Origin of the sequence: Kitasatospora sp. NPDC058243 (assembly GCF_042882025.1) — a bacterium.
In the GTDB taxonomy this organism is placed as follows: Bacteria; Actinomycetota; Actinomycetes; order Streptomycetales; family Streptomycetaceae; genus Kitasatospora.
Genome location: NZ_JBHVWW010000004.1, coordinates 136,343 through 191,967, shown reverse-complemented (window position 1 = coordinate 191,967; position 55,625 = coordinate 136,343). Strand labels below are relative to the sequence as shown.

Here is a 55,625-nt window from a genome sequence, read left to right as displayed (position 1 = left end):
AGCACGCCGGAGCCGCCGAGCGCGGTGCAGGCCAGCACCAGCACCGCCCCGGTCGGGGCCAGCGCCTGCGCCGCGCCGGTCTTGGTGTGCCGGGAGTGCAGCAGCCAGACCGTGAGCAGGTAGAGCGCGGTGGGCACGGTGACCGTCGCGGTGGCGGCCGTCGCGGAGATCTCCGCCTGGTGCACGGCCGACTCCACCGCCACCTCCAGTCCGGCGCCGATCGCGGCGGCCGACCCGAACACCAGGTAGTGGCCGTACCCCCAGACGAAGGCCTGCCGGCTGGAGTGCAGGTGCTCGTGGACCGGCCGGGCGAAGTAGATCCACCAGGCCGAGAAGCAGATCAGCAGGCCGCCGACCGCCACCGGCAGCAGCCGGCCCAGTTCCTCGTGCTCGTCCACCGCCGACTGCACCGCGACGGTCGCGGCCGCCACCGTCTCACCGAGCACGATCAGGGTGAACAGCCCGTACCGCTCGGCGATGTGGTGCGGGTGCCAGGAGGTCTGCTTCCGCAGTTCGGCGACCACCGGAACGGCCAGCTCGCACAGCACCCCGAGCGGGATGACCACCGGCCGGGCGGCGTCCGGCAGCAGCAGCACCACCACCCAGCCCACCTGGCAGAGCGCGATCCCGACCGCGTACCGCACGGCGACCCGGCGCGCCTCGCCCTGCTCGGCGGCCGCCGCGCGCAGCCACTGGGTGACCATCGCCAGGCGCATCACCACGTACCCGGTGATCGCCAGTGTCAGGTCCTGGGTGGCGAACAGCCGTGGCACCCCGGCCGCGAGGACCAGCACCCCGGCGATCTGCACCAGCGTGGTGACCCGGTACGGCACGTCGTCGCAGTCGTACGCGGAGGCGAACCAGGTGAAGTTCATCCAGGCCCACCAGATCGCAAAAAAAGCAATCGAGTAGCCGCGCAGGCCGTCGCCGTAGTGGCCGGCCGCCAGGGAGTGGGCGAGTTCGCGCCCGGCCTGGCCGACGGCGACCACGAAGCAGAGGTCGAAGAAGAGTTCCAGCGGGGTGGCGACCCGGTGCGGCTCGTCCCGGTCGCGCGGGACCATCCGGCGCACCGGGGGCGGGTCGACGGGGCGCGGGTGGGGGGCGGCGGCGGATTCGCTGGCCATCGGTGCTGCTCCGGGTTCGGGAGGGGCTGGCTGTCCCGCGCATCCTGGCAGCGGCCCGGGCCCCGCGCACGCACCGGCGCGACGGGCGCAGCGGTTCGCGATCCCGGGGTCGATTGCGCCGTTCGTCCCCTTTTTTCCTTGCCGTCAGCCGTAGTTGACGCCCCGGTGCGCGAACCGGGTGACAGCGCGGCGGGTTTCCGGGCGCGCCCCGCGCGCTGCGCCGCGGCCGGCCGGACGGCCCCGCTAGATTCGTCCCCGGTTGGAAGCGAGCGCGGGCCTTGCGGGGCCCCACGACACGGGCGGCCTGCGGGCAACGCGGAAGGTCAAGGCCGGTGGCAGGAGAACGGGGGCGGCAGAGCCGACCTTCCCGTGTCCGTACCACCGGCCTCGTGATCACCGCGCTGCTCGCCAGCGCCTGCCGCCCGGTCGCTCTCGCCGCGTCCGCGGCGGGGGCTACTTCTCCCAGCCGACCTTGGCGTAGTCCTCCCCGGCCAGGCCGAAGGCACCGTAGTTGGCGAGGCCCTTGCGCGTCGCCACCACGGTCGGCCGCTGGTAGAGCTCGACGGTGTGGCCGAGCTCCCAGATCTTCGCGTCGGCCTGGTTGTAGAGCTTCGCGGCCTCCACCGGGTCGACCGTCCCGGCCGCCTTCTTGAGCAGGTCGTCGACCTCCTGGCTGCCGATCCGCGAGGGGTTGTTGAAGGTGTTGTCCCCCACCGGCAGACGGAAGTTGCCCAGGCTCTTGGAGAGCGGGAACGAGTCGGTGTTGCGCCAGCTCGCGATCTCGAACTTGCCCGGGTTCACGTACTTGGTGAAGAAGTCGTTGGCGGGCACCTTGTCCAGGCTCACCTTGACCCCGGCCTGCAGCCACATCGCGGCGGCGGCGGTGGCCAGGTCGATCTGGGCCTGCGGGGTGGACTCGTTGACCGTCCAGTGCAGTTGCAGCGACTGGCCGTCCTTGGTGCGCGGCTGGCCGGCGCCCGCCTCCTTCCAACCGGCGTCGTCCAGCAGCTTCTTGGCGGCGGGGACGTCGAACTTCGTCCACTCGCCCGAGTTGTCCTGGTAGCCGGTCTGGTTGGGCATGAAGATGTGGTTGCCGAGCGGCTTGAACTCCACCGGCACGCCGTTGTTGGCGATCTTGATCAGCGCGGACCGGTCGAGCGCCTTGCCGAGCGCCTGGCGGACCTTCTGGTCCGCCAGCGCGCCGCCGGAGCCGAAGGAGATGTGCACCTCGTCCCACGGGCTGGCGGCCCGGATCGCGGTGTCCTTGGCGTCCTTGAGCTGCCCGTACGCGGCGGCGGTGCCGGCCGTGGCGAGGTCGATCTCGTTGTTGAGGTACGACTGGGTGGTCGCGGACTGGGTCATCACCCGGAAGGTGATCTTGTCCGCCTTGGCCTTGGTGCCCCACCAGGCCGGGTCCGGGACGAGGGTGAGGGTCTGCGCGGTCTTGTCCGCCACACCGATCTTCAGCGCGCCCGCGGTGATCGGGATCTTCTCCACCCAGCCCTTGTTGAAGTCGTCCGGGGTGGCGATGCCGGCCGCCGGGATCAGCGGGCGGAACAGGTTCTGCCAGTCCGCGTACGGCTCGGAGAAGGTGACCTTCACCTCGCTCGGGTCGGCCCCCTGCTCGACGGCGGAGATCTGCTCGTAGCCGGACGGGTCGGCGATGTTGTACGCCGGGTCCTTGCCGTTGCTGGCCTGCCAGTCGGCCTTGAAGTCCAGGTAGCTGAGCGGCTTGCCGTCCGACCACTTGGCCTTGGGGTTGAGCTTGTAGGTGATCACCTCGGGCGAGGTCGAGGTGACCTTGGCGTCCAGCAGGTAGTCGGTGTCGGGCTGGAAGGTGCCGGAGGCGTCCGTGTTGAAGAGCGACGGCTCCAGGGCGCGCATGATCGAGACCGCGTCGCCGTAGGTGCCGTCCACCTGGAACGGGTTCCACTGGGTGATCCACTGGTACAGCGGGAACCGCACCTCGCCGCCGTCCTTGACCTGGTCCAGCGGCTTGGCGTTGATGTCCTGGGAGTCCTGCCGGGGCGGCTCGCTCTTCGCCACCTTGTCGGCCGAGCCGCCCCCGCCCGAGGTGCACGCGGTGACCGCCAGCGCGACGGCGACGGCGAGGGCCGTCGCCCGGCCGAGGCGGCGGGCCGTGGTGGAAGCGTCCATGGAGTCCCCCTGGTGAGGTCTTCGAAACGGGCGGTAACGGGCAGTTGTGCCGCGCGAGGTGTGGCGGGGCTTGAGCGTGGGCAGCCAAGTCGGCACCGGGCCAGCAGAACGTAACAGCCGATCAGTTCCGTCACCAGGGGGAGGACCGCACACCTGATCCAGAAGTCATCCGCGGCAATACCGCCGCAACACCCCGGCCTCGCACCGGTGTCAGACTCTGACCTGCGCTTTCCCAGTACCGCCCCGTCCCCCTGCCGTCCGAAGGCCTGAACGGGCCCCGACCGAAGGCCACCACCCGATGCCCACCAGACGCGTCGGCCCCTCCCCCACCCCGGGCGGCCGTTGATGTTCCGTTACCTGGCGAAGCGCCTGAGCTACTACGCGGTGCTGCTGATCGCCGCCGTCTTCCTGGCGTACGCGATCTCCGCGACCGCCCTCCAGCCGCGCACCTACTTCGACGCCAAGGTCCCCCGCCCGGCCGCCGAGTCGGTCGAGCGCCAGCTCACCGCGCTCAACCTGAACGACCGCACCCCGGTCGTCGAACGCTTCGGCCACTGGGCCGACGGGCTGCTCCACGGCGACCTCGGCCGGACCATCCACGACACCCCGGTCACCGACGACTTCGGCCGCCGGGTCTGGGTCTCGCTGCGGCTGCTGCTGCTCGGCAGCCTGCTCGGCATCGTCCTCGGCATCGCCGCCGGGGCCTGGAGCGCCGTCCGCCAGTACCGGATCTCCGACCGGCTGCTCACCGTGCTCTCCTTCGTCCTGCTCTCCACCCCGGTCTTCCTGGTCGCGCTGTTCCTCAAGAACGGCGCCATCGCCGCCAAGGACGCGGCCGGCCACGACGTCATCCCGTTCACCGGCTACGAGACCCCCGGACTGACCGGCGGCCTCGGCGCCCACCTCGCCGACTGGGCGCTGCACCTGCTGCTGCCCACCATCTCGCTCGCACTCGGCGGCCTCGCCACCTACAGCCGCTACCAGCGCGGCACCATGCTCGACGTGCTCGGCTCCGACTACCTGCGCACCGCCGAGGCCAAGGGGCTCACCCGCCGCCGGGCGCTGGTCAAGCACGGGCTGCGGACCGCGGTGATCCCGATGTCGACCATGTTCGCCTACAGCTTCCTGGGCATCTTCACCGGCGCGATCTTCACCGAGACGATCTTCGGCTGGCACGGCATGGGCGAGTGGCTGATCCAGTCGATCAACGAACAGGACGTCAACTCGGTCGTCGCCGTCAACCTGTTCACCGCCGTCGTCGTCCTCGCCTCCGGCTTCCTCGCCGACACCCTGCACGCCGCCCTCGACCCGCGCGTGCGGTCCTGACCGGAGGTGAACTGACGTGACCACCGTCGCCGTGGAACCGGCCGCCCCGGCCGCCGCCCCCCGCACCACCGGCCGGGCCCGGCTCGTCCTCGCCCGGCTGCTCGCCGCCCGCGGGGCCGTCGCCGGAGCCGTGATCGTCCTGCTGCTGTTCGCGCTCGCCTTCGGCGGGCCGTACCTGACGCCCTGGGACTACGCCGCCCCCGACTTCGGCGCGCTGCACCAACCGCCGTCCGCCGAGCACTGGTTCGGCACCAACGGGATCGGCCAGGACGTCTTCGCCCAGACCGTCCGCGGCCTGCAGAAGTCGCTGGTCATCGGCCTGCTGGTGGCGCTGTTCTCCACCGTGCTGGCCTCCCTGGTCGGCGCCTGCGCCGGCTACTTCGGCGGCTGGGCCGACCGCGCGCTGATGTTCGCGGTGGACCTGCTGCTGGTCTTCCCCAGCTTCCTGATCATCACCATCGTCTCGCCCCGGCTGAAGAGCGCCGGCTGGATCGCCTTCGTGCTGCTGCTCGCCCTGTTCAACTGGATGATCACCGCCCGGGTGGTCCGCTCGATGACCATCTCGCTGCGCGAGCGCGAATTCGTCCGCGCCGCACGGTTCATGGGGGTGCGGCCGCTGCGGATCATCACCCGCCACATCCTGCCGAACGTCGCCTCCTTCCTCATCATCGACGCCACCATCGCGGTCGGCGGCGCCGTGATGAGCGAGACCGCGCTCTCCTACTTCGGCTTCGGCGTCAAACCGCCGGACGTCTCGCTCGGCACCCTGCTCGCCGCCGGTACCAGCGAAGCCCCGGTGTTCCCCTGGCTGTTCTACTTCGCCGCCGGCCTGCTGGTGCTGTTCGTCCTCGCCGTCAACCTGATCGGCGACGGGCTGCGCGACGCCCTCGACCCCACCGCCGGGGGCGCGCCCCGCCGCCGCTCCGCCCGGAGGAAGAAGCCGTGACCACCACCGTCGACACCCCCCTGCTCGCCGTCAGCGACCTGCGGGTGGACTTCGCCGGGCCGCACGGCCCCGTCCCCGCCGTCCGCGGGGTGGACCTCACCCTGCGGCGCGGCGAGACCCTCGGCATCGTCGGCGAGTCCGGCTCCGGCAAGTCCGTCACCGCGCTGTCCGTGCTCGGACTGCTGCCCAAGACGGCCGGCGTCCAGGGCTCGGTGCGACTGGACGGGCGGGAACTGGTCGGGCTGCCCGGCAAGGAGCTCGCCGCGATCCGCGGCCGCCGGATCGCCATGGTCTTCCAGGACCCGCTGTCCGCCTTCACCCCGGTCTACCGGATCGGCGACCAGATCGCCGAGGCCGTCCGCATCCACCAGCGGGTCGACCGGGCCGCCGCCCGTCGCCGGGCCGCCGAACTCCTCGACCTGGTGGGCATCCCGGCCCCCGAACGGGCCCTGGACAGCTTCCCGCACGAGTTCTCCGGCGGCATGCGCCAGCGCGCGATGATCGCCATGGCGATCGCCAACGACCCCGACATCCTGCTCGCCGACGAGCCGACCACCGCGCTGGACGTCACCATCCAGGCCCAGGTGCTGGACGTGCTGCGCACCGCGCAGCGGGAAACCGGCGCGGCCCTCGTCCTGGTCAGCCACGACCTCGGGGTGATCGCCGGGATGGCCGACCGGGTCGCGGTGATGTACGCGGGGAGGGTGGTCGAGACCGCCGGGGTGGACGAGCTGTTCGCGGCCCCGCGCCACCCGTACACGCTCGGCCTGATCGGCGCGGTGCCCCGGCTGGACGGGCTCGGCGGCCCGCTCGTCCCGATCCCCGGCGCACCCGCCCCGATGGCCGACCTGCCGCCGGGCTGCCCGTTCGCCGCCCGCTGCCCGCTCGCGGAGGAGCGCTGCTCGGCGGCGGAGCCGGAACTGGCCGGGGGCGACGGGCACCTGGCGGCGTGCGTCCGGTCGGCGGAGCTGGCCGAGCGGCGGCCCGCGCCGGCCGACGTCTACCCGGTGCCGGCGCTTCCGGCCCCGTCGGCCGCTCCGGAGGGCCGGGGGGACCGGGGCTCGCGGGCGCCGGTGCTGGCGGTGAGCGGCCTTGGCAAAACGTTTCCGCTCCTCAAGGGCACGGTGTTCAAGCGCCGGGTCGGCGAGGTCTACGCGGTGGACGGCGTCGACCTGGACCTCCGGGAGGGCGAAACCCTCGGCCTGGTCGGGGAGTCCGGCTCCGGCAAGTCCACCACGCTGTTCGAACTGCTGAACCTCACCGCCCCCGAGACCGGCCGGATCGAACTGCTCGGCCACGACACCGCCAAGCTCTCCCGCGCCGAGGCCCACCGGCTGCGCGCCCGACTGCAGATCGTCTTCCAGGACCCGATGGCCAGCCTCGACCCACGGATGCCGATCGGCGACATCATCGCCGAACCGCTGCGCGCCCAGCACGCCGCCCGCGAGGAGATCGCCCGCCGGGTGCCCGAACTGCTGCACCAGGTCGGCCTCGACCCGGACCACGCCGCCCGCTACCCGCACCAGTTCTCCGGCGGGCAGCGCCAGCGCGTCTCCATCGCCCGGGCCCTGGCCGTCCGGCCGAAACTGCTGGTCCTGGACGAACCGGTCTCCGCCCTGGACGTCTCCATCCAGGCCGGGGTGCTCAACCTGCTGCAAGCGCTCAAGGCCGAACTCGGCCTCTCCTACCTGTTCGTCTCGCACGACCTCTCGGTGATCCGGCACCTCGCCGACCGGGTCAGCGTCATGTACCTCGGGCGGACGGTCGAACAGGGCGAGGTCTCCGCCGTCTTCGACCGCCCCCGACACCCGTACACCCGCGCCCTGCTCTCCGCCGTCCCGCTGCCCGACCCCGCCGCCGAGCGCGCCCGCGACCGCATCCTGCTCGCCGGCGACCCGCCCTCCCCCACCGAGCGCCGCACCGGCTGCCCCTTCCGCACCCGCTGCCCGGTGTACGCCCGCCTCGCCGACCCGGCCGCCCGCACGCGGTGCGAGCAGGACCGGCCGGCGCTCCTCGGCGACACCCCGGCGCAGGACCACCAGGCGGCCTGCCACTACCCGGAGTCGTAGCCGGCCGCCCGCGATCGCTGGGGGTGATCACTACGGGTGACCACTCGAAAGCGATTCGGCGGATCGACCGGGCGCCGTGTAAAGTTCTCCGAGTCAGCAGGCGCCGCTAGCTCAGTTGGTTAGAGCAGCTGACTCTTAATCAGCGGGTCCGGGGTTCGAGTCCCTGGCGGCGCACATGGCAAGGTCTCAGGCCGCTCACTTCGGTGGGCGGCCTGAGGCGTTTCAGTGGGCCTTTCAGTAGGCGCCGCAGTAGGCGCCGCAGCGGGTGCCCGGCCTCAGCCGGTGTCCAGGACGGCGGAGGCCACCGCGTCCGGGCGGTCGAACATCACCAGGTGCCCGGCCGGGGCGGTGGTGCGGTAGTCGGCCCCGAGCAGCGCCGCGAGCTCCCGCTGGCCGGCCAGCCACTCCTCGGTACGGCGGCTGCGGCAGCCGTCGTCGGCGGCGAGCACGGTGACCGGCAGGCCCTCCGGCAGCGGCCGGGTGCGCCGCAGCCCGTCCACCTCGGCGGCCAGGTCGAGGTAGCGCGCGTTCTCCCGCAGCAGGGCGCGCAGGGCCCGGCCGGTGCGGTAGCAGTGCCGCACCAGCGGCGCCGGGGCGAGGTCCTCGCGGCAGACCGTGGACAGCCGGGCCGTCAGCCGGCGGGCGGCCGGGCCGAGCAGGTACGGCACGGCGACGGCGGTGGCGGCGCCCGCGAGCGCCCGGGCCGCCAGGTCGCGCGCTCCGGGGGCCGGGTACGGTCGGGCCGCTGGCTCGACGCTGCTGTCCACCAGGACCAGCCCGGCGGCCCGGTCGGGATGCAGCCGGGCGAAGGCCTCGACGTGGAAGCCGGCCAGCGAGTGGCCGACGACGGTGCAGGGCCCGCGCAGCCCGAGGCCGTCCAGCACCGCGCGGATCCGCTCGGCCTCGCCGGCGGCCGTCGGGGCGGGCCGCCCGGTGGCGGGCTCGGGGGCGCTCAGCCCGTAGCCGGGCCGGTCGAAGCGGACCACGGTGCGGTAGGGCGTGAGGAAGGGGACGACCAGGTCCCAGTCGAACCAGCTGCTGCCGAGGCCCCCGGTGAGCAGGCAGACCGGGCCGCTGCCCTCGGTGCGGACGTGCAGCGGGACGCCGTCGACGCGCAGGAAGCGCGCCCGGGTGCGGGGGTCGTCGGGTGCGGTCATGCCGGCTCCCGGCCCGGGGGCCGTTCGGCCGACCGGGGCCCCCGGTGCGCCGGCGGAGAAGCGTCGGACCAGGTGGATTCGTCGCCCGGCGCCCCCGCGGGGAGGGCCAGGCTCACTGCCAGGACGGCCAGCCAGAGCGCCACCAGCAGCACCTGGAGCCGCTGGCCGGCCCCGAGCGCCCAGGTGCCGCGCCCGGCCTCGAAGGCGGCGATCGCGGCCAGGCTCCAGCCGGTGGCCAGCAGTTCGGCGCCGAGCAGCCAGGGCCCGATCCGGCGCACCGGCGGCCACCAGCCGTAGCGGCGGGCGGCCACGGTGAGCGCGGCCAGCCCGGTGAGCGCACCGAGCATGGCGAGGCTGCTGGTGACGGCGTGCGCGGTGTGGGTCGCGGGGACGAGCCCGGCGGTCTCGCGGGCGGCGCACATCTCGTCGCTGGTGGGGGCGCAGCTGAGCGGCAGCCGGGAGTCGGCGGCGGTCGCCGCGCCGAACAGGGCGAGGGCGGACCAGCCGACCACCGCCCACCCGCGCCGGGCACCGCGCGGCCCGGCCTGCCCGCCGGCGAGGGCGGTGACGGCAGCGGCGAGCACACAGAGCCCGGCGGCCAGGTCGGTGGCCCGGAACAGGCCGCCCAGCGGCTGGTCCTCGGCCGCGAGTTCGCTGATGTACGCCTGCACCGGGTCGAGTCCGGTGCTCAGCACGACCTCCAGCACCCACGCGGTGTACGCCGTGGCGCTGAGCATCAGCAGCGCGGCGACCGCCTTCCGCGCGTTCGGGTGTCCGGGCTTGGGGCTGGGCACCGTTCCACCCTAACCGGCGGCGAACTGCACCCCAACCGGGCGGAAACGGACAGCTCGGCGGCGGGCCGGCTCCCGCGCGGATGCGGGCGGTTCCGGGCGGTTCGAGGCACCCGCCGGGACCGTGTATTGTTTTCCAGGTCAGCAGGCGCCGCTAGCTCAGTTGGTTAGAGCAGCTGACTCTTAATCAGCGGGTCCGGGGTTCGAGTCCCTGGCGGCGCACAGACATTTGGGGAGCCTCTCGCAGCAGCGAGGGGCTCCTCAATTTTTTGGCCTTCGACGTCCGTTTTGCGTGTGATGTCGGTCTCGATTGCCGTTCCGGTGGAGCCAATCGGCCCGCCCGGCTCGTCCAGGGCAGTAAACCGGAATCGGGACAAAGGTCCCTAACCACCGATGTCCCCGTCCGTGCAGGCCGACCCGGTCCGCCCGCAGGAAAGGCCGCGCCTTGTCCGAGAACGCCCAGAGCGGCCGTCGCACGCCGTCGACAGGCCTCCGACCGGTCAAACGCTTCCAGCGCGCCGCCCCCGCGACCGGCGGCAGGAAGCCCCGCCGTCCGAAGCGCACCGGCTGGCGCCGGCTGATCCCCACCTGGCGGATGAGCCTGCTCGGCCTCGCCGTGGCCCTGCTGCTCGGCGTCGGCCTGTTCGCGCTCGGGGTCACGCTGGTGAAGGTCCCCGACGCGCACGCCGCCGCGACCGCGCAGAGCAACACCTGGCTCTACGCCGACGGCTCCGTGATCACCCGCACCGGCCAGACCAACCGGCAGAACGTCAGCCTGGACAAGGTCTCCCCCGCCGCCCAGCACGCCGCACTGGCCGCCGAGGACCGCAACTTCTACCACGAGGGCGCCGTCAACGTGCAGGGCCTGCTCCGGGCCGCGGTCAACACCGCCAAGGGCGCGGGCACCCAGGGCGGCTCCACGATCACCCAGCAGTACGTGAAGAACACGTACCTGAACCAGAAGCAGTCGGTCACCCGCAAGGTGAAGGAACTCTTCATAGCCATCAAGGTGGACGCCACCGAGAGCAAGGACGACGTCCTCTCCGGCTACCTGAACACCTCCTACTACGGCCGCGGCGCCTACGGCATCCAGGCCGCCGCCCACGCGTACTTCGGCGTCGACGCCTCCGCGCTCGACCCCGCCCAGGGCGCCTACCTGGCCACCCTGCTGAACGCCCCGAGCGCCTACGACGTGGCCACCGCGACCCCGGCCGGCAAGCAGAACGCCGTCAACCGCTGGAACTACGTGCTGGACGGCATGGTCAAGGAGGGCTGGCTCTCCGCCGAGGAGCGGTCCGCCATCACGTTCCCGGACGTCAAGGACCCGCAGCCCAACCCGGGCCTGTCCGGCCAGACCGGCTACCTGGTGAACGAGGCCACCCAGTACCTCACCTCGAACCAGGTCATCAGCGAGACCGAGCTGGCCAAGGGCGGCTACACGATCAAGCTGAGCATCGACCCGGCCCGCCAGCAGGCCCTCCAGGACTCCGTCCAGGCGCAGCTGCGCGACACCCTGAACCCGGACAAGCGGAAGAAGGACGCGGCCGCCCAGGCCGGCGCCGTCTCCGTGGACCCGAAGACCGGCGCGGTCGTCGCCCTCTACGGCGGCGTCGACTACGTCAAGCACTACGTCGACAACGCGACCCGGCGGGACTACCAGGCCGGCTCGACCTTCAAGGCGATCGCCCTGGCGGCCGCGTTCGAGAACAACGCCAAGACCCAGGACGGCCGGACCGTCACCCCGCGCACCGTCTACGACGGCACCAGCGGCCGCAAGGTCCGCGGCGGCAAGGGCACCCCGTACGCGCCGCCGAACGAGGGCGACAGGAGCTACGGCCAGATCTCCCTCCAGCAGGCCACCGACTGGTCGGTCAACTCGGCGTTCGCCCAGCTGGCCCAGGACACCGGGCTCCAGAAGGTCAAGGACACCGGCATCGCGCTGGGCCTGCCCGGCAGCACCCCGGGCCTCGACCCGGTGCCGTCCATCCCGCTCGGCGCGGCCACCCCGAGCGTGCTCGACATGGCCGGCGTGTACGCGGCGCTGGACAACGGCGGCAAGCAGATCACCCCGTGGCTGGTGCAGTCCGTGGACCGCGAGGGCGAGGCCCTCCCGCTGCCCGCGCACAAGACCACCCAGGCGATCAGCACGGACACCGCGAACCAGGTCACCTCGATGCTCCAGGGCGTGGTGAGCGACCCGGGCGGCACCGGCTGGCGAGCGAAGGCGCTGGGCCGCCCGGTGGCAGGCAAGACCGGCACCACCGACGACCAGAAGTCGGTCTGGTTCGTCGGCTACACCCCCGAGCTGGTCACCTCGGTGGCCCTGTTCGGCCAGGACCCGGGCAACGGGGCCCAGGTCAGTCTGAGCGGCGTCGGCGGGATCGACGGCGCGGCGGGCGGCCAGTTCCCGGCGCAGATCTGGACCAGCTACATGAAGGCGGCGCTCAAGGGCGTGCCGGTCAGCGACTTCCAGACCCCGGCCGACGGCGGCGACTCCGCCGGCGCCACCGATCTGCCGACGGCCCCGTCCTCGCCGAGCGCCACCCCGTCGACCGGGACCGGCTCGAACGGCGGCTCGACCGCCCCCGCGGCGCCGACCACCCCGCCGAGCGACGGCGCCGGGGCCGGCTCGGGCTCGGGCTCGGGTCCGACCACGCCAGCCGGCGGCTCGAACTCCGGCGGCGGCGGCGTGACCAGCCCGCCGACCGTGCCCCCGGCCACCCAGCAGCCGACCGCCCCGCCGACGACGCGGCCCACCGGGCGGCCCACCGGCCGGCCGACACCCTCCACCGGCCCGACCACGGCGCCGACCACGCAGCCGACCACCCAGCCCACGGGCGGGCCGGACACGCTCACCGGGGCGGGGGCGAACGCCGGGTAGCGGCGGGGGGAGGCTTGGGCGGCGGGGGGGCTTGGGCGGCGGGGGGCCCGGACGGCGAGGGGGCGCGGACGGCGGGAGGGTCGTGCGCAGGCTGGGTGAGTGCGCCGCTGCGCACAGTTCCGTGCAGGACCAAATGACGGAATGGCACCTTACTGAACGCCCGGTATGACTGTCACAATGCGTCGGTGCACAGATCAACGGCCTCGCCCACCCTCCCCACGGGCAGAACCCTCGGCCTCAGCCTCGCGCTGGTCTCCGCGTTCGCCTTCGGCGGCTCCGGCACCGCCGCGAAACCGCTGATCGAGGCCGGCCTCTCACCGCTGCACGTGGTGTGGCTCCGGGTCACCGGCGCCGCCGTGGCCCTGCTCCCCATCGCCTACCGCCACCGTGGCGCCGTCCTGCGCCGCCCCGGCCTGCTGATCGGGTTCGGCCTGCTCGCCGTGGCCGGCGTCCAGGCCTGCTACTTCGCGGCGATCTCCCGCATCCCGGTCGGCGTCGCCCTGCTCATCGAGTACCTCGGACCGCCGCTGCTCATCGGCTACGTCAAGCTCGTCCAGCGCAAGCCGATCAGCCGGGGCGCCGCGATCGGCGCCGGCGTCGCGGTCGCCGGGCTGGCCTGCGTGGTGGAGGTCTGGAACGGCCTGAGCTTCGACGCGCTGGGCGTGCTCTTCGCCCTCGGCGCGGCCTGCTGCCAGGTCGGCTACTTCGTGCTCGCCGACGCCGGCCGCCGGGGCGAGCGCCCGGTCGACCCGCTGGCGGTCAGCGCGTTCGGGCTGCTGATCGGCGCCGTCCTGCTCACCGTCTTCACCCGGCCCTGGCAGGCCGACTGGAGCACGCTCGGCGGGTCCGTGGTGATGAACGGGCACACCCTGCCCGCGCTGCTCCCGGCCGCCTGGATGATCCTCATCGCGACCGTGCTCGCCTACCTGACCGGCGTGATCGCCGTCGGGCACCTCTCGCCCCCGGTCGCCGGGGTGGTGGCCAACCTTGAGGCGGTCGTCGCCACCGTGCTGGCCTGGGTCCTGCTCGGCGAGCACCTCGGTCTGCCGCAGATCGCGGGCGGCCTGCTCGTGCTGACCGGCGCCTTCGCGGCGCAGACCGGCAAGCCGGCGGCCGCGGACGCCAAGGGTGCTCGGGACTCCCGGGACGCTCCGGACACCCGGGACGCTCCGGACTCTTCGGAGCGGGTCGCCGCCGAGCGGCAGGTCAGCGGCCGACCCAGCCGAACCAGTCGAGGTGATTGAGCGGCCACACCACGGCCGACACCGGCCCGACCACGTTGTCCACCGGCACTGCCCCGCCCCCCGGACCGCGCTGGTGGTAGCGGGAGTCCGCCGAGTCGCTGCGGTGGTCGCCCTCGACCCAGACGTGGCCCGAGGGCACCGTCACCGGCCCGAAGTCCAGGCCCGCGCAGGAGTCGTCGCCGGGGTGCAGGTACGGCTCGTCGACCTTCTTCCCGTCGACGGTCAGCGTGGTGCCCGTGCACTGCACGGTCTGGCCGCCGGTCGCGATGACCCGCTTGACCAGGTAGTTGTCGTCCTTCGGCGGCACCAGGCCGACGAAGCTCAGCACCGAGCCGGCCGCGTTGGTGAACGGGTTCGAGTCGACGGGCTGCGGCGGGAGCCAGCCACCCGGATCCTTGAACACCACCGGCTGCCCGGGCTCCGGCTTCCAGCCGGTCAGCGGCGCCAGCTTGTTCACGCCCACCCGGTCGCCGATCCGCAGCGTGTTCTCCATCGAGCCGGACGGGATGGTGAACACCTGGAACAGGCAGGTCTTGATCAGCAGCGCGACCACCAGGCCCACCGCCGCCATCGCCGGGATCTCGATCCACCAGGGCCGGGGCCGACGCCCGGTCCGCCGGGCCTTGCGGCCACGCGAACCGCGCGCACGGCGGCGGGCCTCGGCGCGGCCTCCGGGTGCGTCAGGGGCCTCGGAAGCACCGGGGCCGCGTCCGGCGGCGGGGGCCGGACCGGACCCGGCATCGCTCGGCGTTTCGGGCAGGTTCACCGCCATCGTCGCTGCTCCACCTCTCCGGCTGGGGGAACCTGCACGCTACGCCAACCCCGGAGCCTCACGAAATCCGGCGTTTAGCCGCCCCCGACATGTCCGGGCCGGGCGGCGCCGGGGCCGTCCTCGACGGCTCACCACCGCCCCCCTCGGGGGTGCGCTCTCAGGCGCGGGCGATGGCCTCGTGGTGCCGGATGACCTCGGCGATGATGAAAGTCAGGAACTTCTCGGCGAAGACCGGGTCCAGCTTGGCCCCGGCGGCCAGCTCCCGCAGCCGCTTGATCTGGTCGCGCTCACGCGCCGGATCGGCCGGCGGCAGCTTGTGCTCGGCCTTGAGCCGGCCGACCCGCTGGGTCGCCTTGAAGCGCTCGGCCAGCATGTGGACCACCGCGGCATCGATGTTGTCGATGCTCTCGCGCAGGCTGGTCAGCTCCGCCCGCACGGCGGCGTCGACCCCGTCGGTCAGGCCTGCGTCGGGGGTCGTGGGGTGGTCCGTCATCGGGGCGGCTCCCGGTGTCTGAAGTGGGCACCCGGCCGTACGGCGGCCGGGCTCGGGCCCGGGCAAATCTAACAGGGCCCCCGTGGTGGAGCCGCACCTTTTGGCGGATCCGTCCACAATCCGGACATTGCCCGCACCGCCCGGCACCCGGCGCCGATCCGGGCCCGCGCCGCCCCGGGCCGAACGGGGGCCGCCCCGTAGGCTGGTGCGCGCATGACCGGAAGTGACGACTCAGCAGTCCCTCAGTAATGGAGGTACCGATCGTGGCAACCACCCGCACCGCCCGCACCGCTTGGGAAGGCAACCTGCTCGACGGCAAGGGGCAGGTGACCTTCGCCTCGTCCGGGATCGGCGAGTATCCCGTCTCCTGGCCGGCCCGGGCCGAACAGCCCAACGGCAAGACCAGTCCGGAGGAGCTGATCGCCGCCGCTCACTCCGCGTGCTTCTCGATGGCCCTCTCGCACGGCCTGACCGGCGCCGGCACCCCGCCCGTCAAGCTGGACACCCAGGCCGACGTCACCTTCCAGCCCGGCACCGGCATCACCGGCATCCACCTGACCGTCACCGGCGAGGTGCCCGGACTGGACGAGGCCGACTTCACCAAGGCCGCCGAGGACGCCAAGGCCAACTGCCCGGTCAGCAAGGCGCTCACCGGCACCACCATCACCCTCACCGCCAAGCTGGCCTGACGCCCCGACGGATCCCGTCGGACCCCGGCGGATCCCGGCGCGCTCCGGCCGCTCCGGGCGCGCGGTCGGCGCCCGGGGGCGCGATCTCGGCGCACGCGCCCCTGGCGCACATCATGTGATGTGCACCGGGGGCGTCTGCGCGTACCGCCGCACATGATCACAAAGCGGGCGAATCACCCTGGCGGCGGTCACCGCCCGTTGCCGCCGCGGCCTATGATCGGCCGCAGCGCCCTGTTCTTCACGCGGGTCTCCGCGCGACAGCGCCCCACGGCGGGCGCCCCGCACCGGACCGACTCCGAGGACCGCGACAGAGTGCGGAGCCGGCCGCCGGAGTCCCGATCGGCCGGCCGGACCAGCATCCAACGTCAGCAGCGGACGGGAGCATGCCGTGCCGGGCCAGAACGAGGGGGCCGACGCACACCACCCGGGCGTGCGGCACGAGGAAACACCGCACCACCGTCACCTCACAACACCCCTCCTGGGCCCGGACATCAGCACCGTCGGTCCGGCCAGTCCGGTTGGTCCGGTCGGTTCGATCAGTCCAGTCGGTCCGGTCGGCGTCGTCGGTTCCGTCACGGCCGTCGGTGCTGTCGCGACCGGCGGCCGGGCCGTCGGCACGGCGAGTGCGGCGAGTGCGGCGGGAACCGTGCTGGACGACCCCGGGATGCTGCTCTGCCCCACCTGCTCGGCGCCGCTGACCGACGGCACCCACCGGAGCGCCGTCGACGGCCCCGGCCAGGAGAACGGCGGGAGCGACCGCCTGCTGGCCGCGCTGCGGGCCAGCGAATCCCGATTCCGGGCCGCCTTCTGCGACGCGGTCATCGGGATGGCCCTGATCGACCCCGAAGACCGGATCATCGAGGTCAATCCCGCCTTCGCCGCCCTGATCGGACGCAGCGTCGGCGAACTGGTCCGCACCCACCTGCACGAGATCATCGATCCGGAGGGCATGCCGCACCGGCTCTTCCCCGAACTCGTCCACGGCGGGCGGGAGCGGTTCCGCGTGGAGAAGCAGCTCAAGCACCGCGAGGGCCGCACCGTCTGGAGCAAGGTCACCGTCTCGCTGATCCGGGACGGCGCCGGCCAGCCGCTCTACACCCTCGCACTGGTGGAGGACATCACCGAGCAGCGCCGGCTCGGTGACCGTCTGGAGTACCAGGCCCTGCACGACCCGCTGACCCGACTGCCCAACCGGACGTCCTTCTTCGAGCGGCTCGACGCCGCCTGCGCCACGGCCACCGGGGCCACCGGGACTGCTGAGCCCGCCGAGGCTCCCGACACCACCGACACCGCCGGCACCAGCGACACCGTCCTCGCGCCGGCGGACGGGCGCCGGGTCGGCGTCTGCTATCTGGACCTCGACGGCTTCGCGGCGATCAACGAGACGCTCGGGCACCACATCGGCGACCAGTTGCTGATCGCCGTCGCCGCCCGGCTGCGCGGCGGGTTCTCCGGGCACGACGCCCACCTGGTGGCCCGGATGGGCGGCGACGAGTTCGCCGTCCTGGTCACCGACAGCCGGGGCAGCGACCAACTGACCGACCTGGCCGCCCGGATCCTCCAGGAACTGGAACACCCCTTCGACGTCGCCGGACACCGGCTGGTCATCACGGCCAGCGTCGGCGTCGTCGAACGGTCCGTGCACGAGACCACCCCGACCGACCTGGTCAAGGACGCCGACGCCACGCTCTACTGGTCCAAGGCCGACGGCCGCGCCCGCTGGACCCTCTACGACCCGGACCGCGGCGCCCACCAGCTGACCCGCCAGCTCCTCGCCACCGCACTGCGGCCCGCCCTGGAGCGCGGCGAGTTCACCATCGAGTACCAGCCGCTGGTCGGCCTGGCCGACGGAGCCGTCCACGGCGCGGAGGCCCTCGTCCGCTGGCGCCACCCCCGCTACGGGACGCTCTCTCCGGACCGCTTCATCCCGCTCGCCGAGGAGACCGGCGCGATCGTGCCCCTCGGCACCTGGGTACTGGAGGAGTCCTGCCGCCAGGCCCGGCAGTGGCTCACCGAGTTCCCCGAGACCGAGACCTTCGTGAGCGTCAATCTGGCCGCGCGCCAGATCTGGGACTCCGACGTGGTCGCCGACGTCGCCCGCGCCCTCGAACGCACCGGGTTGCCGGCCCGGCTGCTCCAGCTGGAGATCACCGAGAGCGCCCTGCTCGGCCCCGGCGGACGGCCGTTGCAGGCGCTCCAGGCGCTCGCGGACATGGGCGTGCGGATCGCGATCGACGACTTCGGCACCGGCTACTCCAACCTGGCCTACCTCTCCCGACTGCCGGTGCACGTCCTGAAGCTCGACGGCACCTTCATCGAGGGGTTCCGCGACCCGGCCCCGGCGACGAACCCTTCGGAACTCCCCGAGCTCGGCTCCCGCCGCAGCGACGCCGACGAGCAGATCGTGGGCGCGATGGTGCAGCTGGCCCACACCCTCGGCCTGACCGTCACCGCCGAGGGCATCGAGAGCGCCGCGCAGGCCGAACGGCTGCGGCTGACCGGCTGCGACACCGCCCAGGGCTGGTACTTCGCCCGGCCGGGCGAGGCCGAGCTCGTCGCCGCCATACTCCGCAAGGACCGCCCCGGCCCGGACACCAGCCGGTAACCGGGGCCGGCCCCGCTGCGGACCCGGCGGCCGGGCCTCTCCGCCCAGGCCTTCCGTGCTCAGGCCTTCCGTACTCAGGCCTCGACCGTCAGGCTTCCGCCGTCAGGCCGTACGCCTCGGCGATCAGGCCGTAGGAGCGGAGCCGGGCCTCGTGGCCGTGGATGTGCGAAGTGACCATCAGCTCGTCCACGCCCGTCCGCTTGCGCAGGGCCTCCAGCCCGTCCGCGACCTCGCCCGGGGCGCCGAGCACCACGTTGTCGAGCCAGCTGTCGATGAACTCCGCCTCGGCCGGGCTGTACGGGTAGGCCTCGGCCTCCTCCGGGGTGGGGATCGGGCCGGGGTTGCCGCGCCGCAGCCGGAGCATGCCGAGGGCCGCGGAGCGGGCGAGGCGACGGGCCGCACCCTCGTCCTCGGCGGCGACCGCGCTCACACCGATCAGCGCGTACGGCTCGGCGAGCACCGCGGAGGGCCGGAAGGACTCCCGGTAGAGGTCGAGCGCCGGGATGGTGTTGACGCTGCTGAAGTGGTGGGCGAAGGCGAACGGCAGGCCGAGGCGGCCGGCCAGCTGGGCGCTGAAGCCGGAGGACCCGAGCAGCCAGACCGGCGGGCGCCCGTCGCCCTGGGGGACGGCGGTCAGCTGGGCGTAGGGGTGGCCGGAGGGGAAGTCGCCGTCGAGGAAGTGGGTCAGCTCGGCGAGCTGCTGCGGGAAGTCGTCGGCGCCCTCGGCGCGGCCGCGGCGCAGCGCCCGGGCGGTGGCCGGGTCGGTGCCGGGGGCGCGACCGAGCCCCAGGTCGATCCGGCCCGGGTGCAGGGCCTCCAGCAGGCCGAACTGCTCGGCGATGGCCAGCGGGGCGTGGTTGGGGAGCATCACCCCGCCCGAGCCCAGCCGCAGGGTCGTGGTGTTGGCGCCGAGGTGGGCGAGCAGGACGGCCGGGGTGGAGCTGGCCACTCCCGGCATGCCGTGGTGCTCGGCCACCCAGAAGCGGTGGTAGCCCCACTGCTCGGCGTTGCGGGCCAGCGCGGTGGTCGCGGCCAGGGCCTCGGCGGGCGTGTAGCCGACGCCCACGGTGGCCAGGTCGAGGATGGAGAGCGGGGCGGGCGCCGTGCCGCGGGCGGTGCCCCGGATCGCCGCGCCGGTCCGCGGTTCGGTCGGGTGCTCCTGCTGGTCCTCGGTGGTCATGCCGTCCGCCCTTCTGGCTTTCTTGAGCCGGCCCTGGTGGGCGACCGCGGGTCTCGGGTGGCCCGGCGGTCGCTGCTGCCGACCGGGGTCAACCACCGCGCCGGGCTGGCTGTTCCCGTATCCGGCACGTTCCGGCCTGCACGCCGACCACCGCGCCGACCTCACGCCCGCTCCGCCGCGGCCCGTGCAGCGGCCCCGCTCCGGCCCGTACGCCGGCCCCGTTCCGGCCCCGCTTCGATCCCGCCCGGCGCCGGCGGGCACGGCCCGGTACGGTGCCGCCGACCGACCATTCGGATGACGGAGAGCCAGCGGTCGGACACGCCTGGCGACTTCATGCCGGCGCCGGAAGTCACCGGGTGGAGGGCTCGCGCCTTTGCGCAGGTCGGGGCCGGGGTCTGTGACCCGCGGCATACCGGGGTGCTTCATGGCATGAAAAGTCGAGGCGCTAGCGTTGACCTCAGCGGCCACCTGCTCCCCCGGGCGGCGTGGAGGGAGTACAGGCCTTGAACTTCGTGGCGGCGATCGGATCCTCGTGGATCTGCGCCCTGGCGCTCTTCGCCGTGCTCGGAGACGCCCTCCTGCCCTTCATCCCCAGCGGGACACTGGTCATCCTGGCGGTGCTCAAGACGGCGCGGATCGACGGCGCCCCGGTGCTGCTCGGCCTGGGCGTGGCAGTGGCCTCCTTCCTCGGCGACCTCCTCCTCCTGCACCTCGCCCGGCGCGGCGCCCCGCTGCTCCAGCGCCGGCTCGCCCGGCGCCCGGAACTGGCGGCCAGCGTGACCAGGGTCCAACAGGCCCTGGTCGAACGCCCTCACGGGGCGGCCGCGGCCATGGTGGTGGTCGCCCGGTTCGTCCCGGCCGGGCGGACCGTCCTGGACGTGGCCATCGGCCACTCCCCCGCCCACCCGCACCGCTTCCTGCACTGGTCGGCTCTGGCGGCGCTGGTCTGGGCCGCCTACATCGTGACGCTGGGCTGGCTGAACAGCCACTGGTTCGACACCGCCTGGCTGAGCCTCGCGGTGTCCTGCACCGCTGCCACCATCGTCAGCACCGCGATCGCGCGAATAGTGCGCCGCAACCGACGACGGCTCGCCGCGCTCTGACCGCTGCGCCTCGGCCTGCACCCCTGGCCCCGGTCGCCCCTCGCCGCGCCCCCGCCATGGGCGAGATCTGCCCGGACGGGCGACGAGCCGTACCGAGCGCTGACGAACTCTGACCCGCCCCGCCGGACCGGCGGTACCGTACTCCCCTGGCGGCGCGAGGAGCGAAGCGTCACAGGACGGCAACAGACGACGAATCCTTGCAGCCCAGCCCGGCCCTGCTGACGTGTTGACTCTCGTAGAGGGTCGACGGCCTTGGTGGCCGCTGCGGCCACATGGCATGCTAACGGCGGAAAATTCATCAATTGCCCGATTTGACCGGTGCGGCCCCGGGCCGCCCTCACCACCGGCATCGGCACCCAGGGGAGACCATGACCAGCATCTCGCGCAGGACGGTGCTCAGTGCGACCGCTGCGACCGCGGCCCTCGGCGCGGTCGCGGCCTGTTCCAGCAGCGGATCCGGTTCGAGCCAGAACTCCTCCTCCCCCACGACCGGCGGCAGCCCCGGCACCACCCCGGCGGGCACGACCGACCCGACCAAGACGGGGGTGCCCAAGGGCACTCCGATCGGCGACGGTTCCAACGCCGACACCGGCCCGCAGCCGAACCAGCCGAAGCCCGAGAAGCTCAAGCCCGGTGAGCGGCCGCCGCAGTTCGTGGTGTTCTCCTGGGACGGCGCGGGTGGCACCGACGACGGCCAGTTCCCCCGCTTCCTCAAGCTGGCGGAGCAGTACAAGGCCACGATGACCTTCTTCCTCTCCGGGATCTACGCCCTGCCCAAGGGCAAGGCCGACCTGTACCACCCGCCGAAGCACTCGGTCGGCGCCTCCGACATCCCGTACCTGTCGGACGGTGCGGTCAAGAGCACGCTCAAGCTCGTCAGCCAGGCATGGCTGGCCGGGCACGAGATCGGCACCCACTTCAACGGGCACTTCTGCTCCAGCCGCCCGGACAAGAACGGGGTCAACATGTGGACCCCGGAGGACTGGCAGAGCGAGATCGACCAGGCGATCGGCTTCGTGACCCAGTGGCGGACCAACACCGGCTTCACCGACGTCGACCCGCTCCCCTTCGATTACAAGAAGGAGCTCATCGGCGGCCGCACCCCCTGTCTGGAGGGGCAGAAGGCGCTCCTGCCGACGGCCGCGAAGCTGGGTTGGAAGTACGACGCCAGCTCCTCCGGCGGCCTGCAGATATGGCCGCAGAAGGTGCAGGACGGCAAGGTCTGGGACTTCCCGCTGCAGTCCATCCCGTTCCCCGGGCACACCTTCCAGGTGCTGTCGATGGACTACAACATCCTGGCCAACCAGTCCGCGGGCAGCACCAAGGGCGACCCGTCCAAGTACAACGACTGGCGCACCCAGGCCAAGGACTCCTACCTGGCCGGCTTCGACCGCGCCTACAACAGCAACCGTGCGCCGTTCTTCATCGGCAACCACTTCGAGCAGTGGAACGGCGGCATCTACATGGACGCCGTCGAGGAGACCCTCAAGACCATCGCGGGCAAGCCGGACGTCCGACTGGTCTCCTTCCGGCAGCTGGTCGAGTGGCTGGAGGTGCAGGACCAGTCCACCCTGCGCAAGCTGCGCACGCTCAACGTCGGCCAGGCGCCGAGCGGCGGCTGGGAGACCTTCCTCGGCGCTGCGGGCTGAGACGGGGCAGACCGGGACAAGGCAGACCGGGACAGGCGCGGCCGACGGGGTGGACGGACCCCGCCAGCCGCCGTCGTCGGGGCCGGGCCCGCTACCCCGCGGCGGTGACGTCCGCGAGCAGGCCGCGGACGATGCGCTCGGCCCCCGGCTCTCCCCAGAGGATCGAGTAGTGGTTGGTGTCCGGCACCAGCGAGGCCGGCACCCGGGCCTGGTCCAGCCCGGCCAGCCCGATCCGCTGGTGGTCGTAGAGGCCCTGGGGCTCGTCGAGCAGGCCGCGCTCGGCCCAGAGCAGTTCGGCCGGGCAGGGCAGCCGGTGCACTGCGGTGGCCGCGTCCCGGTCCAGCAGGACCTGGGCGCCGTCGGTCTGTACGGCCTCCAGCACGCAGGAGGAGCGCAGTTCGGGCTCGACACCGACCAGGTCGCGCTGGGTGTAGGCGTCGATCTCCGCCGACCAGGCCGTCCCGAAGGCCGGGTGCCGCTGCCAGAACTCGCGGTAGGCGTCCCGGTCCGGGAAGGTCATCGACAGCCGGGCCAGCGCGGGGCCGAGCACCGCGGCCAGCGCGTCCTCCTCACGGATGCCCTCCGGCAGCGGGAAGGTCAGCGCGCCGTCCACCAGCAGCACCCGGCGGACGAGTTCCGGGTGCCGGACGGCGGCCAGAGCGGTGACCCAGGCGCCCATCGAGTGGCCGACCACGGTGGTCGGGCCCGTGCCGAGGGCCGTGATCAGTGCGGCCACGTCGTCGGCGTGCCGGGCCAGCCCGTACGGCCCGGCGACCGCGCGGCTCCCGCCGCGCCCCCGCAGGTCGGGCGCGAGCAGGGTGACCCGCCCGGCGAGTTGACGGGCGACCTCGTACCAGGCGAGGCCGTTGGCGGTGATGCCGTGCACCGCCACGATCGTCGGGGCGCCCGGCTCGGCGGCGGGCCAGCGCAGGACCGCCAGCTCCCCTCCGGGCACGGCGACGGTCAACTCCTCGGGCTTCAGGGGCGACTGGCTCACGCGGGGGTACCTCCGGTGGGACGGGCGGTCCGGGCAGCGGCCGGAGTGCGGACCGCACGGGCGGATCGGGCGGCGCGAATGCGGGCAGGCAGTCTAGCCAGGCCGCCGGGCAGCAGGTAGACCACCGCGACGAACAGGGTGCCCAGCAGGAACAGGGGTTGGGAGAGTGGCACCCGCAGGACCGCGGGCAGGTCCGCGATCGTCGTCGAGTTGGCGAGGTCGCCGAGCCGGTGGCTGGCCCAGGTGTAGAGGACACCGCCGAGCAGCGGACCCCAGCGGGTCCCCGAGCCGCCGAGCACCACCATCACCAGCAGGGCGAGCGTGGCGTCCGAGCCGGCGGCCTGCGGGGTGGCGCCGCCGGTCAGCAGCAGGTAGACCACCCCGCCCAGCCCGGCGAGGCCGCCGGCGAGCACGAAGGCGACCAACTTGTAGCCGTAGGGGCGCAGTCCGAGCACCTCCACCCGGCGCTCGTTCTCCTTGATCCCCTCCCAGACCCGGCCGGCCGGCGAGTTGACGGCCCAGTGGACCACGGCGACCGTCAGCACCAGGTAGCCGACGGCGATCCAGTAGAGGTTGGCGGTGTTCTCGATCCCGAGCAGGCCGGAGGGCAGCAGGTCGGCCGGGGCGGAGCGGCCCTCCTCACCGCCGGTGACGCCACCGGGGTTGCGCTGGACGAGGATCGAGCCGGCCTGGGCGAAGGCGAGGGTGACCATGGAGAAGCCGATGCCGGTGACGCGGAGGCTGACCGAGCCGAGCAGCAGGGCCAGCGCGACGGTGCAGGCGACGCCGAAGACCGCCGCGGCGGCGAACGGCAGTCTCAGTTCCAGCATCCCGAGGTCGGTGGCGTAGAGGCCGGTCGCGAAGTAGAGCGCGTGGCCGAAGGAGAGCAGTCCGGTACGGCCGAGCAGGAGGTCGTAGCCGGAGGCGAGGGCCCCGTAGAGCAGGCACAGGGCGAGCAGTTGCAGGCTGCCGGGGCTGCCGAGCGGGCCGTCGAGCAGTCCCGGGACGGGAAGCGCACTATATGGGGCGACAAGGAGCGTGATCAGCAGGGCGATCGGCCACCAGCGTAGCGCTCTGTGCATCGGTGTCCAGCGATTAGTGACTGAATCACCTGTTCGAGGGATGGCGCCGAGGTCGGTCGTGTGTTCACAATGGGTCTCGGCAAGGCTGGTGTCAGTCCCCCTTGCCACAGTGACGGTGTCGGCGGAGCTGGTGTCAGTCCCCTCTGCCAGCATGGCGGTCATGGCAGGGCTGGTGTCAGTCCCCCCTGCCATGGTGGCGGCGCTGCGGTCGGCCGCGGGGCCACCGGTGCTCGTGATCGGAGTTTCGGCGCTCACGCGAGCCTCCCGGTGAGTCCACGGGGTCGGACGAGAAGGAGCACGGCGAGCAGGACGACGACCGAGAGGTCGCCGAGCCCGGCGCCGGTGTAGTAGTTGGCGAACTGCTGGACGAGACCAACGCCCACGGAGGCGACGGCGGCCCCGGTGACGGAGCCCATGCCGCCCATCACCACGACGACGAAGGCGAAGATGAGCAGGCCGGTCCCCTGGCCGGGATTGACCGAACCGAAGTAGAGGCCACCGAGGGCACCGCCGAGCGCGGCGGCCGCCCCGCCGATGGCGAAGACGAGGGTGAACGCCTTCCGGACGTCGATGCCGAGCGCCGTGACCATGGCCCGGTCCTCGACGCCGGCCCGGACGATCAGCCCGTAGCGGGTACGGGCGAGGAACAACCGAAGAGCGAGCAGCAGCAGCGCGGCCGCGGCCACGAGCACGAAGCGGTTGACCGGGACGGTCGCACCGAGCACGTGCCAGGTGCCGGAGAGCACGGCCGGCTGGGGGAAGGGGCGGGCGTCCGCGCCCCAGACCCCCATCAGGAGGGCGGGCACGGCGAGCCCGACCCCGACGGTGGCGAGGATCTGATCGCGCGGCCGGCTGTAGAGCGGGCGGATCAGGAAGAGCTCCAGCAGGACGGCGGCGGCCGTTCCGACCAGGGTGCCGAACGGCACCGCGAGCCAGAAGGAGAGGCCGGCCTCGGTGCCGGCCCACCAGGTGGCGTAGGCGCCGATGGAGAGCAGGGCGCCGTGCGCGAAGTTGAGCACGTCCATCAGACCGAAGATCAACGACAGACCGGAGGCGACCAGGAAGTACAGCGCACCAAGACCTAGTCCGGTACAGGAGAGGAGGACGACGGTGTCCATCAGGGCTTCACCTCCGCGGTGACGACAGGGGTGGCCGGAGAAGCGGCGGGCCGGGGTCCGCCGGCGAGCGGGTGACGGGAGCCGACGCCGAGCAGGCGGCGGGCGGCCTCCTCGTCGGCCAACAGCTCGGCGGTGTCGCCCCGGTGGGCGGTACGGCCGTCGGCCAGGACGGCGCAGGTGCCGGCCAGCCGTCGAACGAGGGCGAGGTTCTGCTCGACCAGGAGAACGGGCACGGCCTCGGCCGCTCGCGCCAGGACCTCGGCCACCTCGGCCACGATCTTCGGCGCCAGACCCTTGGTGGGCTCGTCGGCGATGATCAACCGGTTGCGGTTGAGCAGCGTCCGGCCTATCGCCACCATCTGCTGCTGGCCGCCGGAGAGCGTCCCGGCCAACTGGCCGGCCCGCTGCTTGAGTTCGGGGAAGAGCTCGTGGACGAGCGGATAGTTCGGCTCGTCCGTCTCGCCCCCGCCCCGGACGACGCGCTCGGCGAGGCGGAGGTTCTCGGCGACCGTCAGGCCGGCGAAGATCCCCCGGTCCTCGGGCGCGTAGCCGATGCCATGACGGACCACCAGATGTGTCGGAAGGGAGGCGAGTTCGACACCGGAGAAGCGGACACTTCCGGTGCGCGGCACCAGGCCCATCACGGCCTTGACGGTGGTGGTCTTGCCGGCGCCGTTGCGGCCGAGGAGCGCGGTGACCCCGACGGGGGCCACGTCGAGGTCGACACCGTGCAGGATGTGCAGCCCGCCGATGACCACCCGCAGATCGCGAACGGAGAGGAGAGGGGCGGCAGGAGACGTAGGCACGGCCGCGGAGGCGGCGGCAGCGGTGGAGGTAAAACCGGGCGAGGGGAGCGGAGAGGAGGTCACAGCGCCTCGCCCAGGTAGGCCTGTTGCACGGTCGGGTCGGCCATCACGGCCTCGGGGGTGTCCAGCGCGAGCAGCGTGCCGTGGTGCATCACCGCGAGGCGGTCGGCCAGCCCGAGCAGGACGTCCATGTGGTGCTCGACCATCAGGACGGTCCGGCCCAGGTCGCGGTGCACGGACCGGATCAGCTCTGTGAGGGCCGGCACCTCCTCGGCGCTGACCCCCGCCATCGGCTCGTCCAGCAGGATCAGCCGCGGATCGGAGACGAGGAGGACGGCCAGTTCCAGTTTGCGCTTCTCGCCGTGCGAGAGCGCGCCCGCCAAGGTGTCCGCACGGTGGGTGAGTTCGGTGCGGTGGAGGGTCTCGGCCAGCTGCTCCTGGTACCGGTCGGCACGGCGCCAGAGCCGGTACGAGGCGCGTGGTCCGGCCGCCGCCTGGGCGGCCAGTCGGACGTGGTCGGCGACGGTCATCCCCGGCCAGAGGGAGGAGGTCTGGAAGGTGCGGCCGAGGCCGCGGCGCGCCCGGGCGTGCACGGCCTCGGCGGTGACGTCCACACCGTCGAGGTGGAGGCTGCCGTGGGTCGCCGGATAGATGCCGGAGATCAGGTTGAAGAGGGAGGTCTTGCCGGCGCCGTTGGGGCCGATGAAGGCGATGAACTCGCCTTCGCCGACCGAGAAGGAGACGTCCTCGACGATCGGCACCCCGCGGACGGACCAACCGAGTCCGTCCAGCCGCAGCACCGGGGCGGGCGAGGCCGTGGCCGGGGCCGGGGCCGGGGAACCAGCCCGGGAAGGAGTGGGGGCGGTGGGAGCAGGCATCGGGATCAGCCCGCCATCGGGGTGACCGGGGGCGCCACCTCGTCCGCGGTCAGGGTCTTCTCCACCGAGGGCTTGGCGGCGGCCCCGGTACCGGTCAGCCGGGCCTGGAACATCGGCTGGAGGAGGGCGTGGTCCTCGGCGCGCACCGTGGTGCGCCCCTTCACCCCGTCGAAGCTCCAGCCCTCCAGCGCCTTGACCAGGGCCGACGTGTCGTCGGTGGAGCCGTGGTTGGCCTCGACGGCGTGCACGATCAGCTGGGCGGCGGTGAAGCCGTCGGGCGTGAAGATGTCGGTCTTCCCGCCGGCGGCGGTGACGGCCTCGTCCATGGCCTTCTCCACCGGGGTGCCGGCGGCGCCGCTGAAGTAGTGGTTCAGAAAGGAGATCTTCTCGGCCGCCGGGCCGAACAGCGGGTAGGAGGCGGCCAGATCCAGGCCGGTGACGACCTTGGTGTCGGCGAACACGTCCTGCTGGTTGAGCGCCGTCCACAGGGCCGAGGAGCTGTCGCCGGCCCAGGCGACGAACAGCAGGTCGGGCTTGGCGGTCTTGGCCTGGGTGGCGAACGGGGTGAGGTCGGTGGCGCTCGGCGGGGCGAGCACCTGGTCGACCGTCGCGCCCTGGGCGCCGAGCACGGCCTTGACGGCAGCCACGTTGGCCTGTCCGAAGGCGTTGTCCTGAGCGAGCACGGTGACCTTCTTGCCCTTGGCGTCACCGATGAACGAGGCCGCGGTGCGGATGTCCTGGAAGGACTGGCGGCCGGAACGGAAGGTGTACTTGTTCAAACCGGTGACCTTGTCGGCGGCGGCCGGGCCGCTGACGAAGAGCACCTTGTTCTGGGCGGCGATCGGGCCCACCTGGAGGGCGACGCCCGAGGCGGTGGAGCCGGCCAGGACCTTGTAGCCCTTGCCGATCAGGTCCTTGGCGGCGGACACCGCCTTGGCCGGGTCGCCCGCGTCGTCCTGCTCCTCGAATTCGACCTTGTGCCCGTCGACCGCGCCGGTGCCCTTGGTCGCGTAGCTCAGCCCCGCCTTGAAGCCCTCCAGGTACTGCTTGCCGTAGGCGGCCAGCGGTCCGGTCTTGGAGTACACCAGGCCGACCTTGACCGGGCTCTTCGCACCACCGCCGTCCGCCGAGGCCGTCCCGGCGGTGCCGGCCTTGGCGCAGCCCGCGGCGAGCAGGACGCACGCCGCGACGGCGGCGAGCTTCCGGGCCGGGCCGCCGGTCAGGGTCTCGCCCGGGCGGGCGCCGGAGGCGGGCCGAGTGGGGGCTGTCGAGCTGCGCATGATGACCGACTCCTGAGGGTGCGGCGGGGTGGATGCCGGAACCGTAGGTGTGCGGTGGGACTGGCGACATGTGCCCGGGCGACGCATCGGTCCACCGTGATGTGGCTCTGGCCGACATACCACCCGGGCGGCGCCGCTCCCCGGACGTCCGGGTGTGGCCGGCCGACACGGGCTGGTACCCGCCCATGGCGGGAGCCGCCATGGCTGCGGCGGCCCGCGTCCGGTGACGGTGGAGGGGCTCGGCAGCCGTCCGGCGGCGGCCGCCGAGCCATCCCGCCGGGTCTTCCCGCCGGGCCCTCCCGCAGGGCCCGGCCCGGGCGTGCCCTCTCCCGTATCCCACTCCTCACGAGGTGATCCCTTGGACAAGGTCCTGGACTCCCCCGCCGACGCGGTCGGGGACATCCCCGACGGTGCGGTGCTGGCCGTCGGCGGCTTCGGCCTCTGCGGCATCCCGAGCACCCTGATCGGCGCCCTGGCGGACACCGGCACCACCGGCCTCCAGGTGGTCTCGAACAACTGCGGGGTGGACGACTGGGGGCTCGGCCTGCTGCTGCGGGCGGGCCGGATCGCCCGGATGACGTCCTCGTACGTCGGCGAGAACAAGGAGTTCGCCCGGCAGTACCTGTCCGGCGAGTTGGAGGTGGAGCTCACCCCGCAGGGCACGCTGGCCGAGCGGCTGCGCGCCGGAGGCGCCGGCGTCCCCGCGTTCTACACCCCGGCCGGGGTCGGCACCCAGGTCGAGGAGGGCGGGCTGCCCTGGCGCTACGCGGCGGACGGCTCGGTGGCGCTGGCCTCACCGGCGAAGGAGGTCCGGGAGTTCGGCGGCCGCCGGTACCTGCTGGAGGAGGCCATCACGGCGGACTTCGCGCTGGTCCGGGCCGAGGTGGCGGACCGGCACGGGAACTGCGTGTTCCACGCCGCCGCCCGCAACTTCAACCCGCTCTGCGCGACCGCGGGCCGGATCACCCTGGTCGAGGCGGACCGGATCGTCGAGCCGGGCGAGCTCGCCCCGGACGCCGTGCACCTGCCCGGCGTGTACGTGGACCGGGTGGTGGCCGCCGATCCCGCGGACCGCCGCATCGAGCGCCGGACCGTCCGCCCCGCACTCCAGGAGGCCTGAACCGATGTCCACCCCGACCAGCACCCGGTCCCCCGCGCCCACCCCGCAGACCGCCCACCGGCCGCAGGCCGTCCGCCACCCGCAGCCCGGCCTCGACCCGCGCAACGCCCTGGCCGCCCGAGCCGCCCGCGAACTGCGCGACGGCCAGTACGTGAACCTGGGCATCGGCCTGCCCACCCTGATCCCCAGTCACCTCCCGCCGGGCGTCGAGGTGGTGCTGCACTCGGAGAACGGCATCCTGGGCGTGGGCCCGTACCCGGTCGAGGGCACGGAGCACGCCGATCTGATCAACGCCGGGAAGGAAACGGTGACGGTCGCCCCCGGCGCCTCGTACTTCGACTCCGCCTTCTCCTTCGGCATGATCCGGGCCGGCCGGATCGACGTCTCGGTGCTCGGCGCCATGCAGGTCTCGGCTGCCGGCGACCTCGCCAACTGGATGATCCCCGGCAAGATGGTCAAGGGCATGGGCGGCGCGATGGACCTCGTGCACGGGGCCCGTCGACTGATCGTGGTCATGGAGCACACCGCCCGGGACGGCTCCCCGAAGATCGTCGAGGAGCTCTCACTTCCCGCCACCGGCCGAGGAGTTGTCAACCGGATCGTGACCGATCTGGCCGTGATCGACGTGACGCCGGACGGGCTGCGGGTGGTGGAGACGGCCCCGGGCACGGGGTTCGCGGACGTCCAGGCCGCGACGGGCGCCGCCCTCCTTCCACCGCTCTGACCGGGCCGGGTCGACCGGACCGGCCAGCACCAACCGGACCGGACACACCGACCCCGCCCCGCAGCAGCGGCCGGGCCTCCCGTCGGGGAGGTCCGGCCGTTCGCTTTGCCTCCGCGGCGCCGCTGCCGTCGCCCCGTCCGCCGAATTCGCTGCATTAGCACCACTGCGGTGCGGATTGGCCGGGAACCGTAGGATCTTCATGCTTGCGCGGTGATCATTTCCCAGACCGGTTGCGATCACGGTTGCCCTCCGGGAGAGTTGGGGGCGCCGTGGATCCCGCGTGCCCGGAGGGGAAGCCGGGAGCGTGCCGGGATCCGCATTCGAAGTCCCCGCAGGCGCGCAATGAATTCCGCTCGCAAACGCCCACCGGCGCAAGCAGAAGCATGACGCGAATGACGGCCCGAAAACCGCTTGGAAACAACGGCGGTCCACCGGGCGGTGTTTCACGGGGACGACTTTCGAGGCAAGAGGCAAGGCGAAGCAAAGCTCCGGGGGGAGCGGACCAGCCCCGCCGAACGCGGCCGGCCAGGCGCGCCACGGGACGGCGGATCGCATACCCCCGGTCTGAACACGCACCAACGGGCCCGCCGCCACGGCCGGGCCCCGGCCGGGGGGAGCAGACGATGACCACGCCGTTCGCGCGACAGAAGGACGCCGGGACGGCCCGCGGGCGAGGCGCCGGGCGGCGGCTCGACGACGACCTGGCCGCCGTTCCCGTACCCGAAGCCCCGTACGACTACGGTCACTTCAGCCGGCTGGCCGGCCCGGCGCACGACCCGGACGAGGAGGACGACCTCGGTGGCGGCGTCTACCGGCCCGAGCCCGCCCACCACGGAGCCCCGCCGTCACCCTGGCACGCGCACCAGGCCGTACAAGAGACCGTGCACCAGGCCACGCACGAGGCCACCGCCCCCTACCGCGTCCAGTACCGCAGCCTGCTGCGCCGCGAGCCGCACCGGATCCGCGCCGCCCTGCTGATGGTGGCGGCCCCGCTGGTGGAGGTGGTGCTGCTGGTGTGGCTGCTGCTGCCGGAGCACTGGCCGGAGCGCCCCGGCGAGACGCACACCCTGGTGCTGCTGGGCGACCAGGTGATGATCGGGATCATCGCCGTGGTCGAGGTGTTCCGGCTGGTCAACGTCGTGTCCAACACCCACGCCACGCTCGTCGCCCGCGATCCGATACCGGTGACGCCGGAGTCCGGCACCCGGGTCGCGTTCGTCACCGCCTGCGTGCCGGGCAAGGAGCCGGCGGAGATGGTGCGGACCACGCTGGTCGCGGCCCGCGCCGTCCGGCACGACGGCCCGTACGACGTCTGGCTGTTGGACGAGGGAAACGATCCTGCGATGCAGGCGCTCTGCACCGAGCTGGGCGTCCGCCACTTCAGCCGCTTCGGCCGCCCGTACTGGAACCAGCCCAAGGGCCGGTTCCGCACCGGCACCAAGCACGGCAACTACAACGCCTGGTTGCAGGCGCACGGCGACGACTACGACTTCTGGGTCTCGGTGGACACCGACCACGTCCCGCTGCCGGACTTCTGCGAGCGGATGCTCGGCTACTTCCGCGACCCCGACGTGGCATTCGTGGTCGGACCCCAGGTGTACGGGAACTACCGCAGCTCGGGATCGGCCGTCACCAAATTCTCCGAGAGCCAGCAGTACCTCTTCCACGCACTCATCCAGCGCGCCGGAAACCGTTACGGCGCGCCCATGTTCGTCGGCACCAACAACGCCGTCAGAATCCGTGCACTCCAGTCGATCGGCGGGTTGTACGACTCCATCACGGAGGATATGGCGACCGGCCTGGAGTTCCACCGGAGCCGGAACGCCGAGACCGGTGAACGCTGGAAATCCGTGTACACCCCGGACGTGCTCGCGGTCGGCGAGGGCCCGTCCTCCTGGACCGACTTCTTCTCCCAGCAGCTGCGCTGGAGCCGCGGCACCTACGAGACCCTGCTCACCCAGTACTGGCGGGTGCTCTGGCGGCTGTCGCCCGGGCGGCTGCTCAACTACTCGCTGATGGTGGGCTTCTACCCGATGGCGGCGCTCACCTGGCTGCTCGGCGGTCTGTCCAGCGTGCTCTACCTGGTGTTCGGCGCCTCGGGGGTCCACGTGTCCTCCGAGATCTGGATGATGCTGTACAGCGACGCCGCCGCGCTCCAACTGCTGCTCTACACCTGGAACCGCAAGCACAACGTGAGCCCGCACGAGCCGGCCGGCTCCTCCGGGGTCGCGGGCATGCTGATGTCCGCGCTCTGCGGCCCGGTCTACGCGGCCTCGCTGGTGCAGGCGCTGCTGCGGCGGCGCAGCCGCTTCGTGGTGACGCCGAAGGGCCGTTCGGCCAGCGCGGACCGGGTGAGCACCTTCCGCTTCCACCTGTTCTGGACGCTGGTGTTCGGCGGCGCGATAGCGGCCTCCTTCTTCACCGGCTACGACCACGTCGCGATGCGCACCTGGGCCTGGATCGCCCTGGTCCTGACCGTGCTGCCGATCCTGGTGCTGGCCGGCGACGCCGTCCGCCGCCGGCGCACCCGGCCCACGGCCACGCTCACCGTCACCGGCGGTCCGGCGGCGACCCCTAGGGTCGTCCTGGAGAAGCGCCGCCCCCGGCACGCCCGCGATCCCCGGCACGGCCGGGCCGCACCGGTCGCCCCGGCCGCGCCGGCCGCGCCGCCGGGCGTCCCCGCGGCACCCGACCGGGCGGAGCACACCACCACCACCCGCTGAAGCCGCCCGACCCGCCAGCACACCCGAACCGCCAGCCACCCCGAACCTCACGAGCTCCCGAACCTCACGAGGGGACCAACCACCGTGAAGATCCACAAGACCGGCCGGACCAAGCGCTTCGCCCTCGGCAGCACCGTCGCGCTGACCGTCGCCGGGATGAACGCGCCCGCCGTCCTCGGCTTCGCCGGCCAGCAGTACCACCAGTACGTGATCAACCGCCCCGACTACAAGGCGGAGTACGGCCACTGGCAGACTCTCACGCTCCCCGCCGAGTTCCGGGTCAACGCCGTCCACGCCACGCTGCTGCGCACCGGCAAGGTCCTCATCGTGGCCGGCTCCGGCAACGACGAGAAGCGCTTCGACGCGGGCAGCTTCCGCAGCCTGCTCTGGGACCCGGCCGCGAACACCTACAAGCTGATACCCACCCCGGCCGACATGTTCTGCGGCGGCCACGCCTCGCTGCCGGACGGCCGCGTCCTGGTGGCCGGCGGCACCCAGCGGTACGAGAAGCTGGCGGGCGTGGTGAAGAGGGCGGCCGGCGTCATGCGGGTGCGCAACGAGAGCCCCGAGCGCGCCAGGACGTTCCCCAAGGGCACCGTCTTCGTCGGCCCGAACGGACGCGAGTACGCCTCCACCGTGCCGGTGACCGTCCCGGCCGCGGTGAAGACGGGCGCCGGCAAGCAGGCCGTCGTCACCGCCGGCGAGCAGCACGTGTTCGTCGAGGCGGTCGGCGAGGGCGCCGACTACGTCACCGACTCCCCCGCCCAGTACCGGATCAAGGGCCTGGCCGGGGTCGACGCCCACAACCTGTACGGGCAGAGCACGAAGCTGACCCTGGACAAGCAGGAGTACCAGGGCATCCGCTCCGCGTTCGAGTTCAACCCGGACACCGAGCTGTACGAGCAGGTCACCGACATGGCGTACGCCCGCTGGTACCCGACGCTCACCGGGCTGGGGGACGGACGGGTGGTCACCGTCTCGGGCCTGGACGACACCGGGGAGATCCTCAACGGCAACGACAACGAGATCTACGACCCGAAGAACAAGACCTGGTCCAAGGGCCCGGACCGCTACTTCCCGACCTACCCGTCGATCTTCCTGACCGCCTCCGGCAAGCTCTTCTACTCGGGCTCCAACGGCGGCTACGGCCCGGCCGACAAGGGCCGCGACCCCGGGGTGTGGGACCTGTCGAACAACGGCTTCCAGCCCGTCCCCGGCCTGCGCGACCCCGCCCTCACCGAGACCTCGTCCTCGGTGCTGCTGCCGCCCGCGCAGGCCCAGAAGGTGATGGTGCTCGGCGGCGGGGGCGTCGGTGAATCACCGCTGTCCACCGCCCGCACCGACATCGTCGACCTCTCCGCCGCCAAGCCCGCCTTCACCCCGGGCCCGGACCTGCCGGCCGGCGGCACCCGCTACCTGAACAGCGTGATCCTCCCGGACGACACCGTGTTCACCACCGGCGGCTCCAGCGGCTACCGGGGCCGGGGCGCCAGCGACCTGCTCAAGGCGCAGGTGTACCACCCGGACACCAACAGCTTCAGCACCGCCGCCGAGCCCGCCGTCGGCCGCAACTACCACTCCGAGGCACTGCTGCTGCCGGACGGCCGGGTGGCCGTGCTCGGTTCCAACCCGCTGTTCGCGGACAAGGCCGAGACCACGCCGGGCGGCTTCGAGCAGCGCATCGAGATCTACACCCCGCCGTACCTGTTCCACGGCGACCGCCCACAGGTGGCCGCCGCGCCGGAGGCCGCGAAGCTCGGCACCACCGTGCGGATCGGCACCGCCCGGCCGGACGCGGTCGCCACCGCCAAGCTGATCCGGCCGAGTTCGGTCACCCACGTGACCGACGTCGAACAGCGGTCGGTGGCCCTGGACATCAGCGGTCGCACGGCCGACGGGGTCTCGCTCACGCTCCCCGCCAACCCCAACCTGCTGCCTCCCGGCTGGTACATGCTGTTCCTGACCGACGCCGCCGGCACCCCGTCGGTCGCGCGCTGGATCCAGGTGACCGGCTGAACGACACCGGGTGCGTCACGGCCTGGTACGGACCCGCGCCGGTGCGGACCCGCACTGGTGCGTCACGGCACTGGCGCGGACCAGCCCCCCTCAGCGGGCGGCCTGCGCCAGGCCGAGCGCGTACGGCAGCCAGAACTCGCCCGCCCGGGGCTCGCCGCGCCCGCACTCGCCGTCCGACTCCCCCGGGTTCTTGATCCACAGGTAGGCGTCGACCCCGGCCCGGCCGGTGTCGGCGGTCGGCCGCTCACCGAGCGCGCGGCCGGGCGGGTTGCACCAGGCGTCGCCGCCGAGCGGGCCGTTGCCGTTGCGGCTGGTGTCGATGACGAAGTGCTTCCCGCCCAGGGCGGCGGAGAGCTGGCCGCCGTAGGCCGTGTTGCGGCCGGTGTCGTAGAAGTTGGCGACGTTCACCGCGAAGCCGTCCGCCGCCGCGATCCCCGACTTGCGCAGCGCGGTGGACAGTTCGGCCGGGTCCTGCGACCAGCCGGGGTTGCCCGCGTCCAGGTAGACCCGCACCTGCGGACGCTTCTTCAGCTCCTGCACGGCGAAGGCCAGCAGGCCGTACCGCTCGGCGGCCAGGTCGCCCTTGATCCCGCAGCTGTCCAGGGTGTGCGCGACGGCGTCCGGCTCCAGCACCACCCAGGCCTTGCGGTCGCCGAGGGCCTCCGCGACACCGCTGATCCAGGCCCGGTAGGAGGCGGCGTCGGCGGCGCCGCCGGCCGAGTACAGGCCGCAGTCGCGGTGCGGGATGTTGTAGGCGACGAAGACCGCCGTCCGGTCCGCCTCGGCGGCCCGGCGGCTGACCTGTTCGGCGATCTCCTTGGCGCCCTGCTCGCCGAGCCACTGCGAGGAGGGCTGAGTGGCGATCCGCAGCAGCGTGTCGGCCTCCGTCGGCCGGCCCTGGCCGCGCAGGGCGGTCACCTGCCGGGCGGCGTTGGTCTGGCCGGAGACGTAGAAGGCCTGGCCGGGGAGCTGGGCGAGGCTCGCGGGGCCGGTGCCCGGGTTCGCGGCGGAGGCGGTGGGCGCGGCTGTGGGTACGGCGGCGGTCCCGCCGGCCGCGGCACCGGCCGATGCGCCGCCGCCCGGGCCGCCGGGTGATCCCTTGGCCGATCCGGCGGTCGAACCGCTACAGCCCGCGGCCCCCGCCAACAGCACGACCAGGGCCGCCCCCACGGCCCGTCGGATTGCCACTACCCGTCCCACCCGGCGCACGTACCGCCCCTCCCCCCAGAGCCGGTCCGGCGACCGGTCGGCACCAGCTAAGCACACCGGCCACCGCCCGCCCGCGACGGGCGGTGAACGCCGGGTGGCCATGAGCGGGCGGACGGGCGACCCCGCCCGCCCGGACCACCCCTCACCCAACTCCCGGGCGCTCAGCCCCAGGTGCTCAGCCCTGCTTCAGGTTGGGCACCTGCCAGTCGATCGGCTCGCCGCCGAAGCCGTCCAGCGCCGTGTCGATCTGCGAGAACGGGCGGCTGCCGAAGAACAGCTTGGCCGACAGCGGCGACGGGTGAGCCCCCTGCACGACCACGTGCTTGGACGTGTCGATCAGCGGCAGCTTCTTCTTCGCGTAGTTGCCCCACAGCACGAAGACCACCGGCTCCTCGCGCTCGCTCACCGCCTTGATCACGGCGTCGGTGAACTTCTCCCAGCCCTTCGCCTTGTGCGAGTTGGCCTCGTGCGCGCGCACCGTGAGCACCGCGTTGAGCAGCAGGACGCCCTGCTCGGCCCAGTGCATCAGGTAGCCGTTGTCCGGGGCGGGGATGCCGAGGTCGGCGTCCAGCTCCTTGAAGATGTTGCGCAGCGAGGGCGGCGTCCTGGTGCCGGGCAGCACCGAGAAGCTCATGCCGTGGGCCTGGCCGTCGTCGTGGTACGGGTCCTGCCCGAGGACCAGCACCCGGACCTTCTCGTACGGCGTGGCCTCCAGCGCGGCGAACTCCTGGCCGCTCGGCGGGAACACCTGGTGCTGCGCGCGCTCGGCCGCCACGAAGGCCGCCAGCTCGGCGAAGTACGGCTTCTCCGTCTCGGCGCCCAGCACCGGGCGCCAGGACTCGGGCAGCTCCAGCCCGCCGCCCTCGCCGGCCTCCACCACGCCCGCCTCGACCGTGTCCGTCACGACATCTACCTCCCACACCGCGGCTGTTGTGCCGCACGCCCTCTTTCACCCCGAACGCTACACAGCCCCACCGACAACTCACTCCGCCGAAGCCGCAGAAGGCGCAGAAGGCAGCGCGGACCCACCAGGCAGCGGGGCCCCAGCGGGAACTACAGGCAGCGCCGACCCCGAGGGAGCCACCGGCGCGGGGTCCGAACCGGCCGCCCGCACCACCCGGACGTGCTCCACCACGTTGAGCGCCACCAGCAGCACCGCCAGTGCCACCAGCACCGCCAGCGCCGGCAGCCGCACCACCGCCGGCGCCAGCCCCAGCACCACCGCCGCCGCACCGAGCCGGGTCGTCGCCACCTTGCGGAACATCATCCAGCGGGTGTACCCGAAGGTCAGCAGGTACAGCCCGCACCCGCCGTACAGCAGCGCCACCGACCCCGGGCCGAGCGCCTGCCACGGGTCCGCGACGGTCTCCCCGAAGCCGACCGCCACCCCGATCACCCCGGCGGCCAGCGCCAGGTGCCCGTACTGGAAGATCCGCCGGACGACGTCCCGCCGGGAGTCGGCGACCTCGACGGCGTACCGCATGGCGTCCGCCGCGTACACGAAGTACTGCCACCACAGCCCCGCCGAGATGGTGAACGCGGCGGCCACGGCGGCGAGTTCGGCCACGTCCAGCCGGGCGCCGGCCGCCGTCCCGCCGATGCCGACGATCGACTCGCCGAGCGCCACCAGCAGGAACAGCGCGAACCGCTCCGGCATGTGCGAGGGGTGGTACGCCACCGCCGCCAGCCGCCGCCGGAACACCAGCGGCGCGGCCAGGTCGCAGAGCGCTGCCGCCGCCCACAGGGCCAGCCGCGGCCCGTCCGGCAACAGCCCGCCCACGACCAGCAGCGGCCCGCTGACCAGCACGCCGGCGCCGTACGGGCCGCGCCAGACGCCCGGCAGGCGGATCAGCAGGAGCAGCAGCACCAGCCGGGCCAGCCAGTACGCGGCGCCGAGCAGCACGCCCCGCCCGCCGTACGCGCCCGGGACGGCGAGCGCCATGAACAGGCCGGCCAGCCCGACCGCCAGGATGCCGAGGCGGTCCCGCAGGTTGTCCACGTCCCTGATGTTGGCCTGCACGGTGGTGCCCACCCAGCACCAGTACACCGGCACGAACACCACCAGCGCCCGGACCAGCCCGGTGGCGTCGTGGTGGTGGTGCAGCAGCCCGGAGACCTGGGTGATCGCGAAGACGAAGACCAGGTCGAAGTAGAGCTCGGCCCAGGTGACCCGCTTCTCGTCGGCCTCCCCGCCGACGCCCCCGGCACCCCGCCGTGCCTCCGGCAGCCCCGCATCCCCCGTCGCACTCATTGCGCCGTTGCCTCCCCACAGGTACGAAACGGGCCCCGCCCCGGCGACCGACCGGAACGGGGCCCACGACAGCACCGCAGAGGCTAGACCAGCTCGACCAGGTCCGCGATCGACTTGACCACCCGGGTCGGCCGGTACGGGAAGCGCTCGACGTCGGCGGCGGCGGTCAGGCCGGTGAGCACCAGGATGGTCTCCATGCCGGCCTCCATGCCCGCGACGATGTCGGTGTCCATCCGGTCGCCGATCATCACGGCGGTCTCGGAGTGGGCCCCGGCGGTGTTCAGCGCCTCGCGCATCATCAGCGGGTTGGGCTTGCCGACGAAGTACGGCTCGACGCCGGTCGCCTTGGTGATCAGGGCCGCGACCGAGCCGGTGGCCGGCAGCACGCCCTCGGGGGACGGGCCGGTCTCGTCGGGGTTGGTGCAGATGAACCGGGCGCCCTGGTTGATCAGGCGGATCGCCTTGGTGAGCGCCTCGAAGCTGTAGGTGCGGGTCTCGCCGAGGACGACGTAGTCCGGGTTGTTGTCGGTCAGCACGTAACCGGCCTGGTACAGCGCGGTGGTGAGCCCCGCCTCGCCGATCACGTAGGCGGTGCCGCCCGGGCGCTGGCCCTTGAGGAACTTGGCGGTGGCCAGGGCGGAGGTCCAGATGCACTCCTCCGGCACCTCCAGGCCCATCCCGGCCAGGCGGGCGCTGAGGTCGCGCGGGGTGTAGATGGAGTTGTTGGTGAGGACCAGGAACGGCTTGCCGGACTCCCGCAGCCTGCGCAGGAACTCCTTCGCGCCGGGAATGGGCGTGCCCTCGTGGATGAGGACGCCGTCCATGTCGGTCAGCCAGGACTCGATGGGCTTGCGGTCTGCCACGTAGGTGTCTCCTTGGTCTTGCAACGGTTCTGAACGATTTCGCACATCGCTCCGGACCGGACACCCTCGGCCGGCCGGGCGCCACTGGCTGCCCCAACACGGACCAGCCTAGAGCCTGCCTCCTCGGGCCGACCGGGGCGGCCCCGGACGGGAACGGCCACGGCACGCCTGCGGCAACGCATCCGCGTGCACCACTTCCGCCCGGGCACGGCCGCGGTGCGAATGGAGGCAGTCGGCCGGTGGGCGGGTTCGTCCGCGCAAACGCGCTACGCCGATGAGGGGACCACCGGGCGGTTCGTACCGGATCTTCCCGTGCGCTCCTGACCAGCGAAGTCGCACAGGAAGTCGGACAGTTCCGGTCCGGCTTTCGGCACGTCGGCGCGATGATCGAAGGGACAGGCGGGCCGCTCGGTGTTCTTGTTCTGGTGAGAGCCGGTTCGGCTCTCGTCACCGTGGCATCCGTGTTCGGCTGTGCTGCCGGACGCGTGAGCCCATCCTTCCCAGAACAGGGCCCCATGAAGATCCATCGCATAGCCGTCGCAGCTCTTGCCGTCGGCACCTTGCTGGCCGGAGGCACGGCTGCGGCCGTGGCCAACACCTCGACGAACACACCGAGTTCAGCATCGACCAGTCAGACCCGCAGGGACGCCGTGGCCTGCGCGGTCGCCACCGTCTCCTCGTCGGTCGCCGCCTCCAACGCCTCCACCGCGGCAGCCGCGGCGCAGGCCGACGCCGCGTCGGCCGCCGCCGCCCTCAAGACCTTCATCGCGGCGACCCAAGCCGTGCCACCCAACGCCGCCGCCGAGGCCGCAGCCGCCACCAGCGCCAGCGCCGCCGAGGCCGCCGCGGTCACCTCCTCCGCCGCTGCCGCCACCGCGGCCGCCACCGCTGCCACCGCCAGCGCCGCCGCCGTGAAGGCCTGCGCCGTTGCGGTGACCCCCACCGCCTGAGACGGACGCGCGGCATCGCTCGGCCGCCGGGTCAGGCCGTGGCGCGAAGCCTCTACGGCCTGACCCGGCTTGGCCCGGCTTGCTCTCGCGAGCCGCGCCCGTACCCGTGCCCGCAGCAGCCGCCGCCGCAGCCGCAGCCGCTGCCGCAGCGGGCACGGCACCACGAACACGGGGGTCTCCATCAACCCGAAGGGAACATCATGCGACGCATCCGCACCATCCCGGTCCTCGCCAGTTCCGTCGTCCTGACCGCCGTGCTGGCCGCACTGGCCCCCACCTCCGCACAGGCGGCCGTGGCCTGCAACGAGACGGCGCTGGTCGCGGCGATCAACGCCGCCAACAGCGCCGGCGGGGGCAACGTCGTCCTCGCGACCGGCTGCGTCTACACCATCACCTCGTCGCACAGCAGTGACACCGACGGCGCGAACGCGCTGCCGATCATCACCACCGCCATCACCCTGACCGGTGACAACGACACCATCACGCGCTCGACGACGGCCGGTACGGCCGGCTTCCGCATCGTCAAGGTGGCCGCGGGCGCCAGCCTCACCCTCAAGGGCAACGTCACCCTCAGCAACGGCTCCGCCGTCACCGACGGCGGCGGCATCCTCAACTACGGCGCGGTGACCCTCACGGCCAGCGCACTGACCGGCAACACCGCCCAGGGCAGGGGCGGCGGCCTGGCCAACGAGGACGTCGGCGCCCCCCAGAAGGGGGCGGTGGCGACCTTCACGAACAGCACTGTGGCCAGGAACAGCGCCACCGGCCAGGGCGGCGGGATCTACAACGGCCTGCGCGGGTCGCTCACCACCACCAGCAGTTTCATCGACGCGGGCAACAGCTCCGGATCCCAGGGCGGCGGCATCGCCGCCATCGACTCCACCTCCACCACGCTGACCAGCACCCAGATCAGCGCCAACCAGGCCGTCATGACGGCCGGCGGCATCTACCGGCAGAACGGCACCATGACACTCACCACGACACCGGTCAGTGGAAACACCCCCGACAACTGCGTCGGCAGCTCCCCCTCGGTACCCGGCTGCGTCGGCTGATCCGTCAACTGCCCTGAGGCGCCTTGCCCCCATGCCGTCCGACGAGCGAGGACGCGAACCGACGTCCGCCCCGCCTCCCGGCTCCGCCACTGCGAAACCGGGAGCAAGCGGGCGCCTCGTGATTGAGTGGTCGCATGAGCGCCTCGACCCCCTCGTCCTCCCCGGACCGCCCGTTCCGCGTCGGCCTGATCGGCTACGGCCTGGCCGGCTCCGCCTTCCACGCCCCGCTCATCGCCACCACGCCGGGGCTGCGGTTGGACGCCGTGGTCACCGCCAGCCCCGAGCGCCGCGAGCAACTGCGCCGCGAGCACCCCGGCGCCCGCGCCGTCGACACCCCCGAGCAGCTGCTCGCCGACCCGGACGCGCTCGACCTCGTCGTCGTCGCCTCGCCCAACCGCACCCACGCCCCGCTCGCCCGCGCCGCCCTGCGCGCCGGGCTGGCCACCGTCGTCGACAAGCCGCTGGCCGGCACCGCCGCCGAGGCGCTGGAGCTGTGCCAGCTCGCCGAGGCCCGGGGCACCCTGCTCTCCGTGTTCCAGAACCGGCGCTGGGACGGCGACTTCCTGACCGCCGCCCGGCTGGTCCGGGGCGGCGCGCTCGGCCGGGTGCACCGCTTCGAGTCCCGCTTCGAGCGGTTCCGCCCGAAGCCCAAGCCCGGCTGGCGCGAGCTCGCCGACCCGGCGGAGGTCGGCGGCACGCTGTACGACCTGGGCAGCCACCTGGTGGACCAGGCACTGACGCTGTTCGGCCCGGTGGAGACGGTGTACGCGGAGGTCGACGTGCGCCGGGACGGCGCGGTCGTCGACGACGACGCCTTCCTCGCCCTCACGCACGCCTCCGGCACCCGCTCGCACCTGTGGACCAGCGCCATCACCCCGCTGATCGGCCCCCGGCTGCGGGTGCTCGGCGACGCCGCCGGGTACGTCAAGCCCGGCATGGACCCGCAGGAGGCGCAGCTGCGGGCCGGGCACCGACCGGACGGCGCCCGCCCGTGGGGTGCCGACCAGCCCTCGCAGTACGGCACCCTCGGCACCGACGAGTCCTCGATCGCACTGCCCACCGAACCGGGCGACTACCCCGCCTTCTACGCGGGCATCGCCGCCGCCCTGGCCTCCCCGGGCACCCCGCCCCCGGTCGACCCGCGCGACGCGGTGGCCACCCTGGCCGTCCTGGAGGCCGCCCGGGCCTCCGCCGCCACGGGCACCACGGTCCGCCTGGGCTGAGCGGCTGCCGGGCCTGCCGCCCCCTCAATTTCACTTCTAAGCTGCTTAGATGATCGACCGAAGGGGCGGCAGGCCACCAGCGCGAAGAGCGGCGGCCGTCACACCCCGATGACCTCCACCGCCGAGCCCAGGCCCCGGAAGTCCGCGACGTTGCGCGTGTACAGCGGCAGGCCGTGGGCCGAGGCCACGGCCGCGATCATCAGGTCGATCCGGCGCGGGCGCGGCTGCCGCCCGGCCGCGATGGTGAGGGTGACCAGCGTGCCGTAGCGGGAGGCCGCCGCCGCGTCGAAGGGCAGCGGGTCGAAGTCGGCCATCGCCGCGCCCAGCACCTCCAGCCGGGCGGCCCGGCTGACCGCGTCGCGGGCCATCGACACACCCTGTTGCAGCTCCGCGAAGGTGATCGCGGTCAGCTCCGGCACGGCCGGCAGGCTCGCCGGGGAGAGCAGGGCCAGATCGATGTAGACACAGGTGTCGAGCACCCCGGCCGGCCGCCGCCGGACTGCCCGTCTGCGCTCAGCCACGCCGCCGCTCGAACGGGTCGTCGCCCTCGTCGCCCACCAGCTCCTCCGGCCCGAGGTACTCCTCGGCCTCCTTGCGCATCTGCTGGTAGTCCACCCGCGGCAGCTTCACGTGCCGCGCCACCAGCTCCTCCGCCGTGAGCCGCCGCCGTCCGGACACCGGTCGCAGCTCCGCGACCTCGACCCCGTTCCTGGTGATGTGGAAGGTCTCCCCGGCCTCCACCGCATCCATCACCGCGGCGGAGTTGTTCCGGAACTCCCGCTGGGTAATCGTCTTCATCCCTCCACGGTAGCCCCGTGTAGCACCTGCGGCTACGCCCCTGCACCGCTTCGCGAAGCACCCCGGCGCGGCGGGTGCGCCACGGGAATTCCGCGCCGGGCGGGAACTCGGCGGGCTCGGCGATCGTCCTGAACGTCTGAAGTCCCCCGAGTCCGTGGGGCCCCAAGCCCGTCACGTCGAAGGAGGAGCAGCGCATGACCGTCGTCGCGATGCTCCTCGGGCTGCTCCGGGTGCTGACCGGGGAGCTGGTGACCGAGGGCGGGACGGTCGCGTCGGTGGCGGCGGTCGCCGCCGTGGCGCTGCTGGCCGGTGCGGTCGCGGGCACGCTGGCGGGGGCGCGGCTGCTGGGCGCGCGGGCGCCCACGGCGGTGCGCAGCGGGGTGCTGCGGCGGCGCGCGTTCCGTACGGCCTTCCTCCCGCAGCGCGATCCCGATGCCCGGGGCAGGCGACGCCCGAGGGCGCCGGGTGCGGCCCCGGCGGCCGCGTAGCTTCGTCGTCTTCCGCCGTTCCACGCGGCCGTCCTCCGTCGACCACTCGTTTTCCGAGACCCCCGGAGGGCTCGCTCCACCATGTCCGTTCTCGCTGTTCTCGACCCGGCCGTCGCCGTCGCCCATGCCGGCGTCGCCGCGCTGGCCCAGGTACTGCCGACCGCGCTGGCGATCGTCCTGTTCACCGTCGCCGTCCGGCTGGCGTTGCATCCCTTCGCGCGCGCGGCGGCGCGGGGGGAGAAGTCGCGGGCGCGGCTGGCGCCGAAGGTCGCCGAGGTGAACCGGAGGTTCAAGGACCGCCCGGAGAAGCTGCGGGAGGCGCTCGCCGAGCTGTACCGGGAGGAACGGGCCTCGCCGTTCGCGGGGTGCCTGCCGATGCTGGTGCAGATCCCGTTCTTCTCGGTGATGTACCGCCTGTTCACCACCCCGAACGGCCTGCTGGACCACACCCTGTTCGGCGTGCCGCTCGGCCTGCACGTCGGGAGTGCGCACGGCGCCGGGCAGTTGGCGGTGTTCGGCCTGCTGTACGCCGGGCTGGCGGCGGTCGGGTACGTCAACTTCCGCCGGGCCAGGCGGGCGGCGGCCGCGCAGCCGACCCCCCAGCCGGGGGCGGGGCTGCTGCCTTACCTGTCCTTCGGGTCGGTGCTGTTCGCGATGCTGGTGCCGGTGGCCGCGGCGCTCCACCTGGTGACGACGAGCACGTGGACGGCCGCGGAGCGGGCCTGGCTGCATCGGGGTGGCGCACCGGCGCCGACGGCGGCGGCGCTCGCGCTGTGAGCCTCGCGCTGTGAACACCGCCGCCGAACCCGCCGATCTCGCCGAGGCCGCCGACCCCGCCGGCCTGCGTCAGAAGTGCCGCAGCAGTTCGGGGAAGGCCGCCAGTTGCAGGGTCGCCTCGTCGGGGCCGAGGTCCTGGTGTTCCAGGACCCAGGTGTGCTCGTGCGGGATGAAGACCGTGCGCAGGCCGGCCCGGCGGGCCGGGGCGATGTCGGACTTGGGCGAGTTGCCGATCATCCAGGTCCGGTCGGGGTCGAGGCCGAGCTCGGCGCCGAGCCGCCGGTAGGTGTCCGCCGACTTCTCGGCCACGATGTGGACGCCGCGGAAGTGGTGGTCGATCGTGGAGGCCGTCACCTTGCGCCGCTGCTCGTCGAGGTCGCCCTTGGTGAGCAGCAGCAGGTGGTGGCGTCCGGCGAGGTCGGCGAGGGTGTCGGCGACGCCGGGGATCAGCTCGATCTCGCGGCTGCTGAGCGGAGCGAGGAGGCCGTCGATCCGGGCTTCTTCGGCCGGGGTGGGGGTGCGGTCGCCGTTCAGCCGCCGCAGGCAGTCGGCGAGGCTCTGCCGGAACACGGCGGCGCCGTAGCCGAGGGCGGCGGAGTTGGCGGCTTCGATCTCGTCGAGGACGGCCCTGGCGCGGTCGCGGTCGGCCGGGGTGGCGACCCAGTCCAGGAAGCCGTCGATGACGCGCTCGAAGAGGACGTTGTTCTCCCAGAGCGTGTCGTCGGCGTCGAAGATGAGGGTCTGGTCGGTGTGCATCCGGGTGTGCTCCAGCGGGGTTCGGAAGGTCAGGCGGGGGCGTCGAGCAGGCGGCCGGCCCGGTCGAGCGTCTCGCGGAGGTTCTCCTCGGTGGTCCGCTGCCGGGCCTCGGCGATGGTGAGCCACTCCAGCGGGGCGGCGGGGTTCTCCGGCCGCGCCCGCTCCGGGGTGCCGGTGGCCAGCAGGAAGCGCAGGTCGGCGTGTTCGTGGGCCGGTTCGGCGGGCGAGGCCGGGACGGGCACGACGGCGAGGTGGACGAGGGCGAGGTGGACGAGGGCGGCGTCGGGCCACGGGGTGAGGTCGGTGAGCCCGGTCTCCTCCAGGCCTTCGCGCAGCGCGATGTCCAGCGGCCGGGTCTCCCCCGGGTCGCCGTGGCCGCCGACCTGGAGCCAGGCCTGCTGGCGGACGTGCCAGCGCAGGAGGACGCGCCGGGTCGGCGGGTGGACGATCAGCGCGGAGGCGGTGAAGTGCAGCGGCGTCCCGCGGTCCCAGGCGTCGGCGGCCCCGGTGAGGTGGCGGACGCGCTCGTGGTCGGCGGTCTCCGTCGGGCCCTGCGGCCGGTGGCCGGCCAGCAGTTCGGTCAGGCCCGGGCTGTGCGCCGCGCCGCCTGTGGTCACCATGATCAGCACTCCTCGTTGCGCTCCGGACCACGTCAACGTCAACCGGCTTGCGGGGGCGGGTGATCGGGGCCGGGGCTTCCGGTTCCGGCGAACCCGCGCAGCCTAGCCCCGGGGCACTCCGGCGGCCCACCGGTTTTCCTCCCGAGGCCGCCCGGCAGCCGGCTCCCCCCTCTCCGGACGGCCACGAAGGGCCGGTCGGGGCAGCGCCCGGGAGGCCGTAGCCTGTGGTGATCGTTTCGGGACAGGTGGAGGGATGTCGTCATGGTGGCTGCTCCGGCGCTCGCGGACTTGCGCGAGGTGTGCCAGCCGCAGGCCAAGCTGCAGAGCCGCAACGGTGAGCACTGGGCGGGACGGCTGTACATGCGCCGCATCTCGCTGCGCACGACCCGGCAGTTGGTGCGCACCTCGGTGTCGCCGAACACCCTCACCTGGGTGATGGTGGTCTGCGGGGTCGGCGGCGGGGCGGCCCTGCTGATACCCGGTCTGACCGGCGCCGTGCTGGCGGCGGTGCTGTTCCAGCTGTTCCTGCTCTTCGACTGCGTCGACGGCGAAGTGGCGCGCTGGAAGCGCCAGTTCAGCATGGCCGGGGTCTACGTGGACCGGCTCGGCGCCTATCTGGCGGACGCAGCGCTGATGATCGGCGCGGGCGTGCGGGCGGCCCGGGGCGGGTCGGAGCTGTGGGTGTCGGTGGGCCTGGCGGCCGCGCTGGGCGTGGTGCTGCTCAAGGCCTCGACGGACCTGGTGGACGTGGCCCGGGCCCGCAGCGGGCAGGCCCCGGCGGACGAGGAGTCCACCCAGCCGCGCTCGCAGGGCATCGCGACCGCGCGCCGGCTCGCCTCGGTGTTCAAGATCCACCGGGTGACGAACGGCATCGAGGCCTCCCTGGTGCTGCTCGCGGCGGCCGCGGTGGACGCGGCGCTCGGCAACCTGGACGCGACGCGGGCGGCGGTCGCGGGGATCGCGGTGATCACCTGGGGCATGGTGGTGGCGCACCTGGCGTCGATCCTGTCCTCCTCGCGCCTGCGCTGACGGGCGACGTGGGGCCCGCCGAGGCGGCCCCCACGCTCACGCCGCCCGCGCCGTCCGCACCAAGGCACACCTCAGAGTTGCGACTCCGACCCACCGTCGGTCTGAGCGTGGGCGGCAAGGATGGTGTCGAGGAGGCCCGGGAAGCGCTGCTCCAGGTCGACGGCGCGCAGGGCGGAGAACTTGCGGTTGGCCTCCTCGCGCTGGTGGATCAGGCCGGACTCGCGCAGCACCTTGAAGTGGTGGCTGAGGGTGGAGGGGGCGACGTCCACCGGGAAGGTGCCGCAGGCCCGCTCGGGTTCGGCGCGCAGGATGCGCACGATGGTCATCCGGGTGGGGTCGGAGAGCGCGTGCAGGACGTCGAGCAGGTCGATCTCCCCGGTCGCGGGGTGGGCGAGCGCCGGTCGGCGCCGGGCGCTTCGGGGCATGATCCGACCTCTCTGATCTGCGTTTGACCTGCGTCCGATCCGCGCTTGATCTGCGATGTTCGACAATCGTCGAAACTGCGTGGTACCACTACCTCGCGTCAATTTCGTCGTTCGTCGAACATCGTAGCCGAGGGGGACCGACATGCGCGCACTGGTGATGACCGCACCCGGTGGGGCCGAGCACACGGAGATCCGGGAGGTCGAGGCCCCGAGCCCCGGCCCCGGCCAGGTGGCGGTCGACGTCGCCTACGCCGGGCTGAACTTCGTCGACGTGATGGGCCGCCGGGGCGACGCCGGCTACGTCACCGCCTGGCCCTACCGGCCGGGCAAGGAGGTGGCCGGCACCGTCCGGGCGGTCGGCGAGGGCGTCACCGGACTGGCGGTGGGCGACCGGGTGGCGGCCGCGCCCGTCGGCGGCGGCCTGGCCGAGGTGGTGCTCGCCGAGGCCGCGCTCACCGTGCCCGTCCCGGACGGGCTGGCGCTGCGCGAGGCCGCCGCCGCCCCGCTGGGCCTGGCCACCGCCGTGCTGCTGCTCACCGACGCCGGCCGGCTCGCCGCCGGGGACACCGTCCTGGTGCACTCGGCCGGCGGCGGGATCGGCCACGCCGTCGCCCAACTGGTCCCGCTGATCGGGGGCGGCGGCCGGCTGATCGGCACGGTGGGCCGACCGGAGAAGGCGGCGGCCGCCGTCGCCTCCGGCTACCACCACGCCTTCGCCCGCGACGAGGCGCTGCCCGAGGCCGTCCGGGCCGCGACCGGGGGCCGGGGCGTCGACCTCGTGCTGGACCCGCTGGGCACCGAGGCCCTGGAGCTCGACCTCGAACTCACCGCACCCGGCGGCCGGATCGTCCTCTTCGGCAACGCGGGCGGCGGCGCCGTCGCCGACCTGCCGCCGCTCGGCCGTCTGATGGCCGGGAACCTCACCGTCACCGGCTTCAGCCACCGCGCCCTGGCCGCAACCGCCCCCGAGCGGCTGGCCCGCGCCATCCGCACGGTCCTCGACCTGCTCGCCGGCGGTGACCTCACACTGCCGGTCACCGAAGTCCCCGGCCTGGCCGCCGTCCCCGCCGCGCACGATGCCATGGCGGAGGGTCGGGCCACCGGCAAGTACGTGGTGCGCGTGGCCGGTTGAGCCCTGCTCGGGGCGGCGTCCCTTGCGCAGGAAGTCGGGTGGGCCGACTTCCTGCGCGGAGCGCGGAGCGCGGAGCCCGGAGCCCGGAGCCCGGAGCCCGGAGCGTTGGAGGCCGGGCGGGTCAGGGGTTGTAGAGGCCGCCGGCCTCGCCGGGGTCGCCGGGGCCGTTGTAGCCCTGAGGACGGCCCTGGTTGCGCGTCCCGGGCCTGTTGGTCTCGACGAAGCGGCAGGCCGCGAAGTGCACGTCCCCCATGCCGGGCCGCAGGATGTCGCTCAGCAGCACGTCGCCGTCGAAGACGATCGAGCGGCCCGCGAGTTGGGGGTCGGTCAGCGTGGCGACGTTGATGACGGCGGCGGCCGGCGTCCCCGGGTCGAGTTCGACGTCGTACCCGCCGCCCACCGGGGTGGCGATCGCCGGGTTCCCCCGGATGGTGAGGCCGCTGGGGTAGGAGATGGTGTAGTTCTGCAGGCTCCGCCCGCCCACCACGGTGCGCGTGGCGCCACGGTCCTGCCCCTGTTCCACGCTGCCGCCCCGGTTGGCGCCGTTCTCCACCTGCCCGCCCAGGTCGTCGGGGAGGACCATCCCGTGCTGCGTGTAGAAGTGCACCCTCGTCCCCGCGGGCACCCGGAAGGTGCCGTTCGCGGCCTCCCAGGCGCCGTGACCGCTGAGCACGAGACCGTCCGTACGCGCGGGCGCGGTGTTGTCGGCCTCCCAGTCGTCGTCCGGGTTCTGGTGATTGATCATGGGCCGGTTCTGGTCGGCCGCGCGCTGGATCCCGGTCGCGCGGAGCATCTGCACGACGGCCGCGTTGCCGTGGCTGCTCTGGAGGCCGAGCAGCGACTGGGCGGCGGCCTGCGCCCGGTTCGGGTTCCTGGTCGCCGGCTCCGAAGTGCGGGCCGGCGTGCAGGCCTTGCCAGCGGCGACACCCTTGGTCCTGTCGTGGGCGTGCATCGTCCCCCTCTCGACTCGAAAGCTCACTCTCCTGGATATCGGTGGCGTCGGCCTGGGCGCCAGGTCCGTACGGGCAGTGCCCGCTGCCTGAAGGCGCACCGCGCGGTGCCCTGCCGCGCCGAGACCTCGCGCGGTGGTCAGGCCGCGGGTATGCCCGCCGCGTAGAGGCCTGCCCGGCTGCCGCGGTAGGCGACGCCGCCGAAGGCCGTCAGCGAGAGCCCGGTGTACTCGGTGCCGAACTTGGCCGGATCGTCCTGCCATTGAAGCCGGCCGGTGGCGAGGTCGAGGGTGTGCAGCCGACCGTCGTTCAGCGCCACGTAGACCCGGCCGTCGGCGACGGCCATGGTGCTCATGCCCCGGCCCAGGCCGTCCGGCACCGAGGAGGTCCACCGGCTGCGGCCCGTACTCGCCTCCACGGCGACGACCCGGTCGTTGTCGAGGAGGCAGAGCGTCCCGTCGGCGACCGGGGCGGGCCGGACACCGGGGTGGCCGAGATCGTCACGCTGCCAGAGCACCCGGCCGGTCGCCGCGTCCAGGGCGGAGACGGTCGAGGCGGCACCGGTCGAGGCATAGGCGGTCGAAGTGGCGCCGGTCGGGGCGGGGGCAGCGGAAGTGGACAGGTAGAGGACGCCCTCGTGGACCACGGGCCGGTCGACGAGCTTGCCGACGGCGGGCTGCTCCCAGCGCCGCTCACAGGTCTTCGCGTCGAGGGCGGAGATCCCGCCTGCGGGGGCGGCGAGGTACACGGTGCCGCCCGCGACCGCCGGCCCGCAGGCGGCCTCCAGCGGGCCGGCCCACCGGGCCTCGCCGGTCGCCGCGTCGTAGGAGTGGACGCGGCCGTCGCAGGTCACGAACACGTCCCCGCTGACGGTGGGGCCGTCCGTCCATCCGGACAGGTAGCCCCCCGGCGCGGGCACGGCCCATCGGACGGCTCCGGACGCGGCGTCCAGGGCGTGGACGTGGGAGTCGGTGGTCACGCAGACCAGTCCGTCGCCTGCGGCGATCGGCCAGCCGAAGTTGCTGTCGGCGGGATTGTGCGAGGTGACCTTGGCGCTCCAGCGCGGGGTGCCGGTCCGCAGGTCGAGGGCGCTGACCGTGCCGTCGAAGTCCGCGACGTAGAGGTCGGGCTGCGGGGTGGCCGACAGGGCGACCCGGCTGCCGGTACCGGTCCGGCTCCAGACGCGGTGGCCGGTGTCGGCGTCCCGCCGCGCCCACCAGCCGATGCCCCCGACGGTGACGGCGGCCGCCGCCACGCCGGCGACGCCCAGCAGCATGCGCCTGCGGCTGACGTGGGGGCGGACGGGATCGGTCTGCGATTCGTTCGAGGTCACACCGAAGGTGACCGTCTGCGCCCGCCGCCGGTTCCACCGCGCGGGCGAGCTTCACAGAAGGCGCCGAAACGGGTGGCCAGGACGCGGCCGGGATTCTGAAGGTCGCGCGCAGGAAGTCGGACCGGCCGACTTCTTGCGCGGGGGCTCAGGTCAGGCGCCTGGGGGTTCGCGGCCGGGTCAGACGATCAGGTTGCCGGGCTCGTCGAGCCACACGTGCTGTTCGCCGGTCGGCGTCATCGTCACGCCGAAGCGGGTGAGGTCCGGTTCGCCGTCGGCGAGCCATGCTCGGCGGGCGCGGACGATCTCGTCCCACAGGCGGCGGGGCCCGGCCTGCTGGACTGCGTCGGCGGCGCCCCAGTCGTGGTGGCGGACGGACGCCCAGGAGCCGGCGCCGTCGGAGAGCCGCATGCGATAGGTGCCGCCAGGGTCTGTGTCGTCCCAGGTGTGGTGATACCGAACGCCAGGCACCCGGAGGCCGATGGCGAACGCCACGTCCACGTTCTCCAACGCCAGCTCCGGGTCGATCGGCGACGAGCCCCGGTGGATCGGCCGGTCGGTCGGTTCGGTCACCGGGTGGGGACGCTGGCTGCGGACCCACATGAAGCTGACGTTGTCCACGAACCTGCCGTGGGAGGGCTCCCCCGGACCGCCGACCACCAGGCGCAGGAGTCCGGCGTTGGCGTAGGGCGTGCCCCAGGGGGTGACGATCACCCCGCCGGGGCGGGTCTGTTCGAGCCAGGCACGCGGCAGTCGGCGGACCGCCGCCGTGGAATGGACGCGATCGTAAGGCGCCCGGAGGGGCTGGCCTTCGAGGCCGTCGCCAGTCGAGCAACTGGGCTGGAGGCCTGCTGCGGTGAGTCGTCGGGCCGCTGCGGCAGCGACCGCTCGATCGACCTCGACGGTGGTCACGTGGGCGTCGCCGAGCCTGGCGGAGAGGAGCGCGCTCGTCCATCCGGTGCCGGTGCCGATGTCGAGCACGGTGTTCCCGTCGACCACGTCCAGGTGCCGGAGCATTCTCGCGACGAGGGACGGCATGGAGGCCGAGGAGGTGGCGATGCCCGGCCCGGTATCCAGGCCGCCATCGATCTGGGTGACCACCACCTCGTCGGCGTTCACCAGCGCCCACCAGGTGTCCGGGTGGTCGGCCCGGTTGATCCGGCCGTAGCCGGTCGGGCTGTCGCCGTCCGGGGCCCAGACGGCGTCCGGGACGAAGGAAGAGCGCGGGGCGCGCTCGAACGCGCCCCGCCACCCCTCGCCCAGCGCCCCCGCCGATTCCATCCGGGTCAGTAACTGTGCGTAGTCGTCCATCAGTTGGCGCTCACTTCTTCGGCGGCTTCACGGGCTTGGTCCACTGGCCGTCGGACTCCTTCGGGGACTGCTTCTTGTCCCCGTCCTCGCCACCCTTGCCGTCTCCGTGCTCGCCCATTCCGGCTCCTCTCGATCGGTGCCGGTCACTAGGGTGCCGGCAAGGTCCTGTCCGGCACGGTAGAGGCCCGACCCTGCCGGTGTGCGCCGCATTTCTCCGCATTTCTCCTGTGCGCGGCGAGGCTTCCGCAGGTTTCTCAGGTGGCTGCCAGTGCCAGCGCCGAGCGCGCACGGGCGATCAGCCGGTGTGCCGCGGGGCCGTACACCGCAGCATCGTGCAGCTTGCCCCCGTCGGAACCGCGAAGTGCCGTGCGGCATCGCAGGCTTGGCACTCGGCAAGCACTGCGGGGGTGACCGTGCGGGCGTGGAGGTGACGGGCGCGGGTTTCGCAGAGGGCGCCGAGGAGGGAGGCCAGGAGGTTGAAGGTCAGGAGGCCTAGCATCGGCGGCGGTCCCGCTCACGCTTGTACTCGCGGAGGAGGGCGAGGAGGTTGATGAGGGTGCTCGCCGGGATGTTGCCGAGGGAGACGAGGGCGCGGCCGTCGAGGTTGGTCTCGCCGGCCTGGGCGGAGGGCCAGAGGAGCCCGAACTCGCGACCCTCGGTCCGGAGTTCGACGATGAGTCCGGTGATCTGGCGGGCCGTGAGGTGGCGCAGCGCCGGATCGGCCGGGTGGATGGGGTGGTGGGCGATCACGCGACACCGTCCAACTCGAACCAAACGATTTTGCCCAGCTTCAGGGGGTCGACGCCCCAGCGGTGGGTGAGGCCGGCGACCAGCTGGAGGCCCCGGCCGGACTCGGCGAGCGGGCACGGCGTTCGCTGCTCGGGGAGGGCGGAGGAGCGGTCCGCGACGGTGACGCGGAGGGTGTTGGAGAGGGGGTTGGAGAGGAAGTGGATGAGGACGACGGGGGAGGTCGTCTCGCCGTGACGCCAGGCGTTGACGATCAGTTCGACGAGGGCGAGCTCGGCGTCCGCGATGGAGGAGGACGACCAGCCGACGCGGGTCATGCCGTCGCGGAGGGTGTCGCGAGCGAGGGTGAGGGAGGGGGAGTTGAGGTTACGCACAGGGATCTCCCGGAGAGGTGAAGGGGAAATGCCGAGCGGGCCACTGACGCCCGGCTCGGTGATCGGTGCGTCACCGACTGTAGAGCTGGTGGTACATGTATCGGTACTTCTACCCCGTTCTTCACTCGATCGATGGATTGCTGGACCCTTCGCGGGATCGCGATGGATGCTTGGGGGCATGCCACCACGAACCACCCCGTCAGCCAGGCAGGAACGAGTAGGCACCGAGCTGCGGAAGATGCGCGACTGCGCGGGCCGCACAACTGCCGAAGCCGCCGCGCTGTTCGGATTCGCCCGACCGAAGATCACGCAGATCGAGAAGGGGCAGTACCCGATCAGCGCCGAGCGGGTACGCATGCTCGCCTGCGACTACGAGGAGGGCGATCACGCCTTCGTGGAAGCGCTCGCGGCCATGGCCGAGGAACGCCACAAGGGTTGGTGGGAGGACTACCGAGGGGCCGTGCCGCCTGGCTTCCTCAACATCGCCGAGATGGAGTACTTCGCCAGGGGAATGCTCACCTATCAGATCTCGCACATTCCTGGCGCTATGCAGACAGAGGAGTACGGGAGAGCGATCTTCAAGGACGTCTACCCGACGCTTCCGCCTCGGCTCCTCGAAGCACGTGTCGAGCACCGACTTCAGCGCTCGGCACTACTGATGAGCGAAGGTGCTCAACCGTACTCTGCGCTGGTTCACGAAGCCGCCCTGCGCATGCTGTTCGGTGGCCGCGATGCCGCAAAGAACCAGCTGGACAAGCTGCTTGAGTACTCAGAACTTCCCCACGTGGCGCTTCGCGTGATCACCTTCAGCACCAATGGGTTCATTGGTGCTGGCCAAGGCATCTTCTACGCGAAGGGGCCAGTTCCCCGCCTGGACACCGTCCAGCTCGACGCAGTTGGCGGCCCGGCGTTCCTACATGAGCAGAAGCACTTGGAGAACTACCGCCACATCATTGACACGATGGCCGAGCGGTCTCTCACCGAGAGCCAGTCTCGTGATGCCATCAGGCTTATCAAGAAAGAGATCTAAGCCATGAAGACCCTCCACTGGAAGCGCCCCAAGGCCTGCGCAGACGGCAACTCCTGCCCTGAGGTGGCCATAGGTCCCGATGTCGTACACATCCGCAGCACTCTTCTGCCCGACGCCATCGCCCAACTCACCCCCACCGAATGGCGCGACCTCGCCTCCGCCATCCGCGCCGGAGAGTTTGACCTGTAGCGCGCCGAACAGAGGCAATCCGCACGATGAAAGACCTGATCTGGAAACGCCCCACGGCTTGTGGAGACGGCAACAACTGTCCCGAGGTGGCCGTCACCTCCGATGCCGTCTATGTCCGCAGCAACCTCCGGCCCGACGCCATCGCCCAACTCACCACCGACGAATGGCACAACCTCCTCTCCGCCATCCGTGCCGGCAATTTCGACCGGCAGGCCCGAACCTAGGAAGGCCAGCACAATGAAGGATCTGATCTGGCAGCGTCCTGAGTCTTGCGGCGACGGTGCGAGCTGCCCGGAGGTAGCCGTCACCTCCGAAGCCATCTACATCCGCAGCAGCCTGCTCCCCGACGCCATCGCCCAACTCACCCCCGCCGAATGGCGCGACCTCGTCTCCGCCATCCGCGCCGGCGAGTTCGACGTCTGATCCACCGCACAGGGCGGGCCGTTCGTCGAACGGCCCGCCCTGGCCGTCCCCTTGAGCCCCCTCCGCCCCTACTAACCCAGCAGTCCGATAACCCCATATTCACAAGACGGCCTGATCCCACCGCTCCCCAACCACCCCCGTACGACCATCGGTTTGCCGCCGAGGAGGGCCGGGGTAGTGCCGAGGAGTTCGCACTCCCACGGACCTCAAGTCCGGTGCGGGCACTGATGTTTAGACATTGCGAAGGGATCGATATCCATGAACAGGACCCTCCGGAACGCCCTCGTGGCAGTCGCCGCCGTCGGCGCCCTCGGCGTCGCCGCTGCCGCTCCCGCCATGGCCGCAGACACCACGCCGGCCCAGCCGACGGCCCGGGTGCAGGCGCAGCTCAGCAACCCGAAGACGGTCAAGGCCGACGACTTCAACAAGGCCCGCGACATCCTGATCAAGGCGGGCAGCAAGACCGCCGAGAAGACCCACCCGTCCCACGGCGTCAAGGACGTCCCCGTCTCCTACGGCACGAGCCTGCTCGCCGAGGCCCGCGACGAGTTCCGCGCGACGGACAAGAACCTGCCCGAAAAGGACAAGCAGTCCGGCATGTCCCACGCCCACTACAAGGCCGTCCACGACGCGGCCAAGAAGATGGGCATCGACACCTGGTAACCCCGCCCGGGGCCCCTCGGGGGCTTCCCCCCCCCCCCGGGGCCCCCCCCCCCCCCCGCAGGCCCACGGGCGCGACGCCGAGGCCGTGCGCGAGTACCAGGAGAC

52 protein-coding genes and 2 tRNA genes (1 of these 54 cut by a window edge) are annotated in these 55,625 nt (G+C 72.8%); 27 read left to right on the top strand and 27 right to left on the bottom strand.

Annotated elements, in window-relative coordinates:
* Together ACFVX9_RS05120 and ACFVX9_RS05115 are read right to left on the bottom strand one after the other, a co-directional pair.
* Positions 1-1,124, bottom strand: partial view of a low temperature requirement protein A gene (locus ACFVX9_RS05120; protein ID WP_387980416.1) — the 5' portion only. It extends 67 nt beyond the left edge of the window; 1,124 of the gene's 1,191 nt are visible here — the first part of the coding sequence; its start codon is at positions 1,122-1,124; the stop codon falls past the left edge of the window.
* 453 nt (positions 1,125-1,577) lie between these two features.
* Entirely contained in the window at positions 1,578-3,281 is a 1,704-nt protein-coding gene (locus ACFVX9_RS05115) for an ABC transporter family substrate-binding protein (protein WP_387980414.1), read from the bottom strand.
* A gap of 345 nt (positions 3,282-3,626) precedes the next feature.
* On the opposite strand from ACFVX9_RS05115, the gene ACFVX9_RS05110 reads away from it, so the two are divergent.
* From ACFVX9_RS05110 to ACFVX9_RS05095, 4 genes are all read left to right on the top strand, one after another.
* Positions 3,627-4,607, top strand: a complete 981-nt coding sequence (locus ACFVX9_RS05110) for an ABC transporter permease (protein WP_063349271.1) — start codon at positions 3,627-3,629, stop codon at positions 4,605-4,607.
* Positions 4,608-4,623: 16 nt separating this feature from the next.
* Positions 4,624-5,553 carry an ABC transporter permease gene (locus ACFVX9_RS05105; protein WP_350882605.1) on the top strand — a complete coding sequence of 310 codons (930 nt, stop codon included), beginning with the start codon at positions 4,624-4,626 and terminating at the stop codon, positions 5,551-5,553.
* Positions 5,550-7,622, top strand: coding sequence for a dipeptide ABC transporter ATP-binding protein (locus ACFVX9_RS05100; RefSeq protein ID WP_387980412.1), 2,073 nt, complete (start codon positions 5,550-5,552; stop codon positions 7,620-7,622). Before ACFVX9_RS05105 ends, ACFVX9_RS05100 begins: the two co-directional genes overlap by 4 nt.
* Before the next feature lie 100 nt (positions 7,623-7,722).
* A tRNA-Lys gene (locus ACFVX9_RS05095) sits at positions 7,723-7,796 on the top strand.
* A 101-nt stretch (positions 7,797-7,897) separates the two neighbouring features.
* Here ACFVX9_RS05095 and ACFVX9_RS05090 read toward each other — a convergent pair.
* Positions 7,898-8,779, bottom strand: a complete 882-nt coding sequence (locus ACFVX9_RS05090; protein ID WP_380335039.1) for an alpha/beta fold hydrolase — start codon at positions 8,777-8,779, stop codon at positions 7,898-7,900.
* Positions 8,776-9,516 carry a DUF998 domain-containing protein gene (locus ACFVX9_RS05085; RefSeq protein WP_380372956.1) on the bottom strand — a complete coding sequence of 247 codons (741 nt, stop codon included), beginning with the start codon at positions 9,514-9,516 and terminating at the stop codon, positions 8,776-8,778. The genes ACFVX9_RS05090 and ACFVX9_RS05085 overlap by 4 nt, the downstream gene beginning before the upstream one ends.
* Positions 9,517-9,718: 202 nt before the next feature.
* Here ACFVX9_RS05085 and ACFVX9_RS05080 point away from each other — a divergent pair.
* The 3 genes from ACFVX9_RS05080 (at position 9,719) to ACFVX9_RS05070 (ending at position 13,695) form a co-directional block, all read left to right on the top strand.
* Positions 9,719-9,792, top strand: a tRNA-Lys gene (locus ACFVX9_RS05080).
* Positions 9,793-10,015: 223 nt separating this feature from the next.
* Positions 10,016-12,451, top strand: coding sequence for a transglycosylase domain-containing protein (locus tag ACFVX9_RS05075; protein WP_380479671.1), 2,436 nt, complete (start codon positions 10,016-10,018; stop codon positions 12,449-12,451).
* 185 nt (positions 12,452-12,636) lie between these two features.
* Positions 12,637-13,695: a DMT family transporter gene (locus ACFVX9_RS05070; protein ID WP_380479669.1), complete on the top strand. Its 1,059-nt coding sequence runs from the start codon at positions 12,637-12,639 to the stop codon at positions 13,693-13,695.
* On the opposite strand, the gene lepB is transcribed toward ACFVX9_RS05070, so the two are convergent.
* Positions 13,658-14,467 carry a signal peptidase I gene (gene lepB / locus ACFVX9_RS05065; protein ID WP_380479667.1) on the bottom strand — a complete coding sequence of 270 codons (810 nt, stop codon included), beginning with the start codon at positions 14,465-14,467 and terminating at the stop codon, positions 13,658-13,660. The genes ACFVX9_RS05070 and lepB overlap by 38 nt on opposite strands.
* 157 nt (positions 14,468-14,624) lie before the next feature.
* Complete coding sequence (locus tag ACFVX9_RS05060) at positions 14,625-14,960, bottom strand: chorismate mutase (RefSeq protein ID WP_063349265.1); 336 nt, start codon at positions 14,958-14,960, stop codon at positions 14,625-14,627.
* Between the two features lie 263 nt (positions 14,961-15,223).
* Here ACFVX9_RS05060 and ACFVX9_RS05055 point away from each other — a divergent pair, with 263 nt between their 5' ends.
* Positions 15,224-15,649, top strand: a complete 426-nt coding sequence (locus ACFVX9_RS05055; protein WP_063351385.1) for an OsmC family protein — start codon at positions 15,224-15,226, stop codon at positions 15,647-15,649.
* Positions 15,650-16,313: 664 nt separating this feature from the next.
* Positions 16,314-18,254, top strand: coding sequence for a putative bifunctional diguanylate cyclase/phosphodiesterase (locus ACFVX9_RS05050; protein ID WP_380479688.1), 1,941 nt, complete (start codon positions 16,314-16,316; stop codon positions 18,252-18,254).
* A gap of 88 nt (positions 18,255-18,342) precedes the next feature.
* On the opposite strand, the gene ACFVX9_RS05045 is transcribed toward ACFVX9_RS05050, so the two are convergent.
* Complete coding sequence (locus ACFVX9_RS05045; protein ID WP_380372849.1) at positions 18,343-19,434, bottom strand: LLM class flavin-dependent oxidoreductase; 1,092 nt, start codon at positions 19,432-19,434, stop codon at positions 18,343-18,345.
* A gap of 512 nt (positions 19,435-19,946) precedes the next feature.
* Here ACFVX9_RS05045 and ACFVX9_RS05040 point away from each other — a divergent pair.
* Positions 19,947-20,537, top strand: a complete 591-nt coding sequence (locus ACFVX9_RS05040) for a DedA family protein (RefSeq protein ID WP_244293667.1) — start codon at positions 19,947-19,949, stop codon at positions 20,535-20,537.
* Positions 20,538-20,905: 368 nt separating this feature from the next.
* Positions 20,906-22,186 carry a hypothetical protein gene (locus ACFVX9_RS05035; protein WP_063349262.1) on the top strand — a complete coding sequence of 427 codons (1,281 nt, stop codon included), beginning with the start codon at positions 20,906-20,908 and terminating at the stop codon, positions 22,184-22,186.
* 91 nt (positions 22,187-22,277) lie between these two features.
* Here the strand turns inward: ACFVX9_RS05035 and ACFVX9_RS05030 are convergent, their stop codons facing one another.
* From ACFVX9_RS05030 to ACFVX9_RS05005, 6 genes are all read right to left on the bottom strand, one after another.
* Positions 22,278-23,183, bottom strand: a complete 906-nt coding sequence (locus ACFVX9_RS05030; protein ID WP_380479665.1) for an alpha/beta fold hydrolase — start codon at positions 23,181-23,183, stop codon at positions 22,278-22,280.
* Positions 23,180-24,265 carry a branched-chain amino acid ABC transporter permease gene (locus ACFVX9_RS05025; RefSeq protein WP_347878547.1) on the bottom strand — a complete coding sequence of 362 codons (1,086 nt, stop codon included), beginning with the start codon at positions 24,263-24,265 and terminating at the stop codon, positions 23,180-23,182. The genes ACFVX9_RS05030 and ACFVX9_RS05025 overlap by 4 nt, the downstream gene beginning before the upstream one ends.
* Positions 24,266-24,516: 251 nt before the next feature.
* A complete protein-coding gene (locus ACFVX9_RS05020; RefSeq protein WP_063349260.1) occupies positions 24,517-25,383 on the bottom strand; it encodes a branched-chain amino acid ABC transporter permease in 867 nt (288 codons plus the stop codon).
* A complete protein-coding gene (locus ACFVX9_RS05015; RefSeq protein WP_380479662.1) occupies positions 25,383-26,189 on the bottom strand; it encodes an ABC transporter ATP-binding protein in 807 nt (268 codons plus the stop codon). The genes ACFVX9_RS05020 and ACFVX9_RS05015 overlap by 1 nt, the downstream gene beginning before the upstream one ends.
* A gap of 59 nt (positions 26,190-26,248) precedes the next feature.
* The gene (locus ACFVX9_RS05010) at positions 26,249-27,067 is read right to left on the bottom strand and encodes an ABC transporter ATP-binding protein (RefSeq protein ID WP_380479660.1); all 819 of its coding nucleotides are present in this window, start codon (positions 27,065-27,067) and stop codon (positions 26,249-26,251) included.
* Positions 27,068-27,072: 5 nt separating this feature from the next.
* Positions 27,073-28,347, bottom strand: coding sequence for a substrate-binding domain-containing protein (locus tag ACFVX9_RS05005; protein ID WP_380479658.1), 1,275 nt, complete (start codon positions 28,345-28,347; stop codon positions 27,073-27,075).
* Positions 28,348-28,705: 358 nt separating this feature from the next.
* Here ACFVX9_RS05005 and ACFVX9_RS05000 point away from each other — a divergent pair, with 358 nt between their 5' ends.
* The 4 genes from ACFVX9_RS05000 (at position 28,706) to ACFVX9_RS04985 (ending at position 34,930) form a co-directional block, all read left to right on the top strand.
* A complete protein-coding gene (locus ACFVX9_RS05000; RefSeq protein ID WP_363370186.1) occupies positions 28,706-29,467 on the top strand; it encodes a CoA transferase subunit A in 762 nt (253 codons plus the stop codon).
* A gap of 4 nt (positions 29,468-29,471) precedes the next feature.
* Positions 29,472-30,191, top strand: a complete 720-nt coding sequence (locus tag ACFVX9_RS04995; RefSeq protein WP_079135861.1) for a 3-oxoacid CoA-transferase subunit B — start codon at positions 29,472-29,474, stop codon at positions 30,189-30,191.
* Between the two features lie 623 nt (positions 30,192-30,814).
* A complete protein-coding gene (locus ACFVX9_RS04990; protein WP_387980405.1) occupies positions 30,815-32,914 on the top strand; it encodes a glycosyltransferase family 2 protein in 2,100 nt (699 codons plus the stop codon).
* 84 nt (positions 32,915-32,998) lie between these two features.
* Positions 32,999-34,930 (top strand): galactose oxidase-like domain-containing protein, encoded by a 1,932-nt coding sequence (locus ACFVX9_RS04985; RefSeq protein WP_387980403.1) that lies wholly within the window; start codon positions 32,999-33,001, stop codon positions 34,928-34,930.
* A gap of 90 nt (positions 34,931-35,020) precedes the next feature.
* On the opposite strand, the gene ACFVX9_RS04980 is transcribed toward ACFVX9_RS04985, so the two are convergent.
* From ACFVX9_RS04980 to ACFVX9_RS04965, 4 genes are all read right to left on the bottom strand, one after another.
* Entirely contained in the window at positions 35,021-36,118 is a 1,098-nt protein-coding gene (locus ACFVX9_RS04980; protein WP_380479650.1) for a glycoside hydrolase family 6 protein, read from the bottom strand.
* Between the two features lie 196 nt (positions 36,119-36,314).
* Positions 36,315-37,043: a uracil-DNA glycosylase gene (locus ACFVX9_RS04975; protein WP_244293451.1), complete on the bottom strand. Its 729-nt coding sequence runs from the start codon at positions 37,041-37,043 to the stop codon at positions 36,315-36,317.
* Positions 37,044-37,121: 78 nt separating this feature from the next.
* Positions 37,122-38,390: a low temperature requirement protein A gene (locus ACFVX9_RS04970; RefSeq protein ID WP_380479648.1), complete on the bottom strand. Its 1,269-nt coding sequence runs from the start codon at positions 38,388-38,390 to the stop codon at positions 37,122-37,124.
* Positions 38,391-38,473: 83 nt separating this feature from the next.
* Positions 38,474-39,253, bottom strand: a complete 780-nt coding sequence (locus ACFVX9_RS04965; RefSeq protein ID WP_063349252.1) for an HAD-IIA family hydrolase — start codon at positions 39,251-39,253, stop codon at positions 38,474-38,476.
* Positions 39,254-39,768: 515 nt separating this feature from the next.
* Here ACFVX9_RS04965 and ACFVX9_RS04960 point away from each other — a divergent pair.
* The 3 genes from ACFVX9_RS04960 to ACFVX9_RS04950 all read left to right on the top strand — a co-directional run bounded on the left by ACFVX9_RS04960 (position 39,769) and on the right by ACFVX9_RS04950 (position 42,478).
* Positions 39,769-40,203 (top strand): hypothetical protein, encoded by a 435-nt coding sequence (locus ACFVX9_RS04960; RefSeq protein WP_380374569.1) that lies wholly within the window; start codon positions 39,769-39,771, stop codon positions 40,201-40,203.
* Positions 40,204-40,403: 200 nt separating this feature from the next.
* A complete protein-coding gene (locus tag ACFVX9_RS04955; RefSeq protein WP_380374571.1) occupies positions 40,404-41,255 on the top strand; it encodes a hypothetical protein in 852 nt (283 codons plus the stop codon).
* Positions 41,256-41,389: 134 nt separating this feature from the next.
* Positions 41,390-42,478: a Gfo/Idh/MocA family oxidoreductase gene (locus ACFVX9_RS04950; RefSeq protein ID WP_380479646.1), complete on the top strand. Its 1,089-nt coding sequence runs from the start codon at positions 41,390-41,392 to the stop codon at positions 42,476-42,478.
* A gap of 98 nt (positions 42,479-42,576) precedes the next feature.
* Here the strand turns inward: ACFVX9_RS04950 and ACFVX9_RS04945 are convergent, their stop codons facing one another.
* Complete coding sequence (locus ACFVX9_RS04945; protein WP_380479644.1) at positions 42,577-42,999, bottom strand: type II toxin-antitoxin system VapC family toxin; 423 nt, start codon at positions 42,997-42,999, stop codon at positions 42,577-42,579.
* Positions 42,992-43,276, bottom strand: coding sequence for a type II toxin-antitoxin system Phd/YefM family antitoxin (locus ACFVX9_RS04940; RefSeq protein WP_371518778.1), 285 nt, complete (start codon positions 43,274-43,276; stop codon positions 42,992-42,994). The genes ACFVX9_RS04945 and ACFVX9_RS04940 overlap by 8 nt, the downstream gene beginning before the upstream one ends.
* Before the next feature lie 194 nt (positions 43,277-43,470).
* Between ACFVX9_RS04940 and ACFVX9_RS04935 the strand changes: the two genes are divergently transcribed.
* Both ACFVX9_RS04935 and ACFVX9_RS04930 read left to right on the top strand, forming a co-directional pair.
* Positions 43,471-43,764, top strand: a complete 294-nt coding sequence (locus ACFVX9_RS04935; RefSeq protein ID WP_063349248.1) for a DUF6412 domain-containing protein — start codon at positions 43,471-43,473, stop codon at positions 43,762-43,764.
* 81 nt (positions 43,765-43,845) lie between these two features.
* Positions 43,846-44,541 carry a YidC/Oxa1 family membrane protein insertase gene (locus tag ACFVX9_RS04930; protein WP_380374575.1) on the top strand — a complete coding sequence of 232 codons (696 nt, stop codon included), beginning with the start codon at positions 43,846-43,848 and terminating at the stop codon, positions 44,539-44,541.
* A gap of 69 nt (positions 44,542-44,610) precedes the next feature.
* Here the strand turns inward: ACFVX9_RS04930 and ACFVX9_RS04925 are convergent, their stop codons facing one another.
* Both ACFVX9_RS04925 and ACFVX9_RS04920 read right to left on the bottom strand, forming a co-directional pair.
* Complete coding sequence (locus ACFVX9_RS04925) at positions 44,611-45,297, bottom strand: HAD family hydrolase (protein ID WP_380479641.1); 687 nt, start codon at positions 45,295-45,297, stop codon at positions 44,611-44,613.
* Positions 45,298-45,326: 29 nt separating this feature from the next.
* Positions 45,327-45,917 (bottom strand): NUDIX hydrolase, encoded by a 591-nt coding sequence (locus ACFVX9_RS04920; protein ID WP_063351380.1) that lies wholly within the window; start codon positions 45,915-45,917, stop codon positions 45,327-45,329.
* 261 nt (positions 45,918-46,178) lie between these two features.
* Here ACFVX9_RS04920 and ACFVX9_RS04915 point away from each other — a divergent pair, with 261 nt between their 5' ends.
* Positions 46,179-46,946, top strand: a complete 768-nt coding sequence (locus ACFVX9_RS04915) for a CDP-alcohol phosphatidyltransferase family protein (RefSeq protein WP_380335084.1) — start codon at positions 46,179-46,181, stop codon at positions 46,944-46,946.
* Positions 46,947-47,017: 71 nt separating this feature from the next.
* Here ACFVX9_RS04915 and ACFVX9_RS04910 read toward each other — a convergent pair whose 3' ends face one another.
* Complete coding sequence (locus tag ACFVX9_RS04910) at positions 47,018-47,371, bottom strand: ArsR/SmtB family transcription factor (protein WP_380479638.1); 354 nt, start codon at positions 47,369-47,371, stop codon at positions 47,018-47,020.
* A 142-nt stretch (positions 47,372-47,513) separates the two neighbouring features.
* Between ACFVX9_RS04910 and ACFVX9_RS04905 the strand changes: the two genes are divergently transcribed.
* Positions 47,514-48,503 (top strand): zinc-binding alcohol dehydrogenase family protein, encoded by a 990-nt coding sequence (locus ACFVX9_RS04905; RefSeq protein WP_380479636.1) that lies wholly within the window; start codon positions 47,514-47,516, stop codon positions 48,501-48,503.
* 121 nt (positions 48,504-48,624) lie between these two features.
* On the opposite strand, the gene ACFVX9_RS04900 is transcribed toward ACFVX9_RS04905, so the two are convergent.
* From ACFVX9_RS04900 to ACFVX9_RS04880, 5 genes are all read right to left on the bottom strand, one after another.
* Complete coding sequence (locus ACFVX9_RS04900; RefSeq protein WP_380479634.1) at positions 48,625-49,455, bottom strand: putative adhesin; 831 nt, start codon at positions 49,453-49,455, stop codon at positions 48,625-48,627.
* Positions 49,456-49,592: 137 nt separating this feature from the next.
* Positions 49,593-50,786 carry a PQQ-binding-like beta-propeller repeat protein gene (locus ACFVX9_RS04895; protein WP_380479632.1) on the bottom strand — a complete coding sequence of 398 codons (1,194 nt, stop codon included), beginning with the start codon at positions 50,784-50,786 and terminating at the stop codon, positions 49,593-49,595.
* 177 nt (positions 50,787-50,963) lie between these two features.
* Entirely contained in the window at positions 50,964-52,094 is a 1,131-nt protein-coding gene (locus ACFVX9_RS04890) for a methyltransferase domain-containing protein (RefSeq protein ID WP_380374584.1), read from the bottom strand.
* A gap of 492 nt (positions 52,095-52,586) precedes the next feature.
* Entirely contained in the window at positions 52,587-52,844 is a 258-nt protein-coding gene (locus ACFVX9_RS04885; protein ID WP_371518753.1) for a hypothetical protein, read from the bottom strand.
* Complete coding sequence (locus tag ACFVX9_RS04880) at positions 52,841-53,215, bottom strand: ATP-binding protein (protein ID WP_380374586.1); 375 nt, start codon at positions 53,213-53,215, stop codon at positions 52,841-52,843. The genes ACFVX9_RS04885 and ACFVX9_RS04880 overlap by 4 nt, the downstream gene beginning before the upstream one ends.
* Positions 53,216-53,393: 178 nt before the next feature.
* On the opposite strand from ACFVX9_RS04880, the gene ACFVX9_RS04875 reads away from it, so the two are divergent.
* The 5 genes from ACFVX9_RS04875 to ACFVX9_RS04855 all read left to right on the top strand — a co-directional run bounded on the left by ACFVX9_RS04875 (position 53,394) and on the right by ACFVX9_RS04855 (position 55,520).
* The gene (locus tag ACFVX9_RS04875; RefSeq protein WP_380374588.1) at positions 53,394-54,245 is read left to right on the top strand and encodes a helix-turn-helix domain-containing protein; all 852 of its coding nucleotides are present in this window, start codon (positions 53,394-53,396) and stop codon (positions 54,243-54,245) included.
* Between the two features lie 3 nt (positions 54,246-54,248).
* Positions 54,249-54,434 (top strand): DUF397 domain-containing protein, encoded by a 186-nt coding sequence (locus ACFVX9_RS04870; RefSeq protein ID WP_380374590.1) that lies wholly within the window; start codon positions 54,249-54,251, stop codon positions 54,432-54,434.
* Between the two features lie 26 nt (positions 54,435-54,460).
* Complete coding sequence (locus tag ACFVX9_RS04865) at positions 54,461-54,658, top strand: DUF397 domain-containing protein (protein WP_380479630.1); 198 nt, start codon at positions 54,461-54,463, stop codon at positions 54,656-54,658.
* A gap of 13 nt (positions 54,659-54,671) precedes the next feature.
* On the top strand, positions 54,672-54,857 hold the full coding sequence (locus ACFVX9_RS04860) for a DUF397 domain-containing protein (protein ID WP_380374593.1): 186 nt from the start codon (positions 54,672-54,674) through the stop codon (positions 54,855-54,857).
* A gap of 258 nt (positions 54,858-55,115) precedes the next feature.
* Entirely contained in the window at positions 55,116-55,520 is a 405-nt protein-coding gene (locus ACFVX9_RS04855) for a hypothetical protein (protein WP_380374594.1), read from the top strand.
* Positions 55,521-55,625: the final 105 nt, after the last annotated feature.

Bases quoted from the DNA above. Each gene is read 5' to 3' on its own strand.
- ACFVX9_RS04950 (WP_380479646.1), top strand. From the start codon at position 41,390: ATGAGCGCCTCGACCCCCTCGTCCTCCCCGGACCGCCCGTTCCGCGTC.
- ACFVX9_RS04875 (WP_380374588.1), top strand. From the start codon at position 53,394: ATGCCACCACGAACCACCCCGTCAGCCAGGCAGGAACGAGTAGGCACC.
- ACFVX9_RS05085 (WP_380372956.1), bottom strand. From the start codon at position 9,516: ATGCTCAGCGCCACGGCGTACACCGCGTGGGTGCTGGAGGTCGTGCTG.
- ACFVX9_RS04915 (WP_380335084.1), top strand. From the start codon at position 46,179: ATGGTGGCTGCTCCGGCGCTCGCGGACTTGCGCGAGGTGTGCCAGCCG.
- ACFVX9_RS04925 (WP_380479641.1), bottom strand. From the start codon at position 45,297: ATGCACACCGACCAGACCCTCATCTTCGACGCCGACGACACGCTCTGG.
- ACFVX9_RS04970 (WP_380479648.1), bottom strand. From the start codon at position 38,390: ATGAGTGCGACGGGGGATGCGGGGCTGCCGGAGGCACGGCGGGGTGCC.
- ACFVX9_RS04990 (WP_387980405.1), top strand. From the start codon at position 30,815: ATGACCACGCCGTTCGCGCGACAGAAGGACGCCGGGACGGCCCGCGGG.
- ACFVX9_RS05090 (WP_380335039.1), bottom strand. From the start codon at position 8,779: ATGACCGCACCCGACGACCCCCGCACCCGGGCGCGCTTCCTGCGCGTC.
- ACFVX9_RS04855 (WP_380374594.1), top strand. From the start codon at position 55,116: ATGAACAGGACCCTCCGGAACGCCCTCGTGGCAGTCGCCGCCGTCGGC.
- ACFVX9_RS04860 (WP_380374593.1), top strand. From the start codon at position 54,672: ATGAAGGATCTGATCTGGCAGCGTCCTGAGTCTTGCGGCGACGGTGCG.
- ACFVX9_RS05045 (WP_380372849.1), bottom strand. From the start codon at position 19,434: ATGACCACCGAGGACCAGCAGGAGCACCCGACCGAACCGCGGACCGGC.
- ACFVX9_RS04870 (WP_380374590.1), top strand. From the start codon at position 54,249: ATGAAGACCCTCCACTGGAAGCGCCCCAAGGCCTGCGCAGACGGCAAC.
- ACFVX9_RS05035 (WP_063349262.1), top strand. From the start codon at position 20,906: ATGACCAGCATCTCGCGCAGGACGGTGCTCAGTGCGACCGCTGCGACC.
- ACFVX9_RS05010 (WP_380479660.1), bottom strand. From the start codon at position 27,067: ATGCCTGCTCCCACCGCCCCCACTCCTTCCCGGGCTGGTTCCCCGGCC.
- ACFVX9_RS04935 (WP_063349248.1), top strand. From the start codon at position 43,471: ATGACCGTCGTCGCGATGCTCCTCGGGCTGCTCCGGGTGCTGACCGGG.
- ACFVX9_RS04900 (WP_380479634.1), bottom strand. From the start codon at position 49,455: ATGCACGCCCACGACAGGACCAAGGGTGTCGCCGCTGGCAAGGCCTGC.
- ACFVX9_RS04920 (WP_063351380.1), bottom strand. From the start codon at position 45,917: ATGGTGACCACAGGCGGCGCGGCGCACAGCCCGGGCCTGACCGAACTG.
- ACFVX9_RS04865 (WP_380479630.1), top strand. From the start codon at position 54,461: ATGAAAGACCTGATCTGGAAACGCCCCACGGCTTGTGGAGACGGCAAC.
- ACFVX9_RS05020 (WP_063349260.1), bottom strand. From the start codon at position 25,383: ATGGACACCGTCGTCCTCCTCTCCTGTACCGGACTAGGTCTTGGTGCG.
- lepB (WP_380479667.1), bottom strand. From the start codon at position 14,467: ATGGCGGTGAACCTGCCCGAAACGCCGAGCGATGCCGGGTCCGGTCCG.
- ACFVX9_RS05115 (WP_387980414.1), bottom strand. From the start codon at position 3,281: ATGGACGCTTCCACCACGGCCCGCCGCCTCGGCCGGGCGACGGCCCTC.
- ACFVX9_RS05025 (WP_347878547.1), bottom strand. From the start codon at position 24,265: ATGCACAGAGCGCTACGCTGGTGGCCGATCGCCCTGCTGATCACGCTC.
- ACFVX9_RS04995 (WP_079135861.1), top strand. From the start codon at position 29,472: ATGTCCACCCCGACCAGCACCCGGTCCCCCGCGCCCACCCCGCAGACC.
- ACFVX9_RS04930 (WP_380374575.1), top strand. From the start codon at position 43,846: ATGTCCGTTCTCGCTGTTCTCGACCCGGCCGTCGCCGTCGCCCATGCC.
- ACFVX9_RS04910 (WP_380479638.1), bottom strand. From the start codon at position 47,371: ATGCCCCGAAGCGCCCGGCGCCGACCGGCGCTCGCCCACCCCGCGACC.
- ACFVX9_RS04905 (WP_380479636.1), top strand. From the start codon at position 47,514: ATGCGCGCACTGGTGATGACCGCACCCGGTGGGGCCGAGCACACGGAG.
- ACFVX9_RS05005 (WP_380479658.1), bottom strand. From the start codon at position 28,347: ATGCGCAGCTCGACAGCCCCCACTCGGCCCGCCTCCGGCGCCCGCCCG.
- ACFVX9_RS04890 (WP_380374584.1), bottom strand. From the start codon at position 52,094: ATGGACGACTACGCACAGTTACTGACCCGGATGGAATCGGCGGGGGCG.
- ACFVX9_RS04955 (WP_380374571.1), top strand. From the start codon at position 40,404: ATGCGACGCATCCGCACCATCCCGGTCCTCGCCAGTTCCGTCGTCCTG.
- ACFVX9_RS04940 (WP_371518778.1), bottom strand. From the start codon at position 43,276: ATGAAGACGATTACCCAGCGGGAGTTCCGGAACAACTCCGCCGCGGTG.
- ACFVX9_RS05110 (WP_063349271.1), top strand. From the start codon at position 3,627: ATGTTCCGTTACCTGGCGAAGCGCCTGAGCTACTACGCGGTGCTGCTG.
- ACFVX9_RS05060 (WP_063349265.1), bottom strand. From the start codon at position 14,960: ATGACGGACCACCCCACGACCCCCGACGCAGGCCTGACCGACGGGGTC.
- ACFVX9_RS05050 (WP_380479688.1), top strand. From the start codon at position 16,314: ATGCTGCTCTGCCCCACCTGCTCGGCGCCGCTGACCGACGGCACCCAC.
- ACFVX9_RS04960 (WP_380374569.1), top strand. From the start codon at position 39,769: ATGAAGATCCATCGCATAGCCGTCGCAGCTCTTGCCGTCGGCACCTTG.